Annotated in this window: 56 protein-coding genes and 2 riboswitches (2 of these 58 cut by a window edge); of the genes, 19 read left to right on the forward strand and 37 right to left on the reverse strand. The window is 70.1% G+C overall.

Annotated features, from left to right (window positions below; translation table 11 throughout):
• The 3 genes in view from trxA to disA are tightly spaced (at most 40 nt apart) and all read left to right on the forward strand, a layout consistent with a single transcriptional unit that may run on beyond the window.
• On the forward strand, positions 1 to 43 hold the end of the coding sequence (gene trxA, locus DMB42_RS34820) for a thioredoxin (RefSeq protein ID WP_221762492.1). Its footprint begins 266 nt before the window's first position; only the last 43 of its 309 coding nucleotides appear in the window; its start codon lies off the left edge, out of view; its stop codon occupies positions 41 to 43.
• A gap of 37 nt (positions 44 to 80) precedes the next feature.
• Positions 81 to 1487 carry a DNA repair protein RadA gene (radA, locus tag DMB42_RS34825; RefSeq protein WP_125641651.1) on the forward strand — a complete coding sequence of 469 codons (1407 nt, stop codon included), beginning with the start codon at positions 81 to 83 and terminating at the stop codon, positions 1485 to 1487.
• Positions 1488 to 1527: 40 nt separating this feature from the next.
• The gene (gene disA, locus DMB42_RS34830) at positions 1528 to 2604 is read left to right on the forward strand and encodes a DNA integrity scanning diadenylate cyclase DisA (protein WP_125641654.1); all 1077 of its coding nucleotides are present in this window, start codon (positions 1528 to 1530) and stop codon (positions 2602 to 2604) included.
• A 14-nt stretch (positions 2605 to 2618) separates the two neighbouring features.
• Here the strand turns inward: disA and DMB42_RS34835 are convergent, their stop codons facing one another.
• A complete protein-coding gene (locus DMB42_RS34835) occupies positions 2619 to 3290 on the reverse strand; it encodes a hypothetical protein (protein ID WP_125641657.1) in 672 nt (223 codons plus the stop codon).
• Between the two features lie 78 nt (positions 3291 to 3368).
• Between DMB42_RS34835 and DMB42_RS34840 the strand changes: the two genes are divergently transcribed.
• Positions 3369 to 4244 (forward strand): A/G-specific adenine glycosylase, encoded by an 876-nt coding sequence (locus tag DMB42_RS34840; RefSeq protein WP_185845010.1) that lies wholly within the window; start codon positions 3369 to 3371, stop codon positions 4242 to 4244.
• A 19-nt stretch (positions 4245 to 4263) separates the two neighbouring features.
• Here DMB42_RS34840 and DMB42_RS34845 read toward each other — a convergent pair whose 3' ends face one another.
• Positions 4264 to 4680 carry a cupin domain-containing protein gene (locus DMB42_RS34845; protein WP_185845011.1) on the reverse strand — a complete coding sequence of 139 codons (417 nt, stop codon included), beginning with the start codon at positions 4678 to 4680 and terminating at the stop codon, positions 4264 to 4266.
• A 26-nt stretch (positions 4681 to 4706) separates the two neighbouring features.
• Positions 4707 to 5084 (reverse strand): cupin domain-containing protein, encoded by a 378-nt coding sequence (locus tag DMB42_RS34850; RefSeq protein WP_125641660.1) that lies wholly within the window; start codon positions 5082 to 5084, stop codon positions 4707 to 4709.
• A gap of 59 nt (positions 5085 to 5143) precedes the next feature.
• On the opposite strand from DMB42_RS34850, the gene DMB42_RS34855 reads away from it, so the two are divergent.
• Positions 5144 to 5614 carry a MarR family winged helix-turn-helix transcriptional regulator gene (locus tag DMB42_RS34855; RefSeq protein ID WP_185845012.1) on the forward strand — a complete coding sequence of 157 codons (471 nt, stop codon included), beginning with the start codon at positions 5144 to 5146 and terminating at the stop codon, positions 5612 to 5614.
• A 7-nt stretch (positions 5615 to 5621) separates the two neighbouring features.
• On the opposite strand, the gene DMB42_RS34860 is transcribed toward DMB42_RS34855, so the two are convergent.
• The 6 genes from DMB42_RS34860 to DMB42_RS34885 all read right to left on the reverse strand — a co-directional run bounded on the left by DMB42_RS34860 (position 5622) and on the right by DMB42_RS34885 (position 14399).
• Positions 5622 to 6560 carry a sugar phosphate isomerase/epimerase gene (locus DMB42_RS34860; RefSeq protein WP_125641663.1) on the reverse strand — a complete coding sequence of 313 codons (939 nt, stop codon included), beginning with the start codon at positions 6558 to 6560 and terminating at the stop codon, positions 5622 to 5624.
• Between the two features lie 795 nt (positions 6561 to 7355).
• Positions 7356 to 9857, reverse strand: coding sequence for an ATP-dependent Clp protease ATP-binding subunit (locus DMB42_RS34865; RefSeq protein ID WP_125641666.1), 2502 nt, complete (start codon positions 9855 to 9857; stop codon positions 7356 to 7358).
• Positions 9858 to 11002: 1145 nt separating this feature from the next.
• Positions 11003 to 11335: an Lsr2 family protein gene (locus tag DMB42_RS34870; RefSeq protein ID WP_125641669.1), complete on the reverse strand. Its 333-nt coding sequence runs from the start codon at positions 11333 to 11335 to the stop codon at positions 11003 to 11005.
• A 515-nt stretch (positions 11336 to 11850) separates the two neighbouring features.
• The gene (locus DMB42_RS34875) at positions 11851 to 12339 is read right to left on the reverse strand and encodes an RDD family protein (RefSeq protein WP_185845013.1); all 489 of its coding nucleotides are present in this window, start codon (positions 12337 to 12339) and stop codon (positions 11851 to 11853) included.
• Between the two features lie 106 nt (positions 12340 to 12445).
• Positions 12446 to 13744: an RDD family protein gene (locus DMB42_RS34880; protein WP_125641675.1), complete on the reverse strand. Its 1299-nt coding sequence runs from the start codon at positions 13742 to 13744 to the stop codon at positions 12446 to 12448.
• 85 nt (positions 13745 to 13829) lie between these two features.
• On the reverse strand, positions 13830 to 14399 hold the full coding sequence (locus tag DMB42_RS34885; RefSeq protein ID WP_125641677.1) for an amino-acid N-acetyltransferase: 570 nt from the start codon (positions 14397 to 14399) through the stop codon (positions 13830 to 13832).
• A 287-nt stretch (positions 14400 to 14686) separates the two neighbouring features.
• A riboswitch (cyclic di-AMP (ydaO/yuaA leader) is annotated at positions 14687 to 14838 on the forward strand.
• 6 nt (positions 14839 to 14844) lie between these two features.
• On the opposite strand from DMB42_RS34885, the gene DMB42_RS34890 reads away from it, so the two are divergent.
• Positions 14845 to 15888, forward strand: a complete 1044-nt coding sequence (locus tag DMB42_RS34890; protein WP_125641680.1) for a C40 family peptidase — start codon at positions 14845 to 14847, stop codon at positions 15886 to 15888.
• Between the two features lie 91 nt (positions 15889 to 15979).
• Here DMB42_RS34890 and DMB42_RS34895 read toward each other — a convergent pair whose 3' ends face one another.
• Positions 15980 to 16192, reverse strand: coding sequence for a LuxR C-terminal-related transcriptional regulator (locus DMB42_RS34895; RefSeq protein ID WP_125641683.1), 213 nt, complete (start codon positions 16190 to 16192; stop codon positions 15980 to 15982).
• A gap of 279 nt (positions 16193 to 16471) precedes the next feature.
• Here DMB42_RS34895 and DMB42_RS34900 point away from each other — a divergent pair, with 279 nt between their 5' ends.
• Positions 16472 to 17575 (forward strand): cytochrome P450, encoded by a 1104-nt coding sequence (locus DMB42_RS34900; protein WP_260478129.1) that lies wholly within the window; start codon positions 16472 to 16474, stop codon positions 17573 to 17575.
• On the opposite strand, the gene DMB42_RS34905 is transcribed toward DMB42_RS34900, so the two are convergent.
• A complete protein-coding gene (locus tag DMB42_RS34905) occupies positions 17565 to 17963 on the reverse strand; it encodes a helix-turn-helix domain-containing protein (RefSeq protein ID WP_125641688.1) in 399 nt (132 codons plus the stop codon). The two genes, DMB42_RS34900 and DMB42_RS34905, sit on opposite strands and share 11 nt — an antisense overlap.
• Positions 17964 to 18045: 82 nt before the next feature.
• Between DMB42_RS34905 and DMB42_RS34910 the strand changes: the two genes are divergently transcribed.
• Entirely contained in the window at positions 18046 to 18975 is a 930-nt protein-coding gene (locus DMB42_RS34910) for an NADP-dependent oxidoreductase (RefSeq protein ID WP_260478130.1), read from the forward strand.
• Between the two features lie 38 nt (positions 18976 to 19013).
• Here DMB42_RS34910 and lysX read toward each other — a convergent pair whose 3' ends face one another.
• Positions 19014 to 20471, reverse strand: coding sequence for a bifunctional lysylphosphatidylglycerol synthetase/lysine--tRNA ligase LysX (lysX, locus tag DMB42_RS34915; protein WP_396984623.1), 1458 nt, complete (start codon positions 20469 to 20471; stop codon positions 19014 to 19016).
• 172 nt (positions 20472 to 20643) lie between these two features.
• Between lysX and DMB42_RS34920 the strand changes: the two genes are divergently transcribed.
• Positions 20644 to 21120: a hypothetical protein gene (locus tag DMB42_RS34920; protein ID WP_125641694.1), complete on the forward strand. Its 477-nt coding sequence runs from the start codon at positions 20644 to 20646 to the stop codon at positions 21118 to 21120.
• Positions 21121 to 21203: 83 nt separating this feature from the next.
• Here DMB42_RS34920 and DMB42_RS34925 read toward each other — a convergent pair whose 3' ends face one another.
• From DMB42_RS34925 to DMB42_RS34945, 5 genes are all read right to left on the reverse strand, one after another.
• The gene (locus tag DMB42_RS34925; protein ID WP_125641697.1) at positions 21204 to 21986 is read right to left on the reverse strand and encodes a type III pantothenate kinase; all 783 of its coding nucleotides are present in this window, start codon (positions 21984 to 21986) and stop codon (positions 21204 to 21206) included.
• 3 nt (positions 21987 to 21989) lie between these two features.
• A complete protein-coding gene (locus tag DMB42_RS34930) occupies positions 21990 to 24515 on the reverse strand; it encodes an L-aspartate oxidase (protein WP_125641700.1) in 2526 nt (841 codons plus the stop codon).
• Between the two features lie 82 nt (positions 24516 to 24597).
• Positions 24598 to 25431: a pantoate--beta-alanine ligase gene (panC, locus tag DMB42_RS34935; protein ID WP_125641703.1), complete on the reverse strand. Its 834-nt coding sequence runs from the start codon at positions 25429 to 25431 to the stop codon at positions 24598 to 24600.
• Positions 25432 to 25453: 22 nt separating this feature from the next.
• Entirely contained in the window at positions 25454 to 26344 is an 891-nt protein-coding gene (locus DMB42_RS34940) for a Rossmann-like and DUF2520 domain-containing protein (RefSeq protein WP_125641706.1), read from the reverse strand.
• Positions 26345 to 26668: 324 nt separating this feature from the next.
• The gene (locus DMB42_RS34945; protein WP_125641709.1) at positions 26669 to 26893 is read right to left on the reverse strand and encodes a chaplin family protein; all 225 of its coding nucleotides are present in this window, start codon (positions 26891 to 26893) and stop codon (positions 26669 to 26671) included.
• 194 nt (positions 26894 to 27087) lie between these two features.
• Here DMB42_RS34945 and DMB42_RS34950 point away from each other — a divergent pair, with 194 nt between their 5' ends.
• Positions 27088 to 28050, forward strand: coding sequence for an SAM-dependent methyltransferase (locus tag DMB42_RS34950; protein ID WP_125641712.1), 963 nt, complete (start codon positions 27088 to 27090; stop codon positions 28048 to 28050).
• Here the strand turns inward: DMB42_RS34950 and DMB42_RS34955 are convergent.
• On the reverse strand, positions 28034 to 29233 hold the full coding sequence (locus tag DMB42_RS34955) for a cytochrome P450 (protein ID WP_125641715.1): 1200 nt from the start codon (positions 29231 to 29233) through the stop codon (positions 28034 to 28036). The genes DMB42_RS34950 and DMB42_RS34955 overlap by 17 nt on opposite strands.
• 75 nt (positions 29234 to 29308) lie before the next feature.
• Positions 29309 to 29424: riboswitch (SAM riboswitch) on the forward strand.
• A gap of 47 nt (positions 29425 to 29471) precedes the next feature.
• On the opposite strand from DMB42_RS34955, the gene DMB42_RS34960 reads away from it, so the two are divergent.
• Positions 29472 to 30767: an aminotransferase class V-fold PLP-dependent enzyme gene (locus DMB42_RS34960; RefSeq protein ID WP_125641718.1), complete on the forward strand. Its 1296-nt coding sequence runs from the start codon at positions 29472 to 29474 to the stop codon at positions 30765 to 30767.
• Positions 30768 to 30802: 35 nt separating this feature from the next.
• On the opposite strand, the gene DMB42_RS53575 is transcribed toward DMB42_RS34960, so the two are convergent.
• Positions 30803 to 31522 carry a DoxX family protein gene (locus tag DMB42_RS53575; RefSeq protein WP_260478131.1) on the reverse strand — a complete coding sequence of 240 codons (720 nt, stop codon included), beginning with the start codon at positions 31520 to 31522 and terminating at the stop codon, positions 30803 to 30805.
• Between the two features lie 123 nt (positions 31523 to 31645).
• On the opposite strand from DMB42_RS53575, the gene DMB42_RS34970 reads away from it, so the two are divergent.
• Positions 31646 to 32791, forward strand: coding sequence for an NADH-quinone oxidoreductase subunit D (locus tag DMB42_RS34970; protein WP_125641721.1), 1146 nt, complete (start codon positions 31646 to 31648; stop codon positions 32789 to 32791).
• Positions 32788 to 33894: an acyltransferase gene (locus DMB42_RS34975; protein ID WP_125641724.1), complete on the forward strand. Its 1107-nt coding sequence runs from the start codon at positions 32788 to 32790 to the stop codon at positions 33892 to 33894. Before DMB42_RS34970 ends, DMB42_RS34975 begins: the two co-directional genes overlap by 4 nt.
• On the opposite strand, the gene DMB42_RS34980 is transcribed toward DMB42_RS34975, so the two are convergent.
• The 11 genes from DMB42_RS34980 to dacB all read right to left on the reverse strand — a co-directional run bounded on the left by DMB42_RS34980 (position 33891) and on the right by dacB (position 43306).
• A complete protein-coding gene (locus tag DMB42_RS34980; RefSeq protein ID WP_125641727.1) occupies positions 33891 to 34346 on the reverse strand; it encodes a DUF3180 domain-containing protein in 456 nt (151 codons plus the stop codon). The genes DMB42_RS34975 and DMB42_RS34980 overlap by 4 nt on opposite strands.
• Entirely contained in the window at positions 34343 to 34846 is a 504-nt protein-coding gene (gene folK, locus DMB42_RS34985; RefSeq protein ID WP_125641730.1) for a 2-amino-4-hydroxy-6-hydroxymethyldihydropteridine diphosphokinase, read from the reverse strand. The genes DMB42_RS34980 and folK overlap by 4 nt, the downstream gene beginning before the upstream one ends.
• A complete protein-coding gene (gene folB / locus DMB42_RS34990; RefSeq protein WP_125641733.1) occupies positions 34843 to 35208 on the reverse strand; it encodes a dihydroneopterin aldolase in 366 nt (121 codons plus the stop codon). The genes folK and folB overlap by 4 nt, the downstream gene beginning before the upstream one ends.
• On the reverse strand, positions 35198 to 35644 hold the full coding sequence (locus DMB42_RS34995) for a nuclear transport factor 2 family protein (RefSeq protein WP_125641736.1): 447 nt from the start codon (positions 35642 to 35644) through the stop codon (positions 35198 to 35200). The genes folB and DMB42_RS34995 overlap by 11 nt, the downstream gene beginning before the upstream one ends.
• Positions 35641 to 36447, reverse strand: coding sequence for a dihydropteroate synthase (gene folP, locus DMB42_RS35000; protein WP_185845025.1), 807 nt, complete (start codon positions 36445 to 36447; stop codon positions 35641 to 35643). The genes DMB42_RS34995 and folP overlap by 4 nt, the downstream gene beginning before the upstream one ends.
• 117 nt (positions 36448 to 36564) lie before the next feature.
• Entirely contained in the window at positions 36565 to 37143 is a 579-nt protein-coding gene (folE, locus tag DMB42_RS35005; RefSeq protein WP_125641742.1) for a GTP cyclohydrolase I FolE, read from the reverse strand.
• Positions 37140 to 39134: an ATP-dependent zinc metalloprotease FtsH gene (gene ftsH / locus DMB42_RS35010; protein ID WP_125641745.1), complete on the reverse strand. Its 1995-nt coding sequence runs from the start codon at positions 39132 to 39134 to the stop codon at positions 37140 to 37142. Before ftsH ends, folE begins: the two co-directional genes overlap by 4 nt.
• A 238-nt stretch (positions 39135 to 39372) precedes the next feature.
• Positions 39373 to 39924: a hypoxanthine phosphoribosyltransferase gene (gene hpt, locus DMB42_RS35015; RefSeq protein ID WP_221762493.1), complete on the reverse strand. Its 552-nt coding sequence runs from the start codon at positions 39922 to 39924 to the stop codon at positions 39373 to 39375.
• A gap of 10 nt (positions 39925 to 39934) precedes the next feature.
• A complete protein-coding gene (tilS, locus tag DMB42_RS35020) occupies positions 39935 to 40939 on the reverse strand; it encodes a tRNA lysidine(34) synthetase TilS (RefSeq protein ID WP_125641748.1) in 1005 nt (334 codons plus the stop codon).
• Between the two features lie 73 nt (positions 40940 to 41012).
• Positions 41013 to 42089: a zinc-dependent metalloprotease gene (locus tag DMB42_RS35025; protein ID WP_185845016.1), complete on the reverse strand. Its 1077-nt coding sequence runs from the start codon at positions 42087 to 42089 to the stop codon at positions 41013 to 41015.
• A 47-nt stretch (positions 42090 to 42136) separates the two neighbouring features.
• Positions 42137 to 43306 (reverse strand): D-alanyl-D-alanine carboxypeptidase/D-alanyl-D-alanine-endopeptidase, encoded by a 1170-nt coding sequence (dacB, locus tag DMB42_RS35030; RefSeq protein WP_260478132.1) that lies wholly within the window; start codon positions 43304 to 43306, stop codon positions 42137 to 42139.
• Between the two features lie 332 nt (positions 43307 to 43638).
• Between dacB and DMB42_RS35035 the strand changes: the two genes are divergently transcribed.
• Positions 43639 to 44133, forward strand: a complete 495-nt coding sequence (locus DMB42_RS35035) for an inorganic diphosphatase (RefSeq protein ID WP_125641754.1) — start codon at positions 43639 to 43641, stop codon at positions 44131 to 44133.
• Between the two features lie 3 nt (positions 44134 to 44136).
• Here DMB42_RS35035 and DMB42_RS35040 read toward each other — a convergent pair whose 3' ends face one another.
• From DMB42_RS35040 to DMB42_RS35060, 5 genes are all read right to left on the reverse strand, one after another.
• Complete coding sequence (locus DMB42_RS35040; protein WP_260478133.1) at positions 44137 to 45183, reverse strand: C40 family peptidase; 1047 nt, start codon at positions 45181 to 45183, stop codon at positions 44137 to 44139.
• A gap of 127 nt (positions 45184 to 45310) precedes the next feature.
• The gene (locus DMB42_RS35045; RefSeq protein ID WP_125641757.1) at positions 45311 to 45967 is read right to left on the reverse strand and encodes a hypothetical protein; all 657 of its coding nucleotides are present in this window, start codon (positions 45965 to 45967) and stop codon (positions 45311 to 45313) included.
• A gap of 7 nt (positions 45968 to 45974) precedes the next feature.
• Positions 45975 to 47456 carry an RNA polymerase sigma factor gene (locus DMB42_RS56100; protein ID WP_185845017.1) on the reverse strand — a complete coding sequence of 494 codons (1482 nt, stop codon included), beginning with the start codon at positions 47454 to 47456 and terminating at the stop codon, positions 45975 to 45977.
• A gap of 104 nt (positions 47457 to 47560) precedes the next feature.
• Positions 47561 to 48361, reverse strand: coding sequence for a hypothetical protein (locus tag DMB42_RS35055; RefSeq protein ID WP_125641760.1), 801 nt, complete (start codon positions 48359 to 48361; stop codon positions 47561 to 47563).
• Between the two features lie 64 nt (positions 48362 to 48425).
• Positions 48426 to 50036: an ABC-F family ATP-binding cassette domain-containing protein gene (locus tag DMB42_RS35060; RefSeq protein WP_125641763.1), complete on the reverse strand. Its 1611-nt coding sequence runs from the start codon at positions 50034 to 50036 to the stop codon at positions 48426 to 48428.
• A gap of 128 nt (positions 50037 to 50164) precedes the next feature.
• On the opposite strand from DMB42_RS35060, the gene DMB42_RS35065 reads away from it, so the two are divergent.
• The 5 genes from DMB42_RS35065 (at position 50165) to DMB42_RS35085 (ending at position 54609) form a co-directional block, all read left to right on the forward strand.
• Positions 50165 to 51334 (forward strand): DUF4185 domain-containing protein, encoded by a 1170-nt coding sequence (locus tag DMB42_RS35065; protein WP_125641766.1) that lies wholly within the window; start codon positions 50165 to 50167, stop codon positions 51332 to 51334.
• A complete protein-coding gene (locus tag DMB42_RS35070) occupies positions 51331 to 52341 on the forward strand; it encodes a DUF4432 family protein (RefSeq protein WP_125641769.1) in 1011 nt (336 codons plus the stop codon). Before DMB42_RS35065 ends, DMB42_RS35070 begins: the two co-directional genes overlap by 4 nt.
• Entirely contained in the window at positions 52338 to 53108 is a 771-nt protein-coding gene (locus DMB42_RS35075; protein WP_125641772.1) for an SDR family NAD(P)-dependent oxidoreductase, read from the forward strand. The genes DMB42_RS35070 and DMB42_RS35075 overlap by 4 nt, the downstream gene beginning before the upstream one ends.
• A 176-nt stretch (positions 53109 to 53284) precedes the next feature.
• Positions 53285 to 53704, forward strand: coding sequence for a peptidase inhibitor family I36 protein (locus DMB42_RS56105; protein WP_125641775.1), 420 nt, complete (start codon positions 53285 to 53287; stop codon positions 53702 to 53704).
• On the forward strand, positions 53695 to 54609 hold the full coding sequence (locus tag DMB42_RS35085; protein ID WP_125641778.1) for a hypothetical protein: 915 nt from the start codon (positions 53695 to 53697) through the stop codon (positions 54607 to 54609). The genes DMB42_RS56105 and DMB42_RS35085 overlap by 10 nt, the downstream gene beginning before the upstream one ends.
• On the opposite strand, the gene DMB42_RS35090 is transcribed toward DMB42_RS35085, so the two are convergent.
• Positions 54568 to 56004 carry a S10 family peptidase gene (locus DMB42_RS35090; protein WP_125641781.1) on the reverse strand — a complete coding sequence of 479 codons (1437 nt, stop codon included), beginning with the start codon at positions 56002 to 56004 and terminating at the stop codon, positions 54568 to 54570. The two genes, DMB42_RS35085 and DMB42_RS35090, sit on opposite strands and share 42 nt — an antisense overlap.
• Positions 56005 to 56013: 9 nt before the next feature.
• Positions 56014 to 56615 carry the final stretch of an enolase C-terminal domain-like protein gene (locus DMB42_RS35095; RefSeq protein ID WP_125641784.1) on the reverse strand. The gene runs 631 nt beyond the window's last position, so only the last 602 of its 1233 coding nucleotides appear in the window; the start codon falls outside the window, past its right edge; its stop codon occupies positions 56014 to 56016.

A 56615-nucleotide genomic window follows, 5' to 3' on the forward strand; every position in this document is an offset into this window, starting at 1 on the left:
GCCCAAGCGCCTGCTGGTGCAGGAACTGGGCCTCACGCGGTAGTCCGCGATTGTCGGTACGTGCCGCTAGCCTGCTCGACATGGCCAAGACAGCGCAGAAGCCCGGTTACCGCTGTGCCGAGTGCGGCTGGCGCACCAGCAAGTGGGTCGGCAGATGCGGTGAGTGCCAGGCGTGGGGCACCGTCGACGAGGAGGGCGCCCGCGCCGGGGTCAGCGTCGTCCAGGGCGGCGCGACCACCGGGCCCGCGCTGCCCATCGGCCAGGTCAAGGCCGAGATCGCGGCCGCCCGCACCACGGGGGTGAGCGAGCTCGACCGGGTGCTCGGCGGCGGCCTGGTGCCCGGCGCGGTGGTGCTGCTGGCCGGCGAGCCCGGCATCGGCAAGTCCACGCTCCTGCTGGAGGCGGCGGCCCGCATCGCCGAGCGCACCACCGTCCTCTACGTGACGGGCGAGGAGTCGGCGGCCCAGGTGCGCCTGCGCGCCGACCGCATCGGCGCCATCCAGGACAATCTCTACCTCGCCGCCGAGACCGAGCTGTCGGCGCTGATCACCCACGTCGACAAGGTCGAGCCCGGGCTGCTCGTCGTCGACTCGGTGCAGACGGTCGGCTCGGCCCAGGCCACGGGCGTGCCGGGCGGCGTGACCCAGGTGCGCGAGGTGGCCGCCAACCTGGTGCGCATGGCCAAGGAGCGCAACCTCGCCACGGTGCTCGTGGGCCACGTCACCAAGGACGGCTCGATCGCCGGCCCCCGCACCCTCGAACACCTGGTCGACGTCGTGCTCAACTTCGAGGGCGACCGCCATTCCAGGCTCCGCATGGTCCGCGCGATCAAGAACAGGTTCGGCCCCACCGACGAGGTCGGCTGCTTCGACCTGCACGAACGCGGCATCGAGGGCATCACCGACCCGAGCGGGCTGTTCGTCTCGCGGCGCAGCGAGCCGGTCGCCGGCACCTGCGTCACCGTCACCGTCGAGGGCACCCGCCCGCTGCCCGCCGAGGTGCAGGCACTGGTGGCCCGCACCGAGGCCCAGCAGCCGAGGCGCACCTCCTCCGGGCTCGACACCTACCGCGTCCAGATGATCCTCGCCGTGCTGGAGCGCCGGCTCAACGCCCGGCTCGGCGGTTGCGACGTGTTCACCGCCACCGTGGGCGGCATCAAGCTGGCCGACCCGGCCGTCGATCTCGCGGTCATGCTCGCCGTCGCGAGCGCCGCGGGCGACAAGCCGCTGCCGCCCGGCCTGGTGGCGCTCGGCGAGGTGGGCCTGGCCGGTGAGCTGCGTCCGGTCAAGGACGTACGCAGGCGGCTGACGGAGGCGTCCAGGCTGGGTTTCAAGCGGGCGCTCGTCCCCGCCGGATCCCTCGAAACGGGCACCGGTAAGCGCAACGGACAGCGGGCTCTGGTGCCCGTCGGCCCGGTCGCGTTCGCACCCGGCTTCGAGGTCGTCCAGGCGGAGAACGTCTGGGACGCACTCACGCACGTCACATAGCACGGCTAAGCTGGGCGTGACCAATCGACACGGGGGTCAGGTGGACAGGAGTCTTGACGACCGCCGTCGCGACGCTTTGGCCGCTGTGGCGCCGGGCACACCGCTGCGCGACGGCCTGGAGCGGATCCTGCGCGGGCAGACCGGCGGGCTGATCGTGCTCGGCTACAACAGGACCGTCGAACAGGTCTGCAGCGGCGGCTTCGAGCTCGACGTCGACTTCTCGGCCACCCGCCTGCGCGAGCTGGCCAAGATGGACGGCGCGATCGTGGTGAGCAACGACCAGAAGATCGTACGCGCGGCCGTGCACCTCGTGCCCGACCCCGCGATCCCCACCGACGAGTCGGGCACCCGCCACCGCACCGCCCAGCGCGTGGCCAGGCAGACAAGCCTGCCCATCATCGCGATCAGCAAATCCATGCGGATCATCGCCCTCTACCTCGACGGCATCCGCTACGTGCTGGAGGAGTCCGCGGCCATCCTGTCCAAGGCCAACCAGGCCCTGGCCACCCTTGAGCGCTACAAGCACCGGCTCGACGAGGTCTCCGGCACCCTCTCGGCCCTGGAGATCGAAGACCTCGTCACCGTGCGCGACGTGTCGGCGGTGGCCCAGCGCCTGGAGATGGTCCGGCGCATCTCCGACGAGATCAAGGGCTACGTCGTCGAGCTCGGCACCGACGGGCGGTTGTTGTCGCTGCAGCTCGACGAGCTGGTGGCGGGCGTCGACTCCGAGCGCGAGCTGGTCGTGCGCGACTACCTGCCGGCCCCGGCCGGCCGCCGCCAGAAGCGCCTGGTCGAGGCCCTGCACGACCTCGACCACCTCTCGGGCGCCGAGCTGCTCGACCTCTCGGCCGTGGCACACGTGCTGGGCCACGGCGGCACCGAACGGCTCGACAGCCCGGTGAGCCCGCGCGGCTTCCGTCTCCTCGCCAAGGTGCCCCGCCTGCCCGCCACGGTGGTCGACCGCCTGGTCAACCACTTCGGCGGCCTGCAGAAGCTGCTGGCGGCCAGCATCGACGACCTCCAGGAGGTGGGCGGCGTCGGGGAGTCCCGCGCGCGCAGCGTCCGCGAGGGCCTGTCCCGCCTGGCCGAGTCGTCCATCCTCGAACGTTACGTCTGAGCCGGCCCGCGTCATCAGCGCAGGTGGAAGACGCCCTTGCCGCTGCGCAGGGTGCCCATACGGGCGGTGGCCACGTACGTGCCGGGCAGGGCGGCCGCCGAGACCGAGCGGCAGTCGGTGCTCGACCGGCGCCGGTCCCACTCCAGGGTCCGCACGTACGGCACCCCGCGCTGCAGCTCCCTGACCTCGGTCCCGACCCCGCTCACGCAGTCGGCGGTGGACCAGATGCGGTCGGCGCCCGAGGTGATGCGGATCTCCATGGTCCGCGGCCCGACGTCGGCCGTGCACATCACCGGCCCGGTGTTGACCAGCGTGACGATGAAGCTCGGACGGATCTCGCCCGTGTAGATCGGCTCCTTGCCGCCCTGGAGGCTCAGCACCAGGCTGTCCTGCTGGCACGGCTCTCCGGGACGCCTGGGCCGGACGGACGGGCTCTCCTTGGGCGCCGGGGTGGGCGACGGGCTGGCAGTGCCCATGGCGAGCGTACGCAGCCCCGCGAGCAGCGGATCAGTGGCGGGCGTGGCGCTCGGTGAGGTCTGCGCGCTGGACGAGCGCTCCGGGCCGCTGCCCCCGCTGGAACACGCCCACGCCACCACGGCCACGACGACGAGAACGGCCACCAGCACGCTCATGCGACGCCGCCAGTAGACGTCACCGCCGTCGCCACCCATCGAATCCGGATCCATAGGCACAGCATGGTAATTGATCGGCTACCAACAGTGACGACACGCCGAACGAGTCCTTCTACGAATACGCTTGACCGCGTGGTTGAGCCGAACCTCCTGCACGCCCCCGTTCTGGCGTGGTACGAGGACAACGCCCGAGACCTCCCCTGGCGGGCCGACGACGCGACGCCATGGGGAGTGCTGGTGAGCGAGATCATGCTCCAGCAGACCCCGGTCGTCCGCGTTCTACCGGTGTGGCGGGAGTGGCTGGTCCGCTGGCCCACGCCCAAGTCGCTGGCCGAAGAGCCGCCGGGCGAGGCCGTACGGCATTGGGGCAGGCTCGGTTATCCGCGCCGGGCGCTGCGCCTGCACGCCTGCGCCCGTGCCATCACCGACGAGCACGGCGGCGAGGTGCCCGCCGACCACGCGACCCTGCTGGCCCTGCCCGGCATCGGCGAGTACACCGCCGCCGCGGTCGCCAGCTTCGCGTACGGCGGCCGGCACGCCGTCCTGGACACCAATGTCCGCCGGGTGTTCGCGCGGGCCGTACGCGCCGAGGAGTACCCGCCCACGGCCACCTCCGCGGCCGAGCGGCGGCTGGCCGAGACGCTGCTGCCCGAGCTGGGCGCCGCCCGGTGGGGCGTGGCCGTGATGGAGCTGGGCGCCCTGGTCTGCACGGCCCGCGCGCCGCGCTGCGCCGACTGTCCCGTCGCCGATCTGTGCGCGTGGCGGCTGGCCGGCAAACCACCCCACACCGGCCCCGCCCGCAAGGGCCAGACGTACGCCGGCACCGACCGCCAGTGTCGTGGCCGTCTGCTGGCGGTGTTGCGCTCGGCCCACGGCCCGGTGCCGAAGGCCGCCCTCGACGTGGTGTGGGACGACGCGGTCCAGCGCGAACGCGCCCTCGACGGCCTGGTCGCCGACGGGCTGGCCGAGGTGCTCGACGACGGCACGTACCGCCTCCCGCACGCCTGACCCGCCCAAAGGCCCCGCGTCAGCCCATCCACGGCGGCACGGTGCGGTCCGTGCCCTTGGGGGCCAGGTCGCAGGCGTCGGGCGCGGACACGCCACCCGGGTTGTAGACCTCGGTCCCCGGGGAGGCGACCACGATCGAGACGAACCCGCGCCCTGGGTCGGCGAACATCTGCCGGCTCACGTCGGCCGGCAACACCATGGTGTCGCCGGGCCCGACCTCGAACCGTTCGCCGCCCAGCTCGACGACCGCGCCGCCCTCCAGCCAGGTCCACACCAGCTCGCCGGCGACGGCGTGCACCGGGCCCTCCATGCCGGGGACGGCGTCCACCCGCCACATCGCCTGCCCAGCCCCGCCCTGGCTGGGCGAGGCGAGCGTGGTCATCAGGGCGTTGGGCGTACGGGTCCTGCGCGCGTCGGCGTTCACCACAACAGGCATCACGATCTCCTTCTCAGCTTGTACGGTCAGGCGATCCACGGCGGGGTGCCCAGGTCGGCGCCGTCGGCGCTGATGGCCCTGGCGCCGGCGGCCGCGGTGACGACGGCGGTGTAACCGGCGTCCGGATCGGCCAGCACCCGGCGCGCGACGTGGGCGGGCATGACCACGGTGTCCCCCGCGCCCACGGCGAACCGCTCCTCGCCCAGCTCGACGGTGGCCGCGCCGGAGATCCAGCTCCACACCTGCTCGTTGTCGAAGTCATGCAGCGGCCCCGCCGCGCCCGGCTTGGCGTCGACCCGCCAGAGCGAGCGCGAGGCTCCGCCCTGGGTCGGCGAGGCGAAGGTGGTCATGACCCCGCTCGGCGTCTCGGAACGCCGGGAATCCGCGTCACGAATGACAGACACGTTCGAACCCCTTAAGATAGGCAACTACGTTGTCTATATAGTTAACCAGGTTGTCTATCGTGTCAAGTGACGCCCCGGGCTTCGAACTGCCTCTACGACTTCTGCTCGCCTTCCGCGTGCTCATCGACGAGCTCCACGCCGAACTCGCCAAGCAAGGCCATCCCGACATGCGACCCATGCACGGATTCGTCATGCAGGCGATCGGCACCCGCGGCACGACCGCCGTCGAGCTGGGCCGTGCACTCGGCGTCTCCAAACAGGCCGCGGGCAAGACCGTCGAAGCCCTGGAACGCGTCGGCTACGTGGAGCGGACCAGGGACACCGCCGACACCAGACGCAAGATCGTGCGCCTCACGCCCTACGGCGTGGACGCACTCGACCGTTCGGCCCGGATCTTCGACGACCTGCGCGCCCGATGGGCCGCGGAACTGGGCGAGGACCGCCTGCGGGCCCTGGAGTCCGATCTGCGCAGGATGACGCCGGCGAACCTGTGGCGCCTGGACACCCCAGGCTGGTTCGCCGGCCTCTGAGAGGGGGTCAGGCGGCCAGTTGCAGGCCGAGGCTGGTGAGGTTCGTACGGGCCCAGGCCAGCTCCTCGGCCAGCAGCGACACCAGCGCCCCCGGCCCTTTCGCGCGCCCCGGCACGAACAGGTTGTGCGTCTCGACCTCGATGTGCGCACTCCCGCTGACCGCGCCGGACAACATCGCCGTCAGCGTGTCGTGCAGCACCGCGCCGGTGCTCGGCGTCTCACCCGTGTGGTTGTGCACGTGCCCCAGCTTGACGACGGGCGCGCCGGCCTCGGCCAGCCCCTTGAGTGCCGCGCCCGGCTCCTCGGCCCCGCAGGCGAGGTTACAGGCGTCCAGGCAGACGCCCAGGTGTTCGGAGTCGATGCCGCACACCCGCTCAAGCGCCTGCTCCGTCGTCTCCAGCACGCAACCGGGCCACGGCTCGAACCCGACCCGGATGGTCTTGCCGGTCACGCTGTAGATGCCGCGCAGCTCGCGGGCCAGCCGCTCCAGGCGGCGCGTGGCGATGGTGTGCAGGTCGGCCGGCCAGTCCCGGCGCCAGCCGATCGGTATCGTCGAGATGCTGCCGAACCGTACGTCGTCGGGCAGCAGGAACGCCAGGATCTTGGCCAGCGCCATGGTGTAGCGGTAACGCTCGGGCTTGGCCCAGTCGGGCCCGGGGACCTCCTGGTTGCGGCCGCCGGTGCCGTTCAGGCTGACGACCTCCAGGCCGCGCTCCTCCAGGGAGCGGCGCAGCCGTACGAGCTCGATGCGGTCGGCCGTGAGGTGATCGGCGACGCCGGGCGACAGCCACAGCCCGATGCCCATCCGCTCCACGCCCAACCTCTTGCGCACCGGCACCGCGTAGCGGGTCAGGTGGGCGATCAGGTTCTCCAGGTCCTCGGCAGGGTGGATACCTGCGTTGTAGGCGAGGTGAACGAGCGTTCCGTCGTTGTGACGCAGGCGCATCGGTTCCTCCACGGCTTGCTTGAGTGTTCCCGTCGCCCGCCTCCGGCGCGCGAACCCTGTCGAGCATGCCTGCTTCCGGGTGGCGCACGCGTCCGCCCTGAGTTGATCCCTTACTACTCCCTCGGGAGCAGCCCTGACTCTAGGAACACGCTCTTGCGGATCACTTGGATGAGACTTGGCGATGCTCTACGCAGTGTAGTACTACTAACGGTGGCGGTACACCCACTCATCCAACGATTAGGCAACAACCCCCACCCCACCGCCGCTCACCACCAAGGTGGCATTCCCCACACCCCGACGCGGCGCAATTTCCGGCGCTCGATGAGCGGCATGCACCGCAGCTCGCATCACCAGGCGAGGCGGTACACCTCGCGAGCCCCACTGCCGCGCCCGGCATACCGCATCAATCCGCCACGGGCTCCCGTTGGGGAAGCCCGAAATGCAGTGGACCCGCGCGCGCAGGGCGCACCGCGAGGCCGCACGTACAGGGGGCGCAGGCGCCGCTTGCGGGCGCTTTCTGGGGCGCCGCGCGGCGGGAGGTGGGACGGTGGGGCCCGGCGCCCTGAACGGCGGCCAGGATGGGCCACGGAGATGGGGATACGTGCGGCGTAACGACGGCCGACCCCGTGCGGGCTCAGATCCCGTCTCCCTGGAGGCCCCCGACCATGTACGGCGTCTGGGTCTCGCCGGCCCCGCCGTAAAAAGGATGGGCGTAAAAGCAAGGCACCACGAAAGACCCGGAAGACCCGGAAGACCAGAAAACCCCCGCCGGAGCGGGGGTTTTCGGTGGAGCGGTCAGTGCTGGATCGGCGCGGCGATCGCCGCCGCCGAGTCCGGGACCGTCGTGGCGGACTCGCCCTTGAAGATGAACTGGGCGTTGTCGCCTTCGCCCTCGATCGTCACCTTCACGACCTGCCCCGGACGGAGCTCGCCGTAGAGGATCTTCTCGGACAGGGAGTCCTCCAGCTCGCGCTGGATCGTACGGCGCAGCGGCCGCGCGCCCATGACCGGGTCGTAACCACGGTCGGCCAGCAGCTGCTTGGCCTCGGGCGAGACCTCGAGCCCCATGTCGCGGTCCTTCAGCCTGGAGTCCACCTGGGCGAGCATCAGATCGACGATCTTGATGATCTCGTTCGGCGTGAGCTGGTGGAAGACCACGATGTCGTCGACACGGTTGAGGAACTCGGGCCGGAAGTGCTGCTTGAGCTCCTCCTGGACCTTCGCCTTCATCCGCTCGTAGTTGGACTCGGTGTCGTTGGACTTCGCGAACCCGACCCCGATGCCCTTGGAGATGTCACGGGTGCCGAGGTTGGTGGTCATGATGATGACCGTGTTCTTGAAGTCGACCACGCGGCCCTGGGCGTCGGTCAGGCGACCGTCCTCCAGGATCTGCAGCAGCGAGTTGAAGATGTCGGGGTGGGCCTTCTCGATCTCGTCGAACAGGACCACGGAGAACGGCTTGCGCCGCACCTTCTCGGTGAGCTGGCCGCCCTCCTCGTAGCCGACGTAGCCGGGAGGCGAGCCGAACAGCCTGGAGACGGTGTGCTTCTCCATGAACTCCGACATGTCCAGGCTGATCAGAGCGTCTTCGTCGCCGAAGAGGAACTCCGCCAGAGCCTTGGACAGCTCGGTCTTACCGACACCGGACGGGCCCGCGAAGATGAACGAGCCGCCGGGACGGCGCGGGTCCTTCAGACCGGCGCGGGTACGCCGGATGGACCGCGACAGGCCCTTGATGGCGTCGTCCTGGCCGATGATCCGCTTGTGGAGCTCGTCCTCCATGCGGAGCAGGCGCTGGGACTCCTCCTCGGTGAGCTTGAAGACCGGGATGCCGGTGGCGGTGGCCAGGACCTCGGCGATGAGCTCCTGGGTGACCTCGGCCACGACGTCCATGTCGCCGGCCTTCCACTCCTTCTCCCGCCGCTCGCGCTTGAGCTGGAGCTGCTTCTCCTGGTCGCGGAGGGCAGCGGCCTTCTCGAAGTCCTGCGCGTCGATCGCGGACTCCTTGTCGCGACGGACGTTGGCGATCTTCTCGTCGTACTCGCGCAGGTCCGGCGGAGCGGTCATCCGGCGGATGCGCATCCGGGAGCCGGCCTCGTCGATGAGGTCGATCGCCTTGTCGGGCAGGTAGCGGTCGCTGATGTAGCGGTCGGCCAGCTGCGCGGCGGCCACCAGCGCGTCGTCGGTGATGGAGACGCGGTGGTGTGCCTCGTAGCGGTCGCGCAGGCCCTTGAGGATCTCGATCGTGTGGCTGAGAGAGGGCTCGGCCACCTGGATCGGCTGGAAGCGGCGCTCCAGCGCGGCGTCCTTCTCAAGGTACTTGCGGTACTCGTCGAGGGTCGTGGCACCGATGGTCTGCAGCTCGCCACGGGCCAGCATCGGCTTGAGGATGCTGGCGGCGTCGATCGCGCCCTCGGCGGCGCCCGCGCCGACGAGCGTGTGCAGCTCGTCGATGAACAGGATGATGTCGCCGCGCGTGCGGATCTCCTTGAGCACCTTCTTCAGGCGCTCCTCGAAGTCACCGCGGTAGCGGGAGCCGGCGACCAGGGCGCCGAGGTCAAGCGTGTAGAGCTGCTTGTCCTTCAGCGTCTCGGGCACCTCGCCCCTGACGATCTTCTGCGACAGGCCCTCGACGACGGCGGTCTTGCCGACGCCGGGCTCGCCGATCAGCACCGGGTTGTTCTTGGTCCTCCGGGAGAGGACCTGCATGACCCGCTCGATCTCCTTCTCACGGCCGATGACCGGATCCAGCTTGCCCTCGCGGGCGGCCTGGGTCAGGTTGCGGCCGAACTGGTCGAGCACCAAGGACGTGGAGGGCGCCGACTCCTGGGGACCGCCCGCGGCGGCCGGCTCCTTGCCCTGGTAACCGTGGAGCAACTGGATGACCTGCTGCCGGACACGGTTGAGATCAGCTCCAAGCTTGACCAGCACCTGGGCGGCCACACCCTCACCCTCACGGATGAGCCCGAGCAGGATGTGCTCGGTGCCGATGTAGTTGTGGCCCAGCTGCAAAGCCTCACGGAGCGACAGCTCGAGGACCTTCTTGGCCCGCGGGGTGAACGGAATGTGCCCCGACGGAGCCGACTGGCCCTGGCCGATGATCTCCTCGACCTGCTGGCGCACACCCTCAAGGCTGATGCCGAGGCTCTCCAGAGCCTTGGCGGCTACGCCTTCACCTTCATGGATCAAACCAAGAAGAATGTGCTCAGTGCCGATGTAGTTGTGGTTGAGCATCCTGGCCTCTTCTTGGGCCAAGACGACAACACGCCTCGCTCGGTCGGTGAACCTCTCGAACATCTCGTCGCTCCTCACAGAGCGGTCAGTCAGGCCGGTAAATCCGGTCCCGTCATCCCGCATGCTAGCCCTGGCTCGGCGAACCGTGCCCACTGCCGCTGACACGCTCTATAGCAGAGACGTTCCCCGAGAGCAGGGCGTTCACCCTCTATCCAACTACTGTTCGGGGGTGGCGTGTTCCCGATACGCCGCAAGCGAACGATGTTTAGGCGGCTTCGCGGAAGCGCCTGAAATTCGACGCTGCGGCCCAGGGCGGACCAACACGGATCGGCCATCGGACACTGGGTCGGGGTCGGCCTTGGGGTGGCTCGTCCGCCCATGCGTCTCGGATGCCCGCGCCCGTATCTGTTACGTAATCATCGTATGTGCTGCTCCAAACGGAGTCCAAGCGCGGACGCTACGCCCTGAGCACAACGCGGCACGTGACGCGCCACGGGGGCGTATTCCCCATCGGGTCAGCCGGGTTACCGATCCGCCCGTCGTCACGCGGCGTACGGGACGGGACAATGCGCGGCACATGGGAGAGGTCACCGGTTTTCCATCGTGCCCCACGAGCCGCATGCCCCACGTTTTACGGTCATGCACGCTTCCCCACAGAACCACCGAAGAACCAGCGAAGAACCCGAAGAACACGGAAGAACGCGGAAGAAGCCCGCAGAGGCCGGAAGAAGCCGGACGCCTCCAGGAAGCGGGCACCCGCCAAGAGCCCGCAGGGGCCGCGGCAAGAAGGGCGGGCGCCGGTTTCTGTGGCGGAGCGTGACCGCTTTGCCCGTACGCCGCGGGAGTCCGGGATCGCCGGCATTGCGGGCGGGTGACGGCATTGGCGCGTTCCCGCGAAGGCGCGGACGAGGCGGACACCCGAGCACGCCCCGGGAAAACGCGCGGACGCCGGCGCAAAGCCCGGCGCGTTCCCTCTCGGACGGGATCTCCCGGAAGGGACCGTTCCGCCCACCCAGGAACCACTCAGGAACCTTCCAGGAAGGAACCAGAAGAGCAATACGCCCACATTTGGGCGAATTAGAAGATCAACAACTCGGCGCGGGGATTCGCGAACTCCCCACAAAAACGATCATGCGCTTATGGCGCTCGCCGGGGTCCTAGGCGAACGGCATAAGCGCATGGTCAGGAGATGGCTCTCTCGACGAGGCTCAGTGAGCCGCTTCGTACTTCTCCACCACGGTGGAGGCGATCCTGCCGCGCTCGCTGACCGGCAGGCCGTGAGCCTTGGCCCACTGCCGGATCTCCGAGCTCTTCTCGCGGCTCATCGCGCGGTTGCCGCCGCGACCACGGCGACGGGCGGACACGGCTCCTGCCCTGCGGGCGTGCTGCACGAAAGGCGTGAGGGCGTCCCTCAGCTTCTTGGCGTTAACGTCGCTGAGGTCAATCTCATAGGAGGAGCCGTCAATAGCGAAGCTGACCGTCTCATTGGCCTCGCCCCCATCGAGGTCATCGATGAGAATCTCCTGGATCTGCTTGGCCATCTACGCAATCCTTTCCCGGAGCATTGTTTCATTCGCTCGCCCAAACATATACCCGGAAAGGCGCGGAGACAATTCAGCGCTACGGGGATTCGGCTGACTGGCAGATCAGTTCTGGTTCTCGGCCTGATCCTGGCGGTTTGACCGACGCCCGGCGGCCTCCGATCGCAGCAACTTCACCGCGCCAAAGATGAAGGCGCCGCCGACCACGACCGGGGGGATGAGCGCTGACAATACGTCTGTTACGGCTTCCATTCGTCCTCGCCTCCAGGGCTAGCAGGGTTTCGGGGGCGCTAAATACGCATCCCGGCGCGACCTGCGGAGCACGCCGGACCCTCATGACGCCGAGGTGACAACTCACCCGGAACCGACCATAGCTACACACAGACGCCCTCTGGGAGCAGGGGCACCGACATCCGGCAACCCGGACGTCCCATAGCCTAATGCCAGTCTCTCCAGGCTCCTTACCGGATCAAGGGAAAATTTTGCGAAAAGGCATCTTCCCAGGTGCAGATGCCTCAACGAAGATCTTTTACCGCCCGCGTTCCGGCCAGCCTGTCATGCGGCCCGCGCTCCAACGGCTTGTCGATCAGGATGAGCAGCCCGACGCCGAACAGCAGCATTCCGGCCAGCAGATTGACCACCGGAATGCCCATCAGGACGACCGGCCCGGGATAGACCAGAGCCCGTTTCAGCAGAGCCGACCGCGGAAGGTCGTCCGGCGCCAGGCGAATCCTCATGATCGCCTTGCCGAAGGTCCTGCGCCGCCGGCAATGGGCCCGCCAGTCATAGACCACATAACCCAGGCCCGCCAGGAACCAGGCGCAGGCCCCGGGGAGCCGCCCGTCGAACCCCTCCGACATCCCGACAGTTCGGAAGATGCCCCACAGGATGATGAACAGAATGTAATAGAAGACCCCGAAGACGAGCGCCTCAATGAAGCGGGCGGCGAGGCGTTCCCACCATTCCGCGGGCACGGCGCCCGTCCACGACGGTGTCCCGGCCATATCCCACCTCACGCGGTCGGCGGTCGTACCCCCCATTTTGGTACGCCCCGCACACACAAAACAGAGGCCGGCGGGAAGCCGGCCCCTGTTTTACGCTGACGCGGGATTACTTGATCTTCACGACCACCGTGCCCGCGAACTTGTCCGCGAACGTCTGCTGCAGCGGCTTGTCCCACAGCTGCGAGGCGCCGTTGACCGCGACGCACGCCCAGCCGATCAGCCATCCCAGGAGCGGGATGATGCTGAGGATGTAGCCGCCCCAGGTGACGCCGGCGCGCTTGATCGCGACGTCGGTCCCGAGCCCGCCGGGAGCCAGGGCCTGGCCCACCGGCACGACCTTGATCCCCATGACCATCTTGCCGACCGTCTGGCCGTTCGACTTCGTCATGAAGAACTCGTAGACCACCCAGAGAGCGGTCGAGATGATCGTCGACAGGATGCCGATGAGGAAGGCCGAGAAGAGGCCGGAGGTGGCTCCGCTCGCCGAGTCGTAACCGACCGCGAACAGCCCCAGGATGAGGTTGATCACGAAGTTCACGACCATGAGGATGACGCCGTCGACGATCCTCGCGACCAGACGCTGCCACCACTCCGCCAGGGGGGCCGGAGCGCCTGGGGGCTGCACGCCGACGGGCTGGCCGTAGCCGGGCTGACCGTAGGGCTGCGACTGCTGCTGGCCGTAGCCCTGCTGCCCGTAGCCCTGCTGGGCGTACTGCTGCTGGTCGCCGTACTGCTGCTGGCCGTACTGGTCCTGCTGGCCGTAGCCGGGCTGGGAGTACTGCTGGCCGGAGGACTGCGGCTGCTGGCCGTAGCCCTGCTGCTGACCGTACTGGGCGTCCTGCCCATAGCCCTGCTGCTGGCCGGAGGAGGGCTGCTGGCCGTAACCCTGCTGGCCGTACTGCTGCTGGGCCTGGCCCTGCTGGCCGTAACCCTGGTCATAGCCCTGCTGCTGGCCGTAACCCTGCTGACCCGAGGCGGCCTGCTGGCCGTACTGGTCCTGCTGGCCGTACTGGTCCTGCTGGCCGTAGCCGGGCTGGGAGTACTGCTGGCCGGAGGACTGCGGCTGCTGACCGTAACCCTGCTGCTGACCGTACTGGGCATCCTGCCCATAGCCCTGCTGCTGGCCGTAGCCCTGCTGACCCGAGGCGGCCTGCTGGCCGTACTGGGGTTGCTGGCCGTAGCCCTGCTGCTGGCCGTGCTGGGGTTGCTGACCGTATTGGGGTTGCTGGCCGTAGCCTTGTTGCTGCTGTCCGTATTGGGGCTGGCCGTAGGCGTCGTCCGCCCGGTAGCCGACCACAGTGACGTCCGGGTCGGGCTCACCGGGGCGACGCCCTTGGTACTGCCCGTACTCCGAGGGGTTCTCCCCGGAATCGTCCTGTGGATACGGCGGCTGTCCGGTGCTCACCGTGTCACCTCGCTTCGAGTGCGCATGTGGCACGTGTCAGGACACATGCCTGTGCTGCCCAACGTATCGACATAGGTATCAACAATCACCTTTCCATGTGGTCAAGGTCCGCGTCACCCGATGTCAGATGCAGCAGCATGCGGGTGTTGCCAAGGGTGTTCGGCTTGACGTGTTCCAGGTCGAGGAACTCCGCCACACCCTCGTCGTACGAGGCCAGCAACTCGGCGTAGACCTCGGGTGAGACCGGTGTGCCCTGGATGGGGCGGAAACCGTGCCTCGCGAAGAAGTCGACCTCAAAAGTCAGACAGAATACACGCCGCAGCCCCAGATCCTTCGCCTGCCGGACGAGCGCCGAGACGATCCGGTGCCCGACCCCCGCTCCCCGGCACGCCGGATCGACGGCCACGGTACGAACCTCGGCGAGATCCTCCCAGAGAACGTGGAGCGCGCCGCAGCCGACGACCTCCCCGCCCCTCTCGGCCACCCAGAACTCCTGGACGTCCTCGTACAGCGTGACCGTGGCCTTCTCCAGGAGCCGCGGCCCCGCACCCGCGTAGGTGTCCACGAGACGCCTGACCGCGCGCACGTCGGGCGTGCGCGCGCGCCGGACCACGACCGCGGTCTCGGGGACTGCCACTTCGGCCACCTGCTCCATGGCTATCCAGGGTACAGATCTCATTACGGCTCGGCCCTAAATCCCACGTCTCGGGCATCTCATCACATCTCGTGGTCACGCAAACACGGTCTGACTTGGAGCTTTCCTCCAGTCCTCGACCTCCAGAATTTTGGACAAACAGGGCAGAAGCCCGCTTCCGTACGGCTACCCACGAGATCACCTTGTGACCCTTCAGTTGTGAAACCTCTACAGAGTCGGCAGTTCCGGTTGAGCGCGAACCCGGAGTGCATTAGTGTCCAGCGACGATGTTCTCCGCGTAATGCGCGCGGAAAGACACGCCCAATTCCCGCGAGGGAAGCCGGGGAACCATCGGTGGCGAGCACCTCGCGCCACCACTTGGGGTGAATCCGATCATCTCGGTAGGGCTGCTCCGGCCCGAACCCGTCAGCTAACCCGGCCGGCGTCGATGAGAGGGGCTTGGTTGGTGAAGCGCACGCTCGACCGTGAGGGGAAGCCGGCGGGCAGACACGCCCGCCCCCGGGAACAGGCCAGGCGCTCCCGCCGCCTCGGCGTCATCGGCGTCTCCGTCGCCGCGCTCCTGTTCGCCGTCCCCGTCGGTTCTGCGGCCGCCGACCCGAAGCCGCCGCTCTCCGAGCTCGCCGACAAGGTGGAGAAGCTGCACGAGGAGATCGAGACGCTGTCCGAGGAGTACAACGGTCAGCGCGAACGGCTCAAGTCCGCCCAGAAGGCCAACGACTCCGCCCAGAAGACGCTGGCCAACAGCGAGTCCGACCTGGCCGCCAAGCGCGCCAAGGCCACGCAGCTCGCCCAGAACGCCTACATCACCGGCGGCCTGGACCGGGCACTCGCCTTCGCCCAGTCCGACGACCCCGAGACCTTCCTCGACCGCGCCGCGACCACGTACGCGCTGGAGCAGCAGCAGGGCGAGGAGGTCAACCAGCTCGCCCAGGCCATGGAGACCGCCGAGCGGGCCAGGGCCGGCGCCAAGACCCGCATCGCCGAGGTCCAGAAGATCGTCAGCGACCTGGAGAGCAAGCGCTCGAAGATCACCAAGCTGGTCTCCAAGGTCGAGGGCAACCTCTACCGGCGGGCCATCGGCGAGGCCGGCCGCCCGGGCTCGCGCGCCGTACGGGTCAACCTGCCGGTCATCGGCGGCGCCGAGGCCGCCCAGGCCGCCAAGTGGGCCCTCACCCAGCAGCTCAAGCCGTACGTGTGGGGCGCCGAAGGGCCCAGCTCCTACGACTGCTCCGGCCTGGTGATGGCCGCGTACCAGCGTGTGGGCATCTCGCTCCCCCACTACACCGGCGACCAGTGGACGGCCGGCACGCACGTCTCGCGTGACCAGCTACGTCCTGGCGACCTGGTCTTCTTCTACACCGACCTGCACCACGTCGGCATCTACATCGGCGGCGGCATGATGGTCCACGCCCCGCAGACGGGCGACGTCGTCCGGGTCGCCCCGATGGGAAGGCGGCCGTTCGCCGGCGCCGTCCGCATCGCGGACTGACCGGACGGACGTTCGCGACGCGAACCGAGCGGGGTGTTCGCATCGCGGAACGCGCCGGGCCCGTGGCCCGGCGCGCCGCCCGATGAAGCCGCTAGATGAGCTGGCGGCGCGCCGCCCAGGCCACGGCCTCGATCGCCGTGGCCACGCCGATCCGGTCGCAGATGCACCTCAGTCTCCGGCGCACGGTCCTTCCGCTGATATCCAGCCGTCTGCCGACCCGGTCGACGGTAACTCCTCTGGCCAGCTCGGCCAGTAACGCCAAATCCGCATGGCTCAGCTCTACGCCTTCAGTGAGCACATCCACCGGGAGCCCTCCCCCCCAACAGCAGAACTCGGACCTTTCAGTCGGAGCAAAGCCGCTCGTCTCGGTGAAGGTAAACGCATCCTGGAAAGGTCGTCAAGCGTGACAATGGCCGCCCTTGACCAGTGCTATTGACATGATCGCTTATATGTGACGTACTCGCCATATGTCGGCACGTCACGGCCCACTATGCACGGTCCAAACGATCTTTTCGGAAAGCCGGGCCCACAGTCGATGAACGCTACCGATCTCTTGGGTTTTGATCCCTCGGATCCGCAATTTGTGCGCGATCCGTACGACCGATATCGCGAGCTTCGGGCCGCCGGACCGATCTTCGAAACGCGCGGCGGGCTGCTCGTCGTCACCACATATGAACTGTGCGCGGCCGTGCTGCGCGATCCCGGGTTCGGTCACGGAACGTCCGCGCCGGCCGGCGAAGAGCCTGGTCAGCCGGGAAGGTCGTTCCTGCTCATGGACCCGCCCGATCACACCCGGTTGCGTGCACTGGTCAGCCGCGCGTTCACCCCCCGCATGATCGAACGCCTCCGGCCCCGGATCGAGGCGATCACCGCCGACCTGATCGGGCGTCTGCCGGAGGAGGCGGACCTGATTTCCGGCTTCGCCTACCCGCTGCCGGTGAAGGTGATCAGCGAGATGCTCGGGGTGCCGCCCGAGGACCACGACCGCTTCCGCGGGTGGAGCGAGGCACTTGCCCGCGGACTTGACCCGGTGCTGACAGACGCCCTCAGATCGGAAACGGACCGTTCCAGGGTCGAGTTCCGCGACTACTTCCGCGGCCTCATCGCGCTCAGGCGCGAGCGTCCCGGCGAGGACCTCCTGAGCGCCCTCGCACACGTCGAGGAGCTCACCGAGGCCGAGTTGCTGGCGACCTGCGTGCTGCTGCTCGTGGCCGGCCACGAGACCACCGTCAACCTCATCGCCAACGGCGTGCTGAACCTGCTGCGGCACGGCCTGCTGCACCGCGCCGCCGAGCGGCCGAGGGAGGTGGTCGAGGAGGTGTTGCGCTTCGACCCGCCGGTCCAGCTCACCTCCAGGATCGCTCTGGAGGACAGGGAGCTGGGCGGGCGGCCGGTGCCCGCGGGCTCGGCCGTGCTCGTGCCGATCGGCGCGGCCAATCGCGACCCGGCCGCGTACGCCGATCCCGACCGGTTCGACCCCGGCCGCGAGCCGGGGCGGCACCTCGCCTTCGGGCTCGGCGCGCACTTCTGCCTGGGGGCGACGCTGGCCAGGATGGAGGGCGAGATCGCGCTGTCCGCGCTGGCCGCGGCGGCGCCCAAGATGGAGGCCGCCGATCCGGACCCGCCGTACAAGGAGAACGTGGTGCTGCGCGGCCTCGCCCGGCTGCCGGTACGGCTCAGGCGGTAGCGTCGTAACGTTCGCGGGCGGCCTCGACGTCCTCGATGTACTCCTCGGCCCAGCTCTTGATGGCGGCCACCAGCGGCATCAGGCTCTCGCCCAGCGGGGTGAGCGCGTAGTCCACCCGCACCGGCACCTGCGGCGTGACCCGGCGCGCCACCAGGCCGTCGCGTTCGAGGCCGCGCAGGGTCTGGGTGAGCATCTTCTGGCTGACGCCCGCGATGCGCCTGGCCAGGTCGCTGTAGCGGCACTCGCCGCGGGCCAGCGCGCTGAGCACCAGCGTGACCCATTTGTCGCTGAGGCGGTCGAGCAGCTTCCTGGAGGGGCATTCGGCGAAGTAGGCGTCGAAGGCCAGCCTGTCCTGGTCACGCCGCTGCGCCGCCGTCGTCGTCGCCACCGGGTCTCGCTCCTCGCCGTATGTTACGCACCTTCAGGTGCCTTCTTACCAAGAGAGAGTAACCCCTCCTAGGGTCACGGCCATGACGAACATGCGTGCGATCATCGGCGGTTCCGGCGCCCCCCTCCTCGTGACAGTGCCGGTGCCGGAGGCCGGGCCCGGCCAGGTACGGATCAAGGTGGCGGCGGCCGGGGTGAACCCCTTCGACCTGGCCGTGGCCGCCGGGGCTCTGGTCACGTACGGGCTGGCCAGGAAGCGGGACTCGTACGGGATCGGCTTCGACGTGGCGGGGACCGTGGACCAGGTGGGCCCGGGGACGACCTTCGGCGTGGGCGAGGAGGTCGTGGGGCTGTGCGCGCGGCTGGAGCTGCCGTACAAGGCGCAGGCCGAGTACGTCGTGCTGGACGCCTCGGCCGTGGCCCGCGCCCCCAGGAACGTGAGCGCCGCCCAGGCCGCCACGTTGCCGCTCAACGGGCTCACCGCCTGGCAGGCCCTCGACCGAGCCGGCGTCGGCCCCGGCGGCACGCTGCTGGTCACGGGCGCGGCGGGAGCCGTCGGCGGCTACCTGGTCGAGCTGGCCGCCGAGCACGGCATCCGGGTCGTGGCCACCGCCGGCGCCGCCGACGAGGAGGTGGTACGGGACTTCGGGGCGGAATGGTTCGTCCCCCGCCAGGAGGAACTGGCCGAGGCGGTGCGCGCTCTGGTCCCCGGGGGCGTGGACGCCGTCGTGGACGCGGCGGTGCTGGGCCTGCCCGCGCTCGACGCCGTACGGGACGGCGGGGCGTTCGTGGCGTTGTCTGCCGGGGTCGCGCCGGTGGCGCTGCGCGGGACCGACGTGGCCACCGTCTTCTTCCGCTCGGACGCCTACCAGCTGGCGGAGCTGGTACGCCTGGTCGAGGCCGGTCGGCTGACGTTGCGGGTGGCCGAGACGTACGGGCTGGAGCAGGTCGCCGAGGCCCACGCGCGCCAGGCGGAGGGCGGGCTGCGCGGCCGTCTGGTGCTGCTGCCCTGACCGCCCCGCGCGTCGGACGCGGGGCGGTGGGCGATGGCTCAGTGAGTGGGCTTGACCAGCGGGAACAGGATGGTCTCGCGGATGTTCCTGCCGGTGAAGGCCATGATCATCCGGTCGATGCCGGCGCCCATGCCACCCGTGGGCGGCATGGCGTACTCAAGGGCCTGGAGGAAGTCATCGTCGAGCTGCATGGCCTCCAGGTCGCCGCCCGCGGCCAGCAGCGACTGCTCCATCAGCCGGTGGCGCTGGTCGATCGGGTCGTTGAGCTCGGAGTAGCCGGTGCCGAGCTCAGTGCCGAACCCGATCAGGTCCCACTTCTCGGTCAGCAGCGGGTTGTCGCGGTGGAGGCGGGCCAGCGGCGAGGTCTCCAGCGGGTAGTCCATGACGAACGTCGGCTGGACGAGGGTGTGCTCGACCAGCGCCTCGAAGAGCTCCTGGACGAGCTTGCCCGAGCCCCACTTCGGGTCCCAGTGGACCTCGCGGCGGTCGGCGATCTTCCGCAGCTCCTCAAGGGTGGTCTCGGTCGTGATCTCCTCGCCGACCGCGTCGGACACCAGGTCGTAGAGCCTGACCCGGGGCCACTTCTCCATCCCGAGGTCGATCTCGACACCGTCGTGCACGACCACGGACGTGTCCAGGGCGGCCATGACGGCCTTCTGGTACATGCGCTGCGTCAGGTCGGCGATGTCGTTGTAGTCGAGGTAGGTGCCGTAGGCCTCGAGCATGGTGAACTCGGGGTTGTGCGTGGAGTCGGCGCCCTCGTTGCGGAAGTTGCGGTTGATCTCGAAGACCTTCTCGATGCCGCCGACCACCAGCCGCTTGAGGTAGAGCTCGATCGCGATGCGAAGGTAGAGCTCCATGTCGTAGGCGTTGATGTGGGTCTTGAACGGCCGGGCCGTCGCGCCGCCGTGGATGGGCTGCAACATCGGGGTCTCGACCTCGAGGTAGCCCTCCTCGTGCCAGAAGTCGCGCACCGCGCGCACGGTCGCGCTGCGCACCCGGGCCATCTTCCTGGCCTCGTCGTTGACGATGAGGTCGACGTAGCGCTGGCGCACCCGCGCCTCGGGGTCGGTGAGCCCGACGTGCTTCTCCGGCAGCGGGCGCAGGCACTTGGCGGTGATCTGCCAGCTGTCGGCGAGGATCGACAGCTCGCCGCGGCGCGAGGTGATGACCTCGCCGATCACGCCGACGTGGTCGCCGAGGTCGACGTCGCGCTTCCAGGAGGCCAGGGACTCCTCGCCGACCTTGTCGAGCGAGATCATGACCTGGAGGTCGTCGCCGCCGTCGCGGAGCGTGGCGAAGCAGAGCTTGCCGCCCACGCGGTTGAGCATGACGCGCCCCACGACCGCGACCGTCTCGCCGGTGGCGGTGTCGGGCTCCAGGCCCTGGTGTTTCTCCCTGACCTCGGCGTTGGTCGCCGTACGTGGGAAGTTCACCGGGTAAGGGTCGACGCCCTCGCTGCGGAGGCGGTCGAGCTTTTCCCTCCGGATGCGCATCTGCTCTGGAAGTTCCTCGCTCACAACAACAAAGCGTAGGGGATACGGCGAACTGCAAGCGCTCGTGACGGTTCCCTGCAGGGGCGCTGCAAGGACCCTTTTGTACCAATGACTCACGAGCTCAGGGGGTAGCCGGCAGGGAGCCGGCCCGAGGGGAGCTCCGGGAGACATCATGATCAGGAAGATCGCGACGGGCATCCTCGCCATCGCCGCCACCAGCGCCGTGGCCCTGTCGCTTCCTACGGCCGCCAGCGCCAGCACCGCCGACTTCGACGACTACTCCGGCTCCTGGGGCCCGGTGTACGCCAAGTACCACCTGGCCAAGGCTCAGGGCCAGGTGAGCGTCGAGTGGGACGACGACGAGTCCAACGAGGTCCACGTCAGCGGCAGGCTCTACGACCTGGACGACCGTGACTACGACGAGGGCGGCAAGTGCGGGTACGTGAAGTTCCAGGCCGAGGACTCCGAGGGCGACTGGTCCACGGTCTACACCAAGAAGTACTGCGGCTTCCCCGGCTACAAGAAGTTCCACTTCGAGGAGAACGACGTCTTCACCCTGCGGGCCAAGGTCTGCCAGGTCTCCGAGCAGGGCAGCTTCGCCACGAAGTGCGGCCCCTGGAGCTACCTCTACACGGCCGAGGACGAGTGATCCCGGCAGGTGACACCACGACCGGCGAGCGGCCCCCCATCCCGAGCGGGGGCCGCTTGTCACGTTCTACCGGTTGTCACGTTCTAAGCGGTGTTCCGGTGATAAATCAGGCGCAGGCCGATGAGGGTCAGCCACGGCTCGTGCACGTCGATCGAACGCGACTCGCCGACCACCAGCGCCGCGTGCCCGCCGGTCGCCACGACGGTCACCTCGTCGGGGTCGTCGGCCAGCTCGGCGGCCATACGCTCGACGATGCCGTCGACCTGGCCGGCGAAGCCGTAGATGATGCCGGCCTGCAACGCCTCGACCGTGTTCTTGGCGATCACCGAACGCGGCCTGACCAGCTCCACCTTGTGCAACTGTGCGCCGGCGGCGGCCAGGGCGTCGACCGAGATCTCGATGCCGGGGGCGGTGACCGCCCCGACGTACTCGCCCTTGGCCGAGACGGCGTCGAAGGAGGTGGCGGTGCCGAAGTCGACGATGATGCACGGGCCGCCGTACTGGTCGATGGCGGCCAGGGCGTTCACGATGCGGTCGCTGCCGACCTCCTTCGGGTTGTCCATGCGGACCGGCACACCCGTGCGCACGCCGGGCTCCACGATCACGGCCGTGACGTCGCCGTAGTAGCGGCGGCACATCTCCCGCATCTCGTTGAGCACGCTCGGCACGGTCGAGCAGATCGCGATGCCGCTGACGTCGGTGCCCTTGAGCAGCGGTGACTGGGCCAGCAGCCCCTGGAGCACGACGGCGATCTCGTCGGCGGTGCGGCGGGCGTCCGTGGCCAGCCTCCAATGCTCGATGACGTCCTCGCCCTCGAACAGCCCCAACACCGTGTGCGTGTTGCCGACGTCGATCGTGAGCAGCATTAATTACCCCCGCAAATCCAGTGCGATGTCCAGGGCCGGCGCCGAGTGGGTGAGCGCTCCCACCGCAAGGTAGTCAACGCCAGTTTCAGCCACATCACGAGCCGATTCCAAGGTCAATCCCCCACTCGCTTCAAGCGCAACCCTGTTTTTCGCCCGACTTTTCACGATTTGTACGGCATGTACGGTGTCCTCGACCGTGAAGTTGTCCAGGAGGATCTCCGCGGCGCCCTCGAGCAGCACCGGCCCGAGCTGGTCGAGCCGGTCGATCTCGACCTCGATCGGCAGGTCGGGATAGCGCTCCCTGACCGCGCGGAACGCCTCGGCCACCCCGCCGGCCGCCACGACGTGGTTGTCCTTGATCAGGGCCGCGTCCGACAACGACATCCGGTGGTTGACGCCGCCGCCGCAGCGCACGGCGTACTTCTCCAGGGCCCGCAGACCCGGCAGGGTCTTGCGGCTGTCGCGCACCCGCGCCCGCGTGCCCTCGATCGCGGCCACCCAGCCGGCGGTCAGCGTCGCCACCCCGGACAGGTGCGTGAGCAGGTTGAGCGCGGTGCGCTCGGCGGTCAGCACGGCCCGCGTCGGGCCCTCGACCGTCATCAGCACGTCGCCGGCCGCGACCCGCTCGCCGTCCTTGGCCCGCCGCTCGGCCCGCCCGCCGCACAGCCGGGCGAAGACCGCCTCGGCCACGGCCAGCCCGGCCACGACGCCGTCCCTGCGGGCCACCACGTCGGCGGTCGAACGCTGCCCGGACGGGATCGTGGCCAGGCTCGTCACGTCGCCCGCCTCCTGGAGGTCCTCGGCGAGCGCGCGGTCGATCAGCGCGTCGACCTCGGCCGGGTCGAGCCCGGCGGCGGCCAGTTCCTGGGCCAGGCGCGGCGGCATCGCCTCGCCGTGCGGGGTGTACGTCATGCGAAGGCCCTCCTCGGTCAGGGTCACGTCCAGGTGGCCCAGCCACTCATTGTCGTCCCGGTTCTCGTGGTCCTCGCGCCAGTGGGAGCCGCGCGTCTCCAGCCTGGCCGACGCCACGCCCGTCAGGACGGCGCCGACGGTGAGCAGATTGGCCGCCTCCCAGGACTCGGTGCAGGCCGGCACCGCGACGGGCGTCCAGAGCGCGTCGCGCAGCGCCTTCGACGTGGCCTGCAGCGACGCGCGGCTGCGCAGCACCCCGGCGCCGGCGCTCATGTGCGCCTGGAGCCTGGGCCTGACCCTGGGGTCCACCAGGCCCGTCGCGACCCGCGCCGGAACCGGCTCGCCCGGCTCGGGACGCGTGCGGTGGATGTCCTCGGCGATGCGCTCGGCGAAGACCAGGCCCTCAAGGAGGGAGTTGGAGGCCAGCCGGTTCGCGCCGTGCACGCCGGTGCAGGCGACCTCGCCGCACGCGTACAGGCCCTCGATCGAGGTACGGCCGGACAGATCGGTGTGTACGCCGCCGCTGGCGTAGTGGGCGGCCGGGGAGACCGGGATCGGCTCGGTGACCGGGTCGATGCCGTGTTCGCGGCAGACGGCGTAGATGGTGGGGAAACGGCTCTCCCACTTCACCCTGCCGAAGTGGCGGCCGTCGAGGAAGACGTGGTCGCGGCCGGTCTCGAGCATCGTCCTGGTGATCGCCTTGGCCACGACGTCGCGCGGCGCCAGGTCGGCCAGCTCGTGCACGCCCTGCATGAACCTGTTGTTCTCGTGGTCGACCAGGAAGGCGCCCTCGCCCCTGACCGCCTCGGAGATCAGCGGCTGCTGGCCGGTCGAGCCCTCGCCCAGCCACAGCACAGTGGGGTGGAACTGGACGAATTCGAGGTCGCGCACGACCGCCCCGGCCCGCAGCGCGAGCGCCACGCCGTCGCCGGTGGACACGACCGGGTTGGTCGTCGCGGCGTAGACCTGGCCCATGCCGCCGGTGGCCAGCACCACCGCCCGCGCCCGGACCGCGCCGACGCCGTCGCGCGCGCCCTCTCCCATGACGTGCAGGGTCACTCCCCTGGCGCGCCCCTGGGCGTCCTTGAGCAGGTCGAGCACCAGCGCGTGCTCGATCACCTCGATCGACCCGGCGCGCACCGCTTCGACCAGCGCACGCTGCACCTCCGCGCCCGTGGCGTCGCCGCCGGCGTGCACGATCCGGCGGCGCCGGTGGCCGCCTTCCCTGGTGAGCTGGAGCTCCCCGTTGGGATTGCGGTCGAACCGGGCGCCGCGCGCCATGAGCCGCCGCAGCGCGCCGGGCCCCTCGGTCACCAGCGTCCGTACGGCCTTGGTGTCGCACAGCCCGACCCCGGCGACCAGCGTGTCGCTCAGGTGCTCCTCGGGGGTGTCACGCGGGTCGAGCACTGCCGCGATGCCCCCTTGGGCCCATTTGGTGGAGCCGGCGGACAGCACGTCCTTGGTCACGACCAGGACCTTGGCCGTGGGGTCCAGCTCGGCATGGCGCAGGGCCACGGTCAGGCCCGCGACGCCGGAGCCGACGACGACCACGTCCGCCTCGACGGTCCACCCGGGCTCGGGGGCCGTCAGACGCAGGGGAATCGCCGGTGCACTCATGGGGGTCTCCTCACTGAGGCGATTTCGTCACTATGACGATAACGCCTGGCGCAGCGTGGACATGCCCCGGGGGCCGTACGGATCAGGGACGCAGGCTCAGGACGACGTTGTCGATCAACCGGGTGGTGCCCACCCTGGCCGCCACGGCGAGGACGGCCGAGCCCGCGTAGGAGTCGCCGACCTCCTTGAACGTGGCCGGATCGACCAGCGCCAGGTAGTCGAGGTCGAGCTCGGGCCCGGCCGCGTCGAGCACGGCCCGCGCGGTGGCCCGGATCGCGGACGGTGTCAGCTCGGCGGCGCCCGCCCGCAGGGCACGCGACAGGGCCAGCGCGACCGTGCGTTCGCCGGCCGACAGGTAGCGGTTACGGCTGGACAGGGCCAGCCCGTCGGGCTCGCGTACGGTGGGGGCCCCGACGATCTCGATCGGCAGGTCGAGGTCGGCCACCATGCGGCGGATCACGGCGAGCTGCTGGGCGTCCTTCTGGCCGAAGATCGCCAGGTCGGGGTGTACCAGGTTGAACAGCTTGAGCACCACCGTCAGCACGCCGTCGAAGTGGCCCGGCCTGGAGGCGCCCTCGACGATCGTGCCCATCTCGCCGGAGCAGACGCTCACCTGGCGGTCGGGGCGGTACATGTCCACGGCCGACGGCGCGAACACGACGTCGGCCCCCTCGGCCCGGCACACCTCAAGGTCGGCATCAAACGTACGGGGATAGCGTGAAAAATCCTCGTTTGGCGCAAATTGCAGAGGGTTGACGAAGATGCTGACCACGACCTGGTCGGCACGGGCACGCGCGGCCCTGATCAGCGACCGATGACCGTCGTGGAGCGCGCCCATGGTCGGGACCAGGGCCACTGTGCCCGTGCCCCGAGCCTTGGCCAGGTCGTCCCGGTTGCCGGCCACGATCAGATCCATTGTTGCCCTCCACACCCGACGGTCAGGTCCATATATTGCCCCCAAGCGCGTCGAGCAGCCGCTCCGCCTCCTCCGGTTTGAGCAGCCCGGCGGCCAGCGCCCGGTCGGCGGTGAGCCGGGCCAGCGCGATGTAGGCGTCGGCGGCCTCGGGCGCGGCCAGGATCAGCGCGTCGACGTGTCTGCGCACCGTACCGGCGTCGCCCCGGACGACCGGCCCGGTCAGACCGGCGATGCCCAGCCGCAGCACGTTGTCCAGCGCCGCCCCGAGCAGCGGGCCCAGCATCCGGCCCGGGTGCTCGACGCCGATGCGCCCCAGCAGTTCCTCGGACTCGGCGATGAGCGTGACCATGTGGTTGGCGGCGTTGGCCAGGGCCGCATGGTAGAGCGCGCGGTCGCTCTCGGCGATCCAGACCGGCTCGCCGCCCATCTCGATCACCAGGGCCTCGGCGACGGGACGCAGCGTCTCGGGCGCGGTCACGCCGAACGAGATGCCGGTGATCTTGTTGAGGTCGTCGTCCCGGCCGGTGAACGTCATGACCGGGTGGAGCGCGAGCGGCAGCGCGCCCGCCTTCGCGGCGGGGTCGAGCACCGACAGGCCGTAGGCGCCGCTGGTGTGGACGAGCAGCTTGCCCTGGAGCTCGGCGCCCGTACCGGCCAGCCCGGCGACGAGGTCGGGCAGGGCGTCGTCGGGAACGGTCAGCAGGATGAGCTGCGCGGCGGCCACCACCTCGTCGGGCCGCGCCAGGTCGACCCCGAGCCGGTCGGCGGCCCATCTCCGCGACCTGTCGGACACCCCGCTCGCGGCCACGATCCGGTGTCCGGCCTGGGTCAGCGCGGCGCCGAGCGCGGAGCCGACCTTGCCCGCCCCGAGCACGCCGACAGTCAGCCGTGCCGGGCGATCAGCTGCGTCCATGACGTCTCACCCCTGTCGACCGTGATGGCACTGCCGACCAGCGTAACCGGCGGCGGGACGGTCGCAGTCACCAGGCGTTCCGGCGTGACCGCCGCTTTGCCGCGCGTTGAGTTAACGACAAATGCGACAGGGGCATACGAATGGTGCACCCCCTGTCGAAAGAGATGAGGAGAGGGGTCCACGCATGACAGCGGGCGCCGAGTCCTGACAACCCGACGCCCGCCTGGATGCGACCTCTTGGAGGTGCGCCGGCCGGTCATCCGCCGACTGACCGGCCGGGATCAGAGCCCGGACCGCGCGCGAGCGGTCCGGGCTCTCCCTGCCTCAGCGGCTGTAGACCGCGGTGTTCGGGCTCCCCTGGCAGCCGTTGATCGGCACCGCCTGGATGCCGATGTTGTTGCCGCAGACGGGCACGACGGCGGTGATGGGGAGGTGGATCGGGCTGCCGGTCAGGATGCCGTTGTTGCCGTGGGTGACGTCGTCGGCGTACGCGGGGGCGGCCAGGGCCAGCAGGGCGATGGCACCTGCCATGACCAGAGTCTTCTTCACGGGGGGCTCCTCTCAGTATGCGGCCGAAGAGGCCGCAATGCTTTTGGTGGAGCGATCCGGCTCGCCGCTTACCGCGGACGGGCGAAACGCAGTCGCTCTGTGACAGTGCGTAAACGTTAGCGCAATGTAACGACCAAGAGTAGTCAATCATTGACTCTGCGTGTCGTCACGTCGAATCGTGAGATAGTCCCTGCATGTGGCTCACCTGGCGCGCCGCGACCGAACGCGCGCTCTACGGCGAGGAGGGCTTCTACCTCCGCGAACGCCCCTCGGGCCACTTCCGCACCTCGGTCGGAGCCTCGGCCGCGTTCGCGGAGGCGGTCCTGGCCCTGCTGACGGAGGTGGACTCCGAGCTCGGCGCCCCCGACCCGCTCGACCTGGTCGACATCGGCTCAGGCGAGGGCGTGCTGGTCGGCCGCGTGCTCGCGGCGGCCGGGCCCGACCTGCGCGACCGGCTCCGGGTCACCTGCGTCGACCTGTCCGCCAGGCCCGCCGGTCTGCCCGAGCAGGTGGAGTGGAGCCGCACGCTGCCCACCAGCATCACCGGCCTGGCCATCGCCAACGAGTGGCTCGACAACATCCCGCTCGACGTGGCCGAGCAGACCTCCGGCGGCCCCCGCCTGGTCATGGTCAACACCCGGACCGGCGAGGAGCGCCTCGGCGGCCCGCTGCGGCCCGCCGACCGCGAATGGCTCGACCGCTGGTGGCCGCTGCACCACGTGGGCACCCGCGCCGAGATCGGCCGCCCCCGCGACGACGCCTGGGCCTCCGTTCTGGTACGCCTCGCCCGCGGCCGGGCGATAGCCGTGGATTATGCACACCCTGTGGATAACCGACCGCTCTGCGGCACGCTGACCGGTTACCGCGACGGCTCGGTCGTCACCCCGATCCCCGACGGGACCTGCGACATCACCGCCCACGTCGCCCTCGACGCATGCGCCGAGGCCGGGCGGCGGGCCGGCGCGATATCCACAACCTTGTCCACACAGCGCAACGTGTTGCGGACGCTGGGCCTCACCGGCACCCGCCCGCCGGTCGACCTGGCGCACACCGATCCGCGCGCCTACGTACGCGCCCTGTCGAGGGCCTCGGAGGAGGCGGAGCTGATCGATCCGGCCGGGCTCGGCGGGTTCGGGTGGCTCAGCCAGAGCCGGTGACGTCGAGGTCGAGCGAGTGCAGGCCGCGGATGACGAACCCGGGCTTGTAGACCGGCTCCGAGCGCAGCTCGATCGTCCCCACGCGGTCCAGCAGCGCGTTGAACGACTCCGTCAGCTCGATCCTGGCCAGCGGCGCGCCCAGGCAGAAGTGGATGCCCGCGCCGAAGGAGATGTGCGGGTTGTCCGGCCGGCCCAGGTCGAGCCGGTCCGGGTCCTCGAACACCTCGGGGTCCCGGTTGGCCGAGCCGAACAGGCAGGCGACCTCCGAGCCGCGCGGGATCCGCACGCCGTCGACCTCGATGTCCTCCAGCACCCAGCGTTCGAAGAGCTGGAGTGGGGTGTCGTGGCGCAGCAGCTCCTCGATGGCGGTCGGCAGCAGCGAACGGTCGGCGCGCAGCCGGGCCAGCTCGCCGGGGTTCTTGAGCAGGGCCCGCCAGCCGTTGCCGGTGACGTTGACCGTGGCCTCGTGGCCCGCGTTGAGCAGCAGGACGCAGGTGCCGGCCAGCTCGTCCGGGGTCAGCTCGGGGATCGCGGCCAGGGCGCTGACCAGGTCGTCGCCGGGGTTGGCCACGCGCTCGCGGGCCAGGTCCTTGAGGTAGGACTCGAACTCCTCGGCCGCGCGCACCGCCTTGTGCTGGGTGTCCAGGTCGGGGTTGAGCTCGTACATGCCGCACATGTCGGCCGACCACGGGCGCAGCAGGTGGCGGTCCTGCTCGGGGACGCCGAGCATCTCGGCGATCACGGTGACCGGCAGCGGCTCGGCGACCTCGGCGATCAGGTCGCCGCCGCCCTTCTCGACGTACGCGTCGATCAGGCCCTCGGCGATGGCCCGTACGCGGGGGCGCAGCGACTCGACCATGCGCGGCGTGAACGCCTTGGACACCAGCCGGCGCAGCCTCGTGTGGTCCGGCGGCTCGACCTCCAGCATGCCGTTCCTGCTGACACGCCAGAAGGGCTCCTGGAACTCCGGCTCGGGCTGCCGGCCGAACTCCTCGTGGGTGGCGACGTGGGTGTAGTCGCGGCCCAGCCGCCGGTCCCTGAGCAGCGCGTTCACGTCTGCGTGCCGGGAGATCAGCCACTGGTTGGACGGCTCGAAGTAGTGGACGGGCGCCTCGCGCCTCAGCTCGTCGTAAGCCGGGTAAGGGTCGGCGACGAAATCCGGATTCCAGGGATCAAAGCGCACTATTTCATCTTATGAGACGTGCTGACCTGCTGGGCTTGCGAATGATGCCCGGGTGTCGGTTATAGTGCGGTCGTAGGTCATGAGTGCCAGCGACAAGCCCCGGCTAGCTGGCCGGCAACCCTCGCGTCCGCGGCGGGGTGCCCCGGGTGAAGACCTGGTCCGTCACGAGGTGTGGCGGGCAAGCGCGGGCTCCGTGGCTGTTCCCAGGGGTCCGACCGACCCCGTGAGGAGCCGTGCCATGTCCACGCTGACGATCTTCAACTCGCTGCCCGCCCAGGCCGTCGAGGCCCCCGCCGCCACCTCCGCCCCCTCCGGACGGCTGATCCCCGCCGTGCTCGGCGCCGACCTGGAGGTCCCGGTCAAGGGCGGCCGCCTGGTCAGCTACGCCAACCTCGACTACGCCGCCAGCGCCCCTTGTCTTGAGCCGGTCAGCGCCGCCGTCGCCGCCGCGCTCCCGGCCTACTCCAGCGTCCACCGCGGCGCGGGCTACGCCTCCCAGCTCACCACCGCCCGGTACGAGCAGTCCCGCCACACGGTCAGGGCCTTCGTCGGCGCCCGCCCGGACGACGCCGTCATCTTCACCCGCAACACCACCGACGCCACCAACCTGCTGGCCCGCTGCCTGCCCGAGGGCACGACCGTGGTCGTCTTCGACTCCGAGCACCACGCCTCGCTGCTGCCCTGGGAGCGGTCCGTACGCCTCGCGCCCCCCGCCTTCCCCGGTGAGGCCGTCCGCGCCGCCGACGAGGCGCTGGCCGGGATCGAGGGCCCCAAGCTGCTCGTGGTCACCGCCGCCTCGAACGTCACCGGCGAGTTGTGGCCGATCGCCGCCCTCGCCCACATCGCCCACCGGCACGGCGCCCGGATCCTGGTGGACGCCGCCCAGCTCGTACCGCACCGCAGGCTCAACCTGACCGCGCTCGACCTGGACTACGTGGCCTTCTCCGGCCACAAGCTGTACGCGCCCTTCGGCGCCGGCGTGCTGATCGGACGGCGTGACTGGCTGGCCGAGGGCGAGCCGTACCTCAAGGGCGGCGGCGCGGTGCGCTCGGTGGGCGAGACCACCGAATGGCACGACGACCCCGAGCCCCGCCATGAGGCGGGCACCCCCAACGTGCTGGGCGCCATCGCCCTGGCCGCCGCCTGCGACGCGCTCACCGCCACCGGCTGGACCGAGCTGGTACGCGAGGAGGAGCGCCTGATCGCCCGCCTGCGCGCCGGCCTGGCCTCGATCGAGGGGGTGCACGAGCTGTCGCTGTGGGGCGAGGACCACCCGCGGGTGGGGATCGTGTCGTTCGTGGTGGACGGCTACTCGGCCCGGGAGGTGGCCGAGGCGCTGTCCGGCGAGTACGGCATCGGCGTGCGTGACGGGAAGTTCTGCGCGCACCCGTTCGTCCGCCACCTGCTGGGCACGGCGGACGGCGGCTGCGAGGACGGCACCGCGTCGGCGGTGCGGGCCTCGATCGGCATCGGCAGCACGCAGGAGCACGTCGACCGCCTGATCGAGGCCCTGCGCGACCTGGTCGGCCGCTGACCTCAGCGGTCAGAGGGCTTTTGCCGGGTCGGTCGTCAGCGGTTGGGCGGCTTCGGCTGGGTCGGCTCGTCCGAGACCAGGGCGTCGATGTCCCTCATGTCCTCGTCGTTGAGGTGACCGGGCCGCGGCGCGCCCGGCTGCCTCGGCACGTTGGGCTGCTCGGCCTCCCCCTCGGGCCTGGCCGGCGTCGTGGGGCCACCCGCGGGCCGCACCTGCGTCGTGGGCTGCGTCGTGGGCTCCCTCATGGGCTGCGTCGTGGGCTCCTCGGTGACGACGGTCGTCGGCTCGGCGCGCCGGACCGGCCGATGCGCGGCGAGGTCGTCCTCGGCGATCCGGCGTTCCCTGCGGCGCCGGAACATCGTGTTGACGATGCCGTCGAGGCCGATCCGGCCGCCGCCCAGCGCGGCGAGCATCAGAGCGAGCGCGCCCCGCGCCCCCGGCAGCTCCCAGCCGCCGTTCTGCGACAACACCCCGCGTCCTATGTGCACGAAGACGATCGCGCCGATCATGTCAATGAGCAGCAGCAACGCCACCGGACGTACCAAGAGGCCGAGGATCAGCAGGACACCGCCGATCAACTCCACGATGGCGGCGAATCCCGCGGACAACCCGGGCATGGGCACGCCCATCTCCCGGAACTCCGCCGCCGCGGCACCCAGCCCGCCCTGCCACTTCTGCCAGCCGTGCGCCACGAAGATCACACCGAGCACCACCCTGGAGATCAGGGCGGCCACATCAAACAGAACTCTCTTCACAGTGCTTTCTCCCCCCGTTCCCGGTGTTGATCCCCATGTCTGGCTTCGGGATGCGTTGCCATACGATTCCTTGACCATCCCCCACGCTGGCCCACCTCGCGGGACGGTGGCAGCATGGGCCCTATGACGGAACGCGTGGTCGGGCTCGGCGCGGGCGCGAAGGAGCTGGCGACCGAGGACATGATCCTCAACATCGGTCCCCAACACCCCTCCACGCACGGCGTGCTCAGGCTCCGGCTGACCCTCGACGGCGAGCGCATCGCGGCGGCCGAGCCGATCATCGGCTACATGCACCGGGGCGCGGAGAAGTTGTTCGAGGTCCGCGACTACCGGCAGATCATCATGCTCGCCAACCGGCACGACTGGCTGTCGGGGTTCGCCAACGAGCTGGGCGTCGAGCTGACCGCCGAACGGCTGCTCGGTATGGAACCGCCGGTCAGGGCCGTGTGGGCCCGTACGCTGCTGGCCGAGCTCAACCGCATGCTCAACCACCTGATGTTCCTCGGCTCCTACCCACTCGAACTCGGCGCGATCACCCCCGTCTTCTACGCCTTCAACGAGCGCGAACGCATCCAGGCCGTCATGGAGGAGATCTCCGGCGGGCGCATGCACTACATGTTCAACCGGGTCGGCGGCCTCAAGGAGGACCTGCCGCTCGGCTGGCTCGACCGGGTCGCGCAGGCCGTCGCCGAGACCCGCCGCCGGGTGCCCGACATCGAGGGCCTCATCCTGAACAACGAGATCTTCCTCGCCCGTACCAAGGGGGTCGGCGTGCTGACCCGCGAGCAGATCCTCCAGTACGGCGTCAGCGGGCCCATCGCCCGCGCCTCGGGGGTCGACCTCGACCTGCGGCGCGACGACCCGTACCTGGCCTACGGCGAGTTGCCCGTCGAGGTCGTCACCCGGAAGGCGGGCGACTGCCATTCCCGGTTCGAGGTGCTGTTCGCGCAGCTCAAGGTCTCGCTCGACCTCGCCGAAGCCTGCGTCGAACGGCTGCGCGAGCTGCCTCCCGGGCCGATCAACCAGCGGTTGCCGAAGGTGCTCAAGGTGCCCGAGGGCCACACGTACGCGTGGACCGAGAACCCGCTCGGCATCAACGGCTACTACCTGGTCTCCAAGGGCGACAAGACGCCGTGGCGGCTCAAGCTGCGCTCGGCCTCCTTCGGCAACGTCCAGGTGCTGCGCGAGCTGCTGCCCGGCAACCTGGTGGCCGACATGATCGCCATCCTCGGCTCGATGTTCTTCGTCGTGGGTGACATCGACAAGTGAGCACTCCCCAACGCGACAAGTACGTCGACTGGCTCCGCGCTCTCAGCCTCATCGTGGTGGTGGTCTGGCACTGGGCGTTCACGATCCTGGAGTGGAAGCCCACCGGACCCGAGCCCACCAGCCCGCTCGGTTTCACCTCGGGGTTGTGGATCCTGACCTGGCTGCTCCAGGTGTTGCCGCTGTTCTTCTACGTCGGCGGCCACGTGCACCTGCTGTCCTGGAACCGGGCCCAGGCACGCGGCGTGGGCATCGGGGCGTTCGTCTGGCGGCGCATCCGCGCGCTGGCCCTGCCGGCGTTGTTCCTGTGCGGCGTGTGGATCTCCGTCGGCGCGGTCGTGACCTGGGCGTTCGGCGTGGAGTGGATGTGGCGGGTGGTGCTGCTCGTACTCAGCCCGCTGTGGTTCCTCGGCGTCTACCTGGTGCTGATCGCGCTGCTGCCGGTGGCCCTGTGGCTGCACAGGCGCTACGACGTGCTGGCCCTCATCTGGCTCGGCGGCTCGGCCCTGGTCGTGGACGTGGTGCGCTTCCGCTACGGCTACGAGTGGGCCGGCTGGCTGAACATGATCATCGTCTGGGGCCTGGCCCACCAGGCGGGCTTCTTCTACGACCGGATCGTCATCCTGCCCAGGCGGTACGACATCGGCATCCTGTGGACGGGCCTGTTCGCCCTGTTCGGCCTGGTCTACTCGGGCATCTACCCGGGCTCGATGGTCGGCGTGCCCGGGGACAAGTGGTCGAACATGGCCCCGCCGACGTTCGTCATCGTCGCCCTGCTGATCTTCCAGATCGGCCTGGTGGAGGTGCTGCGCCCGGCCATGGAACGGGTGCTCGAACGTCCCCGCTGGGCCCGTGCGAACTCCTTCATCAACCGTTACGCCCTGCCGCTGTTCCTCTTCCACACGACCGGCATGGCGATCGCCTTAGGGCTGTCGTGGTGGCTGTTCGGCAACCTCGGCACCAAGATCCCGCCGGACCTGAAGTGGTGGCTGGAGCGGCCGATCGCCATCATCGGCCCCCTGATCTGCACCCTTCCGGTCATCTACCTCTTCGGCCGCCGCCGGACCCCGGCCGGGCGCACGCGCGAGGCCGGGGAGCCGCGCTAGTCGGTCTTGCGCTCGTCGGAGTCCTTGGGGATGCGGCAGCAGTGTTCGAGGTAGAGGGCCGCGCAGACGAGCACCACGCAGGCCACGAACGACCCGGCCGCCACGAAGAACTCCGAGCGCGGCGTCTCCCGGTCGAAGATCTGCAGCGTGTACGCGGCGAACCCGGCGAACATCCCGGCGAACACCGCCCCCGCGTACGCCGCCGCCTTGGCCAGCGCCGCCAGCCGGGCCACCGCCAGCGGCTCGACCGGCTTGGTGTCCGGCTTCCTGGCGATCCTGGCCTTGGTCACCCATCCGCTGTAACCCTCGCCGAGGGCCAGCAGCAACACGGTGGGGATCGCCGTCCACGGCATGATGGGCAGCTCGGAGTAGAAGTGCCGGACCGCCGCCCACACGACGAGGGCGACGACGACGAGGAGAGCGGCCAGGCGGCCGGGGTGCGTCGGCCTCAATCGGGCCTCTGCAGCTTCAGGTCCTCACGCAGGCGCACGCCCCGCCGGTCGAGCCCGGCCAGCAGGTCGGCGATGCGGCCCCGGCCCGGCACCGTGGCCTCGGGGTCGATCACCGACCAGGGCACCAGCACGAAGGCCCGCTCGTGGGCCCGCGGATGGGGCAACGTCAGCTCGGCGTCGTCGCAGGTGTCCTCGCCGACGACGATCAGGTCGACGTCGAGCGTACGCGGCCCCCACCGCTCCTCGCGTACCCGTCCGTAGGCGTTCTCCACGCCGAGCGCCCGCTCCAGCAGCGTGCGGGGCGGCAACTCGGTCTCGGCCACGACGACCGCGTTGAGGTACGGCTCCTGCCCGCCCGGCCCGCCGACGGGGTCGGTCTCGTAGACCGGGGACACCTTGACGAACTCCAGGCCCGGGGCGTCGAACAGCGTGTCGATGGCTCCCTGCAACGTCTGGAAGCGCTCGCCCAGATTGCTGCCGAGAGCGAGGACGGCCTTCATGCGCGGCTCCTCTCGATCGTCACGATCACATCGTCGAACGGCAGCGGGATCGGCGCCGCCGGTTTGTGCACACTCACCTCGACCTTGTGGACCAGCTCACTGGCCAGGCAGACGTCCGCCAGTCGCTGCGCCAGCGTCTCGATCAGCTCGACCGGCTCGCCCTCGACCACCTCGGCCAGCGCCTGGGCCAGCTCCCCGTAGTGGACCGTCTTGGTGAGGTCGTCACCGGCCGCCGCCGGGGCGGTGTCGAGGAACAACGTCACGTCGACCACGAACTCCTGCCCGAGCTCCCGCTCGGCGGGCAGCACGCCGTGCCGTCCCCTGGCCCGCAGGCCCTTGAGAGCGATGCGGTCAGACCTCAAGCTCGCCCTCCTCGTCCTCGTCGTCGTCTCCCTGGAGCACCGGGGAGCCGTGGTGCATCCACAACCGCCAGCCCTGAGAGGTGCGGATGTAGACGTTGCTCGCCACCACCTTGCCCGCGGCGAAGCTGGACTCACCCTCCTCACCCGCGGTGAGGATGTTCTCCACGCAGGTGAGCACGGCCACGTCGCCCAGCACGGTCGTGTTGACGTCGGTCAGCACGAACTGGATGTAGGTGGTGTTGGCCATGATCAGCGCCCACGACCGCAGCACCTCGGACCGGCCCGTCAGCAACGTCCAGCCCGGATGTACGCAGCTCACCTGGTCGTCGGCGGAGTCCTCGGCCCAGATCTCGGTCATTTTGTCGAGATCGGCGCTCTCGATCGCGGTGTAGAACTCCTCGTTGACCGTCTCAATAGCGGCAGTGTCGACGCTCATGTGCCTGCTCCGGCTCTCTTCCATGCGGCCGCCACGCGCACGGCATCGGCATTGGGACCTACCTCGTGCACGCGCACGCACCAGGCCCCCGCCTGTGCCGCCAGCGCGGTCACCGCCAGGGTGGCGTCGTCGCTCCGGCTGAACGGGCGGGGGGCGCCGTCGGGACCCGCCAGCAGCCGCCCGAGGAACCGCTTGCGCGAGGCCCCGATCAGCAGCGGGTAGCCCAGCTCGGCGAGCTCCGGGATGCCGGCCAGCAGCGCCCAGTTGTGCTCGGCGTGCTTGGCGAACCCGAGACCGGGGTCGAGCACGATCTGCTCCGGGGACACCCCCTCGGCCAGCACCAGATCGACCCGCTTGCTCAGCTCCTCGCGCACCTCTGTCACGACGTCGGCGTAGACGGCACGGCTGTCCATGTCATGGCTGTGGCCGCGCCAGTGCATCACCACGTAGGGAATCCCCGTCGCGGCGACCACGCGCGGCATGTCCGGGTCGGCCAGCCCGCCGCTCACGTCGTTGACGAGCTTGGCGCCCGCTTCGACCGCGGCCCTGGCCACCTCGGCGCGCATCGTGTCGACGCTCACCGCCACACCCTCGGCGTCGAGCGCCCGGATCACGGGGACGACCCTGGCCAGCTCCTCCTCCAGCGACACCCGGGCGGCACCGGGACGGGTGGACTCACCGCCCACGTCGACGATGTCGGCCCCCTCCCGCACCAGGTCGAGCCCGTGCTGGACGGCGGCCTCCTCGTCGAACCACTGGCCGCCGTCGGAGAAGGAGTCGGGCGTCACATTGACCACACCCATGACGAGGCACCGCTCCGTACCTCCCGGCACGTTGATGGGCACGCTAGTCATGGGGCAAGCCTAGGCGTTCCCCCACACCTGCCGACATCTCGGGTCCCCAGTTGTGGATAACGATCGTCACCTGCCGAGGATGAGCGCCATCGCCTCGGAACGGGTCTTGTCGCTGGTACGGAAGTCGCCGCGGACCGCCGACGTGACCGTCTTGGCCCCCGGCTTGCGTACGCCGCGCATCGTCATGCACAGGTGTTCGGCCTCGACGACCACGATGACCCCGCGCGGCTCCAGCACCCGCATGAGGGCGTCGGCGATCTGCGAGGTCATGCGCTCCTGCACCTGCGGACGGCGGGCGAAGACGTCGACCAGCCGGGCCAGCTTCGACAGCCCGGTCACCTGGCCCCGCTCGTTGGGGATGTAGCCCACGTGGGCCACGCCGTGGAAGGGCACGAGATGGTGCTCGCAGGTCGAGTAGACCTCGATGTCCCTGACCAGCACCATCTCGTCGTGATCGACGTCGAAGACCTTGTTGAGCACGTCCTCGGGCGCCTGACCGAGGCCGGAGAACTGCTCGGCCATCGCGCGGGCGACCCGGGCGGGCGTCTCGATCAGGCCGTCACGGTCGGGATCCTCGCCGATGCCGTAGAGGATCTCGCGTACGGCCTTCTCGATCCGCCCAAGGTCTACCTCGTGCTGCGTCACGCACTGTCCCCGGCCTGGAGGGCGTCCTGGTGGCCCGAGGTGAGCGAGCCGTTGCTCGACTGCTCCTTCGGGGTCAGGATCGGCGGGCGGTCGGACGGGAGCCGCTTGCCGTAGCCCGCGTAGGAGGGCCGGTGTTCCTTGACGATCACCGGAGCGAAGATCTGGAGGACCTGCTCGCGGGAGAGCGTCTCCTTCTCCATGAGCTCCAGCACCAGGTTGTCGAGCACGTCGCGGTACTCGACCAGGATGTCCCAGGCCTGGTCGTGCGCCGTCTCGATCATCCGGCGGACCTCCTCGTCGATGGAGGAGGCGATCTTCTCGGAGTAGTCGCGCTCGTGGCCCATCTCGCGGCCGAGGAAGACCTCGGCCTGGCCGCTGCCGAACTTACGGGCGCCGAGCTGCTCGCTCATGCCGTACTCGGTCACCATGCGGCGGGCGACCGCCGTGGCCTTCTCGATGTCGTTGGAGGCGCCGGTGGTGGGCTCGTGGAAGACGAGCTCCTCCGCCGCGCGGCCGCCGAGCAGCATCGCGAGCTGGTCCATCATCTCGGACCTGGTGGCCAGGAACTTGTCCTCCATCGGCAGCGTCATCGTGTAACCGAGGGCGCGACCGCGGGACAGGATGGTGATCTTGTGGACCGGGTCGGAGTTGGGCAGCGCGTGCGCCACCAGAGCGTGACCGCCTTCGTGATAGGCGATCATCTTCTTCTCCTTGTCGGACATGACCCGCGACTTGCGCTCGGGCCCTGCCATGACACGGTCGATCGACTCCTCAAGGACGTCCATCGTGATCAGCTTCTGGTCGGCCCGCGCGGTGAGCAGGGCCGCCTCGTTGATCACGTTGGCCAGGTCGGCGCCGGTGAACCCGGGGGTGCGGCGCGCGATGACGTCGAGGTCGACGTCGGGCGCGAACGGCTTGCCGCGGCCGTGGACCTTGAGGATGCCCTTGCGGCCCTCCAGGTCGGGGCGGTCGACCGTGACCTGCCGGTCGAAACGGCCGGGACGCAGCAGCGCCGGGTCGAGGATGTCGGGCCGGTTGGTCGCGGCGATGAGGATCACGCCGCCCTTGACGTCGAAGCCGTCCATCTCGACGAGCAGCTGGTTGAGGGTCTGCTCGCGCTCGTCGTGACCGCCGCCCAGGCCGGCGCCGCGGTGGCGGCCGACGGCGTCGATCTCGTCGATGAAGATGATCGCGGGGGCGTTGGCCTTGGCCTGCTCGAACAGGTCGCGCACACGCGAGGCGCCGACACCGACGAACATCTCGACGAAGTCGGAACCGGAGATCGAGTAGAAGGGCACGCCGGCCTCACCCGCGACCGCGCGGGCCAGCAGGGTCTTGCCGGTGCCGGGCGGGCCGTAGAGCAGCACGCCCTTGGGGATCTTGGCGCCGATCGCCTGGAACTTGGCCGGGGCCTGCAAGAACTCCTTGATCTCCTGGAGCTCCTCGATGGCCTCGTCAGCGCCGGCGACGTCGGCGAACGTCGTCTTCGGGGTGTCCTTGGTGATGAGCTTGGCCTTCGACTTGCCGAAGTTCATCACCCGGGAGCCGCCGCCCTGCATCTGGTTCATGATGAACAGGAAGATCAGCACGATGATGACGATCGGCAGGAAGCTCACCAGGATGCTGAGCAGGAAGTTCTCCTGGGGCACCTCGGTGGTGAAGCTCTTCGTCTTGTTGGCGTCGACCTGGGCCTGCAGCTCGTCGGTCAGCTTCGCGCCGTAGCCGCTGACCCAGTTGGACTGGATCAGCTTCGCAGGGGCGTCGCCCGGCCTGACGACGACCGGCTTGATGAGGGTGAGCTCGACCCGGTTGTCCTTGTCGACCACTTTGGCGCTGGTGAAATTGCCGGCGCGAATCTGCTGGAGAACCGTGGACGTGTCGGCCTGCTTGAAATTGCCCCCGCCGCTCCAGAGCTGAGTGACGAGCAGGAGCAGCACGACGATGCCCAGGATCCACAGCAGTGGCCCACGTGTAAATCGCTTGAGATCCATCCGATGCGGAACCCCTTGCGGGCCCGTCCCTTCCTGACCATGGCCTGGAACCCCGGGCTGGCCCGGGGCCGCGGCATCCGACACCGCGACTTCTGACTACCCGAAGGGGACACGCGGTCACCCTTCCGGAGTCTGAAGGTACACCGGCACGGCGCGCGGAGGGACCCGCCCACTACACCGGTCTTGCCCTATCAACGTACGTCACGTTGCGCGATGTTCCCGGCCATGGCCAGGATTACTACTTATAAACGTGCGGGGCGAGCGTTCCGATGAACGGCAAATTCCGGTAGCGCTCCGCGTAGTCGAGCCCGTAGCCGATGACGAACTCGTTGGGAATGTCGAACCCGACGTATTTCACGTCCATCGGCACCTTCACCGCGTCCGGCTTGCGCAGCGCGGCGCAGATCTCCAGCGAGGCCGGATTGCGCGACTTCAGGTTTTCCAGCAGCCAGTGGAGGGTGAGACCGGAGTCGATGATGTCCTCGACGATCAGGACGTGGCGGTTCAAGATGTCGGTGTCGAGGTCCTTCAGCACCCGTACGACGCCGGACGACTTGGTGCCCGCGCCGTAGGACGACACCGCCATCCAGTCCATCTGAACGGGCACGTGCAGCGCCCTGGCCAGGTCGGCCATCACCATGACCGCGCCCTTCAGCACGCCCACGAGCAGGACGTCCTTGCCCGCGTAGTCCTCGTCGATGCGCCCGGCAAGCTCTTTGATCTTGGCCTGGAGCTCGTCCTCGGGGATGAGGACCTTCTCCAGGTCTTTGCCCATGTCGGCAGCGTCCACCTGTGGTTCCTTAAACGATGGGACTGATGGCGAGTATCAGGGTGCCATACCGCCGAACTGCGGACAGACCTCCGGGCAGATCGACCGCCTTCTGCCCGTGCCATTGTGTGACCAGCCGATCCACTGCCAGCACGTGGGTGGCCGAAAGCGCCCCGGAGGGCGTTCCGGCCGCGATGGCCGCGCGCCGCAGCACCCTGCGCCGCACGGCGTCGGGCAGTTTCTCCAACTCCGGTACGGACAGGATGACGGACTCGGCGATATCGCTTAGAGCGCAATTCGGGAACGCCGATTCTGCCCACTGATCGAGGGCGTCGGCGTCCTCCCGGGCCATTCTGGCCGTCCTCGCGAGCGCTTCGGCGACCCCCGGGCCGAGTTCTTCGTCGAGCATCGGCAGGATCCGCTTCCTGACGCGGACGCGGGTGTAGCGGGGGTCGTCGTTGTGGGGGTCGTCCCAGGGGTGGAGGGACATCGCCCGGCAGGCGGCGACCGTCGTGGCCCTGGGCAGGTCGAGGAAGGGACGGCGGTAGCGGCCCGCCCGCGGGGCCATGCCGGAGATGGAACGCAGGCCGCTCCCCCTGGCCAGGCCCAGGAGCACGGTCTCGGCCTGGTCGTCGCGAGTGTGCCCGAGGAGGACGGCGGCGGCCTGGAGCCGGTCGGCCGCCTCGGCCAGCGCGGTGTACCTGGCCTCGCGGGCGGCGGCTTCCGGGCCGCCTTCGGTGCCCACGGTGACGGTGAGCACCTCGGCGGGGGCCAGGCCCATGGTGGCGGCGAGCTCGGCGACCTGCCGGGCGCGCTCGGCCGAGCCGGGCTGGAGCTGATGGTCGACCGTGACCAGGCCCGCGCGCAGGCCGGCGCGGGGGGCGACGAAGGCGATGGCCGCCGCCAGGGCCAGGGAGTCGGCGCCGCCGCTGCAGGCGGCCAGGACCAGCGCGCCGGTGCCGCCGAGGTCGGCCAGCGCCTCGCGCACGGCCCTGCGCACGTCGGCTACGGCTGGATGGGGACCCACGAGGACCATTGTCCCGGCCGCCGGGCCCCCGCCGCACGCGGCGACAGGCCCGGCGCGCGGAGCCTTCGGAAGAGGAACGAGATCAGGCGGGGAGGGCGGGGGTGCCGATGACGCGGTGGACCCAGGCGTCCGGGTCGCCGATCTCGGCGGTGGTGGGCAGGGTCTCCGGGGAGGTCCAGACCTTGTTGAAGCCGTCCATGCCCACGCGGTCGACCACCGTGCGGACGAACGCCGACCCCTCGGCGTACTGCTTCATCTTGACCTCGATGCCCAGCAGGCGCCGCACCGTGCGGTCGAGCCGGGAGCCGCCCTCGCGGCGCTGGGCGAACTTGGCGCGGATCTCCGAGACGGTCGGGACCACCGACGGGCCCACGGCGTCCATGACGAAGTCGCCGTGGCCCTCGACCAGGGTCATCACGGCCGTCAGACGGTCGAGGATCTCCTTCTGGGCGGGCGTCTGGATGGCGTCGATCAGGTTGCCCTCGCCGCCCCTGACCACGTCGGCCACCGTGTCGGCGGCGTTGCGCAGGCGGTCGAGCAGCGTGGGGAGGTCGAGGTCGGAGGCGAGCAGGAACTCCGTCATCTGCGACCGGACGTACTCGCGCAGCCAGGTCACGCCCGTGAACTGCACCCGGTGGGTCTCCTCGTGCAGGCACACCCACAGCCGGAAGTCGCGGGGCACGACGTTCATCTCGCGCTCGGCGTGGACGATGTTGGGCGCGACGAGCGTCAGCCGGCCGGTCGCCTCCTGGCCCGTCGGGTCGGGCGGCAGGAACAGCTCGTACTGGCCGAGCACCCGGGAGGCGAGGAAGGCGAGTACGGCCCCGACCTCCACGCCGGTGATGCGGGAGCCCACGGCGGTGACGATGGCGGGCGGCGGGTTGGCGCCGCTGCCCATGCGCTGGGTCAGCGGTTCGAGGACCACGCGGAAACCCTCGACGTTGGCCTTGATCCAGCCGGGCCGGTCGACGATGGTCGCGGGCTGCGGCGCGGTCTCGGTGTGGATCTTGGTGAACTCGCGCACGTGGCCCTCGGCCTCACGTGACAGCGTGCGGAGCTCGGTGACGGCCTGCCTGGCCTCCTCCTTGCTCACCTGAGGACCGGGGCGCACCAGGCGCGTGCCGGTCGTGACGGCCAGATCCCAGTCGATCACCTGCATACCGTCCACCGTACGTTGTTCTCGTCACGCCTGCGAAGAAGCGGCGTTCAGGATCGCGCGACGATCGCGGCGAGCCTGTCGAGCACGGGTTCGGCGTTCACCGGCACGTCGTCGGCCAGGAAGGCGAAGGTGACCAGCCGGCCGTCCTTGGTGGTGGCGAGGCCGGCCAGGGTGTTGACGTTGTTGAGCGTGCCGGTCTTGGCGCGTACGAGGCCGACCTGGCCTCTGCTGTCGGCGCGGGTGAAGCGCCGGCCGTTGCCGAGCGTGCCGGAGAAGCCGGCGATCGGCATGCCCGAGTCGACGGCCCGCAGCTCGGGGTGCTGGGCGGAGCTGGCGATGGCGATGATCCTGGCCATGGCGTCGGCGCTGACCCGGTTGCGGATGGACAGGCCGCTGCCGTCGGCGACGGCGACGCCCTTCGTCACGCCGAGCCGCCGCATCACCGCGAGCACGGCCTCAGCCGCCCCCGCGAACGACGCCTCCTTGCCCTCCTTGATGGCGACGTGCCTGGCCAGGGCCTCGGCCATGTCGTTGTCGCTGTGGGTCAGGGTGTGCTCGACCAGGGCGTACAGGGGGGCGGAGTCGACCTTGCCCAGCTCGGCGGCGCCCGCCGCGGCCTTCTCCTGGCGGATGTCCTTGGAGACGGTGACGCCGTACTTGGGGAGGAGCCGGGCGAAGGCGGCGGCGGCGGTCGCGGCCGGGTCGGCCACGCGGGGCCGGGCGCCGGGGCGCTGGCGTCCCTCGTCGATGGCCAGGGCGTGGACGGGGGCCGCCTCGCCGTCGGGCACGTAGTTCGGCTTCCAGCCGGGCGCGATGGCCGGCCCGGTGAACAGGCTGTCGTCGTAGGAGAGCGTGACCTTCCTGACGCCCTTCGCCTTCAGCGCGGCGGCGGTGCGGGCGGCCAGCGTGGCGAGGGAGGCCTGCTTGGGGTAGCCGGGCTTCGCCGTCGGCACCGCCCGCAGCGGGTCGCCGCCGCCCACCAGGACGATCGCGCCGGGCGCGCGCCCCTGGACGACGCGGGTGGAGAAGCGGGTGTCGGGGCCGAGCGAGGCGAGCGCCGCGGTGGTCGTGACGACCTTGTTCGTGGAGGCGGGGGTGATGCCCACGTCGGGGTTGGAGGCGAAGATCTGGCCGCCGGTCGCGGCGTCGAGCACGACCTCGCCGACCCGGCCGCCGAGCGCTTTGTCACCCAGCGCGTCGGTGAGCTGGCGCGTCAAAGTACTCTTAGTCGGGAGAGGTCCGTCTCCTGACGTCGCCGAAAGCTGGGCCAGCACAGGCCCCGAGGTGACCACGGGGGCGGGGGGGATTCCCCGAGGAGACGCCGTCGGCCCGACCGGTGACGGCTGCCTCGTCAGCGCTCCCAGGTTGAAGTCGCTGGTCATGGCGTAAACGCCGATGACGATCGTGACGATCTGGAGCACGGCGAGAGTGGCCAGCATCACCGTACGCTCGTGCCGCGCCACGTCGCCTGACCTCTCTCCTGGTGTTCGCCTACGAGACATTAACGCCCAGCCGGGACTTCCCGGGGGCCTTGAGCGGAGGAACCGCGGTGGAGTTCGACGTTGTCGTTGAGATTCCCAAGGGGCAACGGAACAAGTACGAAGTGGACCATGAGACCGGGAAGATCAGGCTGGACCGGCTCCTGTTCACCTCCACGCAGTACCCCGCCGACTACGGCTTCATCGAGCACACGCTCGGCGAGGACGGCGACCCGCTCGACGCGCTGGTGCTGCTCCAGGAGCCGACGTTCCCGGGGTGCTACATCACCTGCCGCGCGGTCGGCATGTTCCGGATGACCGACGAGAAGGGCGGCGACGACAAGGTCCTGTGCGTCCCCTCGACCGACCCCCGGATGCACCACATCCAGGACATCCACCACGTGTCGGAGTTCGACCGGCTGGAGATCCAGCACTTCTTCGAGGTCTACAAGGACCTTGAGCCCGGCAAGTCCGTCGAGGGCGCCAACTGGGTCGGCCGCATCGAGGCCGAGGCCGAGATCGAGCGCTCGTTCCAGCGGGCCAAGGACGCGGGTCACCACCACTGATCCTCACTGGGGCCTGGTGGCGCCCACCAGGTCCCCTCTCCAGATCGAGGCCACCCGCACGACGTCGCCGGTCTGCGGCGCGTGCACCATCTGGCCCTGGCCGACGTAGATGCCGACGTGGTGGATCGTCCCGGGGTCGTCGGTGATCCGGCCGAAGAACAGCAGGTCGCCGCGGCGTAGCTGGTCCATCGGCACGTGCGGGCCGGAGGTCCACTGGGTCCCGGTCCAGTGGTCCAGGCGCACGCCCACCTGTTCCCAGGCACGCATCACGAGCCCGGAGCAGTCGTAGGTGTCGGGGCCGGCGGCGGCCCACACGTACGGTTTGCCGAGCTGGGTCAGCGCCCAGTTGGCGGCCAGGTTGCCGCCCGCCGAGCCCGCCGCGAGACCGGCCGCGGACAGTGCCACCGTCCGCCGCCTGGCCAGCAGCTCGGCTCGGCTGCGGGCGGCGTTCACCCGCTGTTGCAGTTCCTTCCGCTCCAGGCGCAGGGTCCGCGTCTCGCGGCGCTGCCGGGCCACCGCCGCCTCCGCGGCGAGCTTCGCCCGCCGGGCGCGCTCCGAGGCCGCCTGCTGGGTGTCGTAGGCGTTCTGTGCCTGCTTGCCCAGGATGGTGGCCACCTCCTGGGCGTCGCGCATCCTGCGCAGGATCTCGGACCGCTCGTCGCCGAGGTGGTCGAGCACGCTCGCCCGGTGCAGGAAGCCGTCCGTGCCGCCCTCGTCGATGAGCATGCCGACCATGGGGTCCACGGCCGTCATGCCGCCGTAGCTCTCCGCCGCGAGCAGGGCGACGGCCTGCCGGGCCCGCTCGGCCTCGGCGCCGGCCGCCGTCTGCCGCTCCTTGGCCTGCGCGTACGCCTGTTCGGCCACCCGGAGCCGGACCAGCTCGCCGTTGTACGCCTCCACCTGCCGTTCCACGCCGGCCGCCAGCTCGTCCAGCCGGGCCTGGGCCACCGCCAGCCCGGCACTGGCCACCCCCAGCTCCTTCGACCGGTGGCGGGCGGTCTCGCGCGCCTTCTTCACGTCCCTGGCCGACGGCACGGGGTCGGCCGCCACCGGCGGACACAAGGTGAAAAGCAGGGCGCACGCCAGGAGTCCGGCCCGAATTGAGCGCATAGGTCCCCCTGAAAACAGATGGTTACTCTATGCACACAGTTCCCGCGCATGCGCTCACGTAACGTAGTCAGCGCAGGCGGAACAGGCGTTCGATCCACGGACGGATGCCGGCTACCGCCGGACGCACGGCTCTCGGGTACGTGAAAACGGGCGGCCGGCCGCCGTACGCGGCGTGCAACTCGGCCGCCTTGCACCAGTCGGCGGTCACCCGGGCCGTGGCCCACGCCGCCGCGATGGCCGGCCTGGCCTCCGGATGCCGGTCGTAGGTCTGGAACAGGGTCATCGTGGCGTCGGCGGCGGCGTGCCCGTCGCCCGGGTACGCGGTGCCCGCCAGGTAGGCGGCGGTGACCCGGCCGCCGTGGCAGGTGTCGAGCACCCAGGTCCAGTTGGCCGTCACCAGCCCGAGCACCGGATCGGGGACGGCGGCGGCGGCGGCGTACATGCGTTCCTGGCGGGGGCCGGTCAGGCGGCGGGCGTCCCAGAGCCAGTCGAGCTCGTCCGGCTGCGGGCCCCCGGCCAGCCACGACAGGACGGCCAGGCCGCGCGCGGTGCGCAGGCGGCACAGGTCGAGCACGTGGCGCAGCATGCGCGGGCCGTGGTCGAGCCAGGTCGGCCAGTCGACGTGGTGACCTCTTGGCACCAGCTCGGCCACCCTCCGCGGGACGGGCAGCGGGCAGACCCGGCAGCCTAAGTGCGGGTCCTGGCGCACCTCGAACGCCTCCACGGCCCGCTCAGCCGCTCTCGACCGGCGTGACGGGCTCCTCGGTGGGGGTGCGCGTGGGGGCGTGCGTGGGGGTGGGGGTCGCCGTCTCCGAGGGCGTGGTGGTCGGCGCGGGCGTCTCGGTGGGGGTCGGGGTCGGGGTGGGCACGGGTGGCGTGCGGCTGGGAGGACGCGTTCCCGGGTCGCCGTGGGGCGGACGGCCCGGCTCGCCGTGCGGCGGGTGACCGGGCTCCCCGTGCGTCGGCCGGCCGGGCTCGCCGTACGTCGGACCGGGGGGCTCGACCTGGGTCGGGCCGTCGGGGGGCGTCGGCTGCGGCTCGGCGGGCTCGGGGTCGGTGGGCTCGCCGGGCGGCGTGGTGACGTGCGCGGTCACGTGCGCGGGCACGAGCAGGGCCGGCGGCACGGGCGTCGTCGAGCCGAGCAGGCCGAACGGCTCGGGGGCGGCGCTGTCGAGGATGGGCTCTACGGTCAACGACACGTCCTGGGGGTCGGGCTGCCAGGGCAGTCTGATGCCGGGCGGCTCACCCGTGGCGGGGAACGCCGCGGTCGCCACCCCGGCGAGACCGCCGTTGTCCTTGCCGAACTGGTTGAAGATCACCGCTATCGCCACCACGGTCGCGACCGCCGCCAGCGCGCCCGCCACCGCCTGAGGCCACCTTCGAGCCGCCTTCTGCGTGGGAACGGGAAACCCGGCGGCGTCCAGGGAGGCCGTACGCCTGGCGACGTAACGGCGGTAGGGCAGCAGCTCGGGGTCAACGAAGCAGCTCATGACCCTGATGCGCAGCGCGACGCCGAGCGCGGCGGCGGGCAGCAGCCGGTAGACCTTCGCGGCCGAGACCTGGCGGTCGCGGTGGGGGGCGCAGACCTCGCAGCGGGCGACGTGCCTGACCAGGGCCTCGCGCATCTCCCTGGTGAGGTCGCCGGAGAAGCCGGCGAGGATCCGGGCCCGGCGGGGGCAGTCGTAGGGGCCCTTGCGCGCCAGGATCTCGGCGGTGATCGCGTCGGTCAGGCGCTCGCGCGCCTGCGCCTGGGCCTGTTCGACCTGGCGCGGCGGGATCGCGAGCACCTGGGCCAGGTCGCCGGTGGGCAACTCGTGGCCGGTCGCCAGCTCCAGCACCTCACGGTCGGCGACGGGCAGGCTGACGACGGCGTTCCAGGCCATGACCCGCAGGTCGGCGTCGGCCGGGTCGTCGGGTGGCGGCGCCTCGGCCAGGGCCTCGTCGGCGCCGGGCGGCGCGGCCATCCTGCGGCGCAGGCATTCGAGCCGGGCGAGGGCGAGCAGCCAGACCCGGAACCTGTCGGGCTGGGTCAGCGCGCCCGCGTGCGCCTCGGCGGCGATCAGCGTGTCGCGCAGCGCCACCTGCGCGCTCTCGGTGTCGAGGAGAAGGGACCAGCAGTAGCGGTAGACGCTCTCCGCGTGGGTGTCGTAGAGCACGGCGAGGGCTCCCGGGTCACGGGTGCGGAGCGCCTCCACCAAAACGCGGTCATTCATGTAACCGAAGGTAATGGATCGGTAACTAGTAGTTCTACCGGTTCCGCCGCTTGTCTACCGCGACCCCGCGAATTCGCCAACCCTTTTCAACTGACTAATACCGATTATTGCTTTACTCCGGCCATCGCCTCGCTCCCCCGGTCCACCGCGAACGGCTCGGTGGTGGGCTTGACCGTGTGCATCGGGATCGCGCCGCCCATCGCCAGATCCTCGTACGGGCGGCCGGTCGAACCCCAGGTCCTCGCGGTGACGTCGGTCTTGGTGACCTTGATGTCCTTGGGCAGTCCGGCCACGGTGAGGATGAACCGGGGCGGGCTGCCGGCCTTCACGTCGTCCACGAAGGTGCTGCCGCCGCCGAGAAGTTTGCCGGCCGAGTCGCGCAGCAACGCGTTCACGACGAGGCTGCTCGCCGGCAATTGATACGGATTCCCGACATATCCAGTAATAAGGTAGGAGCCGTCTTTTTGGCGCATTGTCTGGACGCGCGTGATCGGGAACGATTGGAACGCCGACGGGATGCGCGCGGCCGACCGCCACTGCGCCGGACGGTACTGGATGGTCACCTTGACCGGTTTCTCGGCGGCCGACGCCTGGCCGGTGAAGGCCAGGGAGCCGCCCGGCGGCACGGCGTCGAGCGGCTGGTCCATGCGCACCACCTCGGTGCCGGCGGCGTCGCGGCCCACGATGGTGGCCACCACGTGCTCGCCGAAGTGCCACGGGTTGGCGTTGCTGAGCACGCCCGCCCAGTTGACGGCGTAACCGTCGGAGGACTTGGCGATGTTCGAGACCTGCTCCTTGAGAACGAGCGGCTTGAGCGATTGGGCTGGCTGGTCCTCACTTGAACAACCGGCGAGGCAGATCGCCCCGAGTGCGAGGAGGCTGACGGTTCGGCTACGCGGGATCACTTTGCCGTGATAACCCGTGCATGGGCACGGCTGGCAGATGACACGCGCCGGGCGTACCAACTCTTTAACGGCGGCGGACGACCCTGGTCTCGTCCCACACCGGCTCGGGCGACTCGTAGACCGTGCCGTCGGAGCCGAAGACCAGGAAACGGTCGAAGTCGGCGGCGAACCAGCGGTCGTGGGTGACCGCCATGACCGTGCCGTCGAACGCGTCGAGGCCCACCTGGAGCGCCTCGGCGCTGGCCAGGTCGAGGTTGTCGGTCGGCTCGTCGAGCAGGAGCAGCGTGGCGCCCGACAACTCCAGCAGCAGGATCTGCAGCCGGGCCTGCTGGCCGCCGGACAACGTGTCGAACCGCTGCTCGGCGATCAGCCCGGCCAGCTCGTAGCGGGCCAGCGTCTTCATGGCCTCGTTCTTGAGCTTGGCGTGCTCGTTCATCACGATCTCGACCGGAGTGCGGCCGAGCAGCTCGGGGCGGGCGTGGGTCTGGGCGAAGTGCCCAGGCACCACGCGCGCGCCGAGCCCGGCCACGCCCGCGTGCGTGACGGGCTCGCCGGCCAGCAGACGCAGGAAGTGGGACTTGCCCGAGCCGTTGGAGCCGAGGACGGCGACGCGCTCGCCGTACCAGATCTCCAGGTCGAACGGGCGCATGAGGCCGGTCAGCTCCAGGCCCTCGCAGATCACCGCGCGCTTGCCGGTGCGGCCGCCGCGCAGCCGCATCTTGATGTTCTGGTCGCCGGGGGCCTGCTCGGGCGGGCCCGCCTCGACGAATCTGCGCAGCCGCGTCTGGGCCGCGTGGTACGGGGCGGCCATGCCGTCGTTGTACCTGGCCTTGTTCTTCAGCATGTTGACCAGGGCCTTGAGCTTGGCGTGCTCTTCGTCCCAGCGCCTGCGCAGCTCGTCGAGTCGCTCGTTGCGGGCCTTGCGGGCCTCGCCGTAGGTGGTGAAGCCGTCGCCGTGGATCCAGATGTTGCCGGACTCGACCGTGACGATGCGGTCGGCGGCGTTGGCGAGGAGCTGACGGTCGTGGCTGACCAGCAACACGGTCTTGGACGTCTCCCTGAGCTGCTGCTCCAGCCACTCCTTGCCGGGCACGTCGAGGTAGTTGTCGGGCTCGTCGAGCAGCAGGGTCTGGTCGGGGCCGCGCAGGAGGGCCTCCAGGACGAGCCGCTTCTGCTCGCCGCCGGACAGGGTGGCCACGTCGCGGTACTTCACCCGGTCGTACGGGACGCCGAGGGCGGCGACCGTGCAGGTGTCCCAGAGCACCTCGATCTCGTAACCGCCCGCGTCGGTGTAGTCGCTGATGGCCTGCGCGTAGCGCATCTGCGCCTTCTCGTCGTCGCGCTCCATCATCACCAGCTCGGCCGCGTCGAGCCGCTCGGCCGCCTGCCGCACGGCCGGTGGGGCGACGCCGAGCAGCAGGTCGCGGACGTTGCTGCCGTCGCGCACGCTGCCGATGAACTGGCGCATCACGCCCAGCCCGCCGGAGCTGGTCACGGCGCCCTCGACGGGCTCCAGGTCACCGGCGACCAAGCGCATGAGGGTGGTCTTGCCCGCGCCGTTGGGCCCGACGAGCGCCGCCTTGACACCGTCGCCGATCCGGAAGGAGACGTCGTTGAGCAGGGGCCTGCCGTCGGGCAGCACGTATGTCAGATGTCCTACTTCAACGTGGCCCATCCGGGCAGGTTACCGGCCGTCTTCCGTGGTCGGCACCCGGTTTTCGGCCCGGCGATCTCCGGACTCTAGACAGTAAGTGATCTAATGACTAGAACTGTAGGGACTCCCCAGCCCCTTAGGAACCGGTGATGACGCGATTCCGCTCCTCCCTCGCCCCCCTCGCCGTCGCGGTGCTCGGCCTGATCGCCGTGCCGCAGCAGGCGTGGGCCGCGCCTCCCAAGCCCGTGCCGCCGTCGATCGGCGCGACGCAGCAGCCGTCCGGTCCGGTCTCGGCGTGCGCGCCCACCGTACGCGGCGCTTCCGTCGACGCCCGGCTGACCAGCCTGTTCACCTCGTACGGCGACGACAACAGCCGCCTGGACGACTGGACGGGAGCCGACGGCACCTACTCGCTGCGGCTGCCGAACGGCCGCGAGTTGTGGGTGTTCTCCGACACCTTCCTCGGCCGGGTCAACCCCGACGGGTCCAGGCCGCCCGTCGTCGAGGAGGGCGGCACGACCGTCTTCCTGAACAACTCCTTCGCCGTCGAGCGGAACGGGCGGCTGTCCACGGTCCACGACGGCACGGCCGCCAAGCCCGAGGCCGTGATGCCGCCCCGGGACGACAAACACTGGTTCTGGGCCGGGGACGCCACGCTGGCGGGCGGCGTCGTCGAGGTGACGTACCAGGAGTACGAGCGGTTCGGCACCGGCGCGTGGGACTGGCGCTGGCACCGCAACGTGGTGGCCAGGTTCGCGCCCGGCCGGCTCGACCGGCCGATCAGCGTGCACGACCTGCCCTCGGGCCACGGCGTCTCCTGGGCCTCCGGCATCCTGAAGGACGGCGGCTACACCTACGTGTACGGCGTCGAGGACCTGGGCGCGACCAAGTACATGCACCTCGCCCGGGTCAGGGGCCAGAGCCTGCTGGGCGCCTGGGAGTTCCGTACGGCCGACGGCTCCTGGTCGCCGGACGAGAAGGACTCGGCCAGGATCATGGGCGGGGTGGCGAACGAGTACAGCGTCTCCCGGGTCGGATCCGGATATGTCCTGATCACGCATGACACGACCGAAGCGCTCAGCCCCAACATCGTGGCCTACTCCTCCTGCTCGCCCACCGGCCCCTTCACCGGCAAGCAGCACGTCTACACCACCCCCGAGACCAGCGGGAACGTCTTCACCTACAACGCCCACGCCCACCCCGACGTCGCCGGGAACGGCCTGGTGGTCTCCTACAACGTCAACAGCTTCGTCAACACCGACCATTACCGCGACGTGTCCATCTACCGGCCCAGGTTCCTGGATGTGACGTTCGAGTGAGGCGTAACTGGGCGGCGCGCCTGCGGCACCTCACCCTCGACGGGCTGCGGGCGGTCACGCTGGAGAACGAGCGGTTGCGCGTGACCGTCGTGCCGGACAAGGGCGGCGACGTGGTGGAGTTCCTCCACAAACCCACCGACACCGACTTCGTCTGGCTCTCGCCGCAGGGCCTGCGGGATCCGCGCGACCACCGTCACGGCGCGGCCGACGACGTCGCCCAGTTCGTCGACCACTACGAGGGCGGCTGGCAGGAGGCCTTCCCCAACGGCGGCGCGCCCAGCGAGTACCGGGGCGCCCGCCTCGCCCAGCACGGCGAGGTCGCGGGGCTGCCGTGGTCGTGCGAGGTCGTGGCCGACTCCGAGGAGGAGGTCGCGGTGCGGCTCGGCGTACGGACGCGGCGGTTGCCGTACCGGGTGGAGAAGGTGTTCAGGCTCCGGTCCGGGACGGCCGCGCTGGAGGTCGAAGGGCGGGCGACCAACGAGTCGGACCTCACGCTGCACGCCATGTGGGGGCAGCACATCGTCTACGGGCTGCCGTTCCTGCGGGCGGGGGCGCGGATCCGGCTGCCCGACGGGGTCAGGGTGATCCCGCACGCGGGCCCGATCAACCCGGCCGGACGCCGGGTGCGGCCCGGCGGGCCGTGGCGGTGGCCGGTGGTGCCCGCCGACGGGGGCGGGGAGACGGATCTGAGCGTGGTGCCGGAGCGGGGCGGGCCGAGCGACATCGTCTACCTCACAGGCTTCACCGAGGGTTGGTACGAAATTTCGGGGGATATCGGTATGCGGGTGGAGTGGGATGCGGCGCTCCTCCCCTACCTGTGGATGTGGCAGGAGCTCGGCGCGTCCACCGGTTACCCCTGGTGGGGCCGGGCCTACACGCTGGGGCTCGAACCGTTCGCCGGCATGCCGACCGACGGCCTGGCCGCCGCCGTGGACAACGGGAGCGCCCTGTCGCTCGGACCGCACGAGACGAAGGTGTTGAGTTGGCGCGCGGAGGTGCTGGCGTGAGTGAGTTTTCCGGGAAGGTGGCGCTGGTCACCGGCGGGTCCATGGGCATCGGCCGGGCGGTGGTCGACCGGCTGGCCGACGGCGGCGCGAACGTGGTGTTCTGCGGCGTGGACGAGGACGCGGCGCTCGACAGCGAGCACGTGACCGGCGTCGTCGCCGGCGTACGCCGGGCCGGCGACCTGCGCGACCTCGTGGACCTGGCCGTGACCAGGTACGGCGGCCTCGACATCGTCGTCACCTGCGCCGGCGTGCAGCGCTACGGCACGGTCGAGGACACCCCCGAGGAGGTGTGGGACGAGGTCATGGACATCAACCTCAAGGGCGTCTACCTCACCTGCAAGGCGGCCGTGCCGAGGCTCAGGGAGCGCGGCGGCGGCTCGATCGTGGTCATGTCGTCGGTGCAGGCGTTCTCCTCGCAGGCGCAGGTGGCCGCCTACACCGCGAGCAAGGCCGCGCTGAACGGCCTGACCAGGGCCATGGCGCTCGACCACGCGGCCGACGGGATCAGGGTCAACGTGGTCTGCCCGGGCTCGGTGGACACCCCCATGCTGCGCTGGGCGGCCGACCTGTGGCGGGGCGAGTTGTCGCAGGAGGAGCAGGTCGAGCAGTGGGGCAAGGCCCATCCGCTGGGCCGCGTGGGCCGTCCGGAGGAGGTGGCCGAGCTGGTGGCGTTCCTGGCGGGGCCGCGCTCGTCGTTCATCACCGGGGCCGAGCACCGCGTGGACGGCGGTCTGCTGGCCCGAAACCCGGCGGCGCTCCCCGACTAGGTCGAGTAAGTCCCCAGTCGCCGCCCAATACTGGCAAGCGTTGCGTCAATGCGACGAAGTGCCAGGTGGTGAGCCTGGTAACCAGGTTCTCTGCGTGTCTCATGAGGGTGGGTCCCGAGCCCCCTCCCAACACGCTGAACGGGTTCCGAAACGACTCACCGATCTAGGAGAGACCTGTGAGGCTCACCAAGAAGGCCGCGGCCATCGTCGCCGCGGCCGCGCTGTTCACCGTGGTCGTCCCGGCTGCCGCCGCGGAGGCCAGCCCGCGTTCGACCTGCTACGGCGGCCGCGTCTGCCTGTACGCCGGTTTCGACTACAACCGGGGCCAGAGCGACCACTGGCGTGACTTCACGGCCGACGACTCCGACCTGGCCGACAACAACTGGCTGAACTGGGACTTCAGCAACACCTGGCACAGCATGGACAACGAGACCAGCTCCGTCAGGAACCGCGTCGGCTGCAGCGCCACCCTCTGGCAGCACGCCGAGTACACCGGTGCCCACAGCACCTTCACCCACAACTCCAACGACGGTTACCTGGTGAACAACGCCATCGGTAACAACCGCACCAGCTCGATCGACATCTGGTGCCGCTGAGAAATAACGGGAGTGCCGGTTTCCGGGCTTGGCCGCCGGAAACCGGCTGTCGCGGCCTCCTCGCGGGCGCGCTGCTGCTGTCCGTCGCGGCCTGCGCCACCGCCGAGCCCGTACGCGAACGGCCCCCGGCGGGCGTGACCTCGGCGTCGCAGCTCGTGTTGCCGTTCGACGCCTACAAGCCGACTCCCGAGCAGCAGGCCGTCCTGGGCAACGCCCACAACCACCTGGTCGTACGGTGCATGAGCCGCCGCGGCCTCACCGTCACCCCACCCGCCGAGAACGCCGCCGACCTGGCCGCGATCGACCCGGGCAACTCCCGCCGCTACGGCGTCGTGGACACCGCCGCCGCCCAGCGGTACGGCTACCACCTGGCCAGGCCGCCGTCCCCGGACACCAGCGGTTCCTGGATCAACAAACTGCCCAAGCACACCCGCCACCGCCTGTACGGCACCGCGGCCGACCGCGGTTGCCTCGACCGTGCCTCCTCCGCCCTGGAGAGCGGCACCCGCAAGGCCGACTGGCCCTGGCTGGGCCTCCAGGACTCGCTCACGCTGGAGCAGGCCGCCAAGCACGGCGGTGTGACCGCGGCGACCAGGCGCTGGCAGTCGTGCATGACCCAGGCCGGGCGCTCCTACCCGGATCCCGAGGCGGCCATCGCCGACTCGCGCTGGGACCTGGAGAAGCCGCGTGTGAGCGAGGAGGAGAAGCAGACGGCCGTCGCCGACACGACGTGCAAGTGGTCGTCGGGCCTGGTCGCCGCGTGGTTCACGGCCGACGTCGAGCTTCAGCGGGCGGTCATCCGGGACAACCGCGACCGCTTCGACGCGCTGGCGGCGAGCCTGCGGGAGCGGCTGGCCCGCGCCTCAAGCCTGCTGTCCGAGCACGAAGGCCGCCAGGTCGGCTGACTGGCTCAGCCTGCTGGGCTCGTGCACGTACATCATGTGGCCGGCCTCGTAGTACTTGAACTCGACGTTGGCCGCCAGCTCGGCGGGCACGGGCAGGTGGGCGAAGGCGTGCTCGGCGGCGTAGTAGGGCGTGGCGCCGTCGTGGTAGCCGCAGGCCACGTGCACGCGCAGGTGCGGGTTGGTCCGCATGGCGGCGCCGAGCCGGTCGGTCACGATGACGTGCGCGCCCTCGAACTCCTTGTACGACCACGGGTGCACCCGCGAGGTGAGGATCTCGTACGGCAGGTCGTTGGCGTAGCCCAGCTCGGTCCGCAGGTAGTGGTTGAGCGCGGCGCTGTAGGGGCCGGTGATGGCGTTCATGCTCGGGTCGGCGGTGAAGTGCTCGCGCCCGCTGTCGGGGTCCCAGCCGGTGAAGCGGCCGTCGAGCCTGCCGACGGTCAGGCGGCGCTCGCGCAGCAGCTCGGTGAAGTAGCGGATGTGCTCGATGCGCAGGTCCACTCGGTCGACGTAACCCTCGGACAGGCCGGACAGCGCGGCGACCCTGGAGACCGCGGCGGCGCGCTCGGCGGGGGTCAGGCGGTTGCCGCGGGCCAGGGCCCAGGGGTAGTCGCGGGCGGCGTACTCCTCGGCCTCGCGCAGCACGTCGGCGAGGAGCCGGTCACCGTGCAGCCCGTGATAGTGCGCGATGGCGGCATATGTCGGTAGATAGAGGGCGTAGGCCAGGTCGTTGCCCTCGTTGAACTCCACGGTCGCGTAGTCGAGCACCGAGGAGATCAGCATCACGCCGTTGAGGTACATGCCGTACCGCGACTGGAGGTGGTCGGCCAGCCCGGCCGCCCTGACCGTGCCGTACGACTCGCCGGCCAGGAACTTCGGCGACATCCACCGCGCGTTCCTGGTCGTCCAGAGCCGGATCACCTCGCCGACCGACTCCAGGTCGCCGCTGAACCCGTGGTACGGCTCGGCCTTCTCCCCCTCGGCCGCCCGCGAGTAGCCGGTGGACATCGGGTCGATGACGACCAGGTCGCTCACCTTGAGCAGGGTCTCGTCGTTGTCGGCGAGCGCGTACGGGGGAGGCAGGAGCCCGCCCGCGTCCCCCATCACGACCCGGCGCGGCCCGAGGATGCCGAGGTGCAGCCACACGCTCGACGACCCGGGGCCGCCGTTGAAGGCGAAGGTGACCGGCCTGGTCAGCGGGTCGGCGTCGTCGAGCGTGTAGGAGGTGAGGAACACCTCGGCCTTCGGGCGGTGGCCGCCGAACGCCCCGTCCGTGAACACCTCCTCGCGCACCACCATGGTTCCGGTGGTCGTGGTGTACCCCTGGCCGGTGGGCAGGGTGTGCCGGGTGGTGACGAGGTTGTCGGCGGGCGGAGTCGTCTGCGCTTCTTCGGACATAGCGGCCAATTATGGAGCAACGTCCACCGAGATCGCGGGGTCGGCGAAGCGCTCGTTCGGCACGGTGGCGTACCAGCCGGGGCGGCCGGGGTCGCGGTCGTAGGGGTAGCCGCCGGTCTCCCGGTACAGCTCGGCGTAGCGGGCCACGCGGTCCCGGTCGAGGCGTACCCCGAGCCCGGGGCCCGAGGGCACGGCGATGGCGCCGCCCGCGTACGGCAGCTTGCCGCCCTCGATCACGTCGTCGCGCAACTGGTGGTAGTGGGCGTCGGCGGCGTAGGTGAGGTTGGGCAGCACCGCGCCGAGGTGCAACATGGTCGCGAGCTGGATGCCCAGTTCGCCCGAGGAGTGCACGGCCACCCCGACCTGGAACGTGTCGCACACGCCCGCCGCCCGCACGCACGGCCTGATCCCGCCCCAGAACGTCGTGTCGAGCAGCACCACGTCGGCGGCCCTGCGCAACACGTTGGAGGCGAGCTGCTCGAAGTTGACGACCACCGTGTTGGTGGCGAGGGGCACCCTGACCTGCTCCCGAACGGCCCTGAGCCCCTCCAGCCCCCAGACGGGGTCCTCCAGGTAGTCGTTGTTCAGCCCCTCGATGGCCCGGCCGAACC

This window comes from Nonomuraea sp. WAC 01424, from assembly GCF_003947315.1.
Lineage (GTDB): Bacteria > Actinomycetota > Actinomycetes > Streptosporangiales > Streptosporangiaceae > Nonomuraea > Nonomuraea spiralis.

Excerpts from the sequence above, each read along its gene's own strand:
- DMB42_RS34875 (WP_185845013.1), bottom strand. The coding sequence starts at position 12,339 with ATGGCCGGGACACCGTCGTGGACGGGCGCCGTGCCCGCGGAATGGTGG.
- DMB42_RS34870 (WP_125641669.1), bottom strand. The coding sequence starts at position 11,335 with ATGGCCAAGCAGATCCAGGAGATTCTCATCGATGACCTCGATGGGGGC.
- DMB42_RS56100 (WP_185845017.1), bottom strand. The coding sequence starts at position 47,456 with ATGAATGACCGCGTTTTGGTGGAGGCGCTCCGCACCCGTGACCCGGGA.
- DMB42_RS34995 (WP_125641736.1), bottom strand. The coding sequence starts at position 35,644 with ATGAGCGTCGACACTGCCGCTATTGAGACGGTCAACGAGGAGTTCTAC.
- tilS (WP_125641748.1), bottom strand. The coding sequence starts at position 40,939 with ATGGTCCTCGTGGGTCCCCATCCAGCCGTAGCCGACGTGCGCAGGGCC.
- radA (WP_125641651.1), top strand. The coding sequence starts at position 81 with ATGGCCAAGACAGCGCAGAAGCCCGGTTACCGCTGTGCCGAGTGCGGC.
- DMB42_RS34865 (WP_125641666.1), bottom strand. The coding sequence starts at position 9,857 with ATGTTCGAGAGGTTCACCGACCGAGCGAGGCGTGTTGTCGTCTTGGCC.
- DMB42_RS34860 (WP_125641663.1), bottom strand. The coding sequence starts at position 6,560 with ATGCGCCTGCGTCACAACGACGGAACGCTCGTTCACCTCGCCTACAAC.
- DMB42_RS34845 (WP_185845011.1), bottom strand. The coding sequence starts at position 4,680 with ATGCCTGTTGTGGTGAACGCCGACGCGCGCAGGACCCGTACGCCCAAC.
- DMB42_RS34925 (WP_125641697.1), bottom strand. The coding sequence starts at position 21,986 with ATGCTGCTCACGATCGACGTCGGCAACACGCACACGGTGTTGGGGCTG.
- DMB42_RS34835 (WP_125641657.1), bottom strand. The coding sequence starts at position 3,290 with ATGGATCCGGATTCGATGGGTGGCGACGGCGGTGACGTCTACTGGCGG.
- folP (WP_185845025.1), bottom strand. The coding sequence starts at position 36,447 with ATGGGTGTGGTCAATGTGACGCCCGACTCCTTCTCCGACGGCGGCCAG.
- DMB42_RS34950 (WP_125641712.1), top strand. The coding sequence starts at position 27,088 with ATGTGGCTCACCTGGCGCGCCGCGACCGAACGCGCGCTCTACGGCGAG.
- DMB42_RS34970 (WP_125641721.1), top strand. The coding sequence starts at position 31,646 with ATGACGGAACGCGTGGTCGGGCTCGGCGCGGGCGCGAAGGAGCTGGCG.
- DMB42_RS34930 (WP_125641700.1), bottom strand. The coding sequence starts at position 24,515 with ATGAGTGCACCGGCGATTCCCCTGCGTCTGACGGCCCCCGAGCCCGGG.
- DMB42_RS34960 (WP_125641718.1), top strand. The coding sequence starts at position 29,472 with ATGTCCACGCTGACGATCTTCAACTCGCTGCCCGCCCAGGCCGTCGAG.
- DMB42_RS34940 (WP_125641706.1), bottom strand. The coding sequence starts at position 26,344 with ATGGACGCAGCTGATCGCCCGGCACGGCTGACTGTCGGCGTGCTCGGG.
- folK (WP_125641730.1), bottom strand. The coding sequence starts at position 34,846 with ATGAAGGCCGTCCTCGCTCTCGGCAGCAATCTGGGCGAGCGCTTCCAG.
- DMB42_RS34920 (WP_125641694.1), top strand. The coding sequence starts at position 20,644 with ATGATCAGGAAGATCGCGACGGGCATCCTCGCCATCGCCGCCACCAGC.
- DMB42_RS35090 (WP_125641781.1), bottom strand. The coding sequence starts at position 56,004 with ATGTCCGAAGAAGCGCAGACGACTCCGCCCGCCGACAACCTCGTCACC.
- DMB42_RS34910 (WP_260478130.1), top strand. The coding sequence starts at position 18,046 with ATGACGAACATGCGTGCGATCATCGGCGGTTCCGGCGCCCCCCTCCTC.
- panC (WP_125641703.1), bottom strand. The coding sequence starts at position 25,431 with ATGGATCTGATCGTGGCCGGCAACCGGGACGACCTGGCCAAGGCTCGG.
- lysX (WP_396984623.1), bottom strand. The coding sequence starts at position 20,471 with ATGCGCATCCGGAGGGAAAAGCTCGACCGCCTCCGCAGCGAGGGCGTC.
- DMB42_RS35025 (WP_185845016.1), bottom strand. The coding sequence starts at position 42,089 with ATGCAGGTGATCGACTGGGATCTGGCCGTCACGACCGGCACGCGCCTG.
- DMB42_RS35060 (WP_125641763.1), bottom strand. The coding sequence starts at position 50,036 with ATGGGCCACGTTGAAGTAGGACATCTGACATACGTGCTGCCCGACGGC.
- DMB42_RS34885 (WP_125641677.1), bottom strand. The coding sequence starts at position 14,399 with ATGGAGCAGGTGGCCGAAGTGGCAGTCCCCGAGACCGCGGTCGTGGTC.
- DMB42_RS35065 (WP_125641766.1), top strand. The coding sequence starts at position 50,165 with ATGACGCGATTCCGCTCCTCCCTCGCCCCCCTCGCCGTCGCGGTGCTC.
- ftsH (WP_125641745.1), bottom strand. The coding sequence starts at position 39,134 with ATGGATCTCAAGCGATTTACACGTGGGCCACTGCTGTGGATCCTGGGC.